The organism is Bradyrhizobium sp. STM 3562 (assembly GCF_045571435.1).
GTDB lineage: Bacteria > Pseudomonadota > Alphaproteobacteria > Rhizobiales > Xanthobacteraceae > Bradyrhizobium.
Genome location: NZ_CP120694.1, coordinates 6226592 through 6284262 on the forward strand (window position 1 = coordinate 6226592; position 57671 = coordinate 6284262).

Sequence of the window (57671 nt, forward strand, 5' to 3'; positions counted from 1 at the left end):
ACGACTTGTTATGGCTGCGGCAGACACCACGTGCCTAGTCGCGTCGAATTGAGGAGTGGATCACTTCCATCGTGAGCTCAGGTCGATCAACGTTGTACTTCAGCCAGACGCGAGCTCTTGGCGCGTTAAGTCATCATCGTGCAGAGCTTAACGCCCGCCTAGCAGATCTACCTTGATGATGCGTCGCAAGGTATAGTGGGCGTCTGCCGATGCCCTAGTCATCGGCAGGTGTCGCTTAGTGCCTAGCTGACAGCATAGAGCGCACAAATCGAGAAGTGCAATCATGCCGCACGAACTCCGCTCCGAGCTAGGTCTGCGGGGTCAAGATAGCCCGCAAATGACGTGCGGCGGCAACCATGTTCGCCAGTGCGGGGCGCACCTCCTCCCATTGACGTGTTTTCAGTCCGCAGTCGGGATTGATCCAGAGCTGCGCATCTGAGAGCCGCTGCCGAGCCAACATAATGAGATTTTTCATCTCCTCGGGTTCCGGTATGCGCGGTGAATGGATGTCGTAGATGCCGGGCCCGATCCCGTTCGGGTATTTGTATGCTTTGAAAGCATCAAGCAATGCCATCTTCGACCGTGACGTTTCGATCGAGATGACGTCGGCATCCATCGCTGCGATCGCATCGATGATATCGTTGAACTCGGAATAGCACATGTGGGTGTGGATCTGGGTTTCGTCGGCAACACCCGACGAGCAAATGCGGAAACTGTCCACTGCCCAATCCAGATAGGTCTTCCACTGCGATTTGCGCAGCGGCAGTCCTTCCCGTAGGGCGGCCTCATCGATCTGGATCATGGCGGCGCCCGCCTTTTCAAGATCGAGCACCTCGTCCCGAATAGCCAGTGCGATCTGCTGGCAGACTTCCTTGCGAGATATGTCGTCGCGGACAAAGGACCAGTTTAGGATCGTCACGGGTCCTGTTAGCATCGCCTTAACCGGCTTTTTGGTCAGCGATTGAGAATAGCGCCACCACTCGACCGTTATCGGCCTCGGCCGAGACACGTCTCCAAACAATATGGGCGGCCGGACGTAGCGCGAGCCATATGATTGAACCCAGCCGTATTTGGTGAACCTGAAGCCGGACAGGTGCTCACCGAAATATTGCACCATGTCGTTCCGTTCAAACTCACCATGCACGAGCACGTCGAGCCCGATCTCTTCTTGCCAGCACACTGCTCGCGCAGTTTCTTCTTTCAAAAACTCTTCATATTGCTCGTCATTCAATTTTCCCTTGGCATGGGCAGCCCGGGCATTGCGAACATGCACTGTCTGCGGGAACGATCCGATCGTCGTCGTTGGAAATATCGGCAGATCGAACCGTGCCCGCTGGACGTCGGCCCGTTTTGCGGATGGGGTCAGGCGGCGACGCATGCTCTCATCAATCGCAACCATTCGCCGGGCGACAGCCGCACTGTGGATGATGGGCGAGGTTTCGCGAGCAATGGCTGCGGCCTCCGACGCTGCCAGCGCATCGGCCACCGCGGCCCGATCGCTCCCAAGTGCTCTTCCCAGAGTTGACAGTTCCTCGATCTTCTGAACCGAGAACGCCAGCCAGCTCTTCACGTCCGAATCGAGATCAGTTTCAAGCTTCACGTCGATCGGGACGTGAAGCAGCGAGCACGACGGCGCGATCTGAACGCGGTGCATGCCCAGCTTAGCGAGCGCCGGAGTCAGCCGGTCCACCAATGCCGGAATGTTAGAGCGCCAGACATTCCGGCCATCAATCACGCCGAGCGAGACCACGAGATCACCGCGAGCACCAGCGGCGATTGCGCTCAACTGGTCTGGAGCCCGAACGAGGTCGACGTGCAGCCCGGCAACGGGCAAGGCCAAGGCCGTCTGGAGGTTGTCGCCAATCGTGCCGAAATAGGTGACCAGCATGATTTTAAGATCGGGCACAGCCTGGGCCAAGTGCACGTAAGCCCGGTGCAACGCGGCCCGGGATCCTTCATCGAGGTCCAGGACCAGAGTTGGCTCATCGAGCTGAACCCATTCAGCACCGCGCCTGGCCAGTTCGCGAAGGACCTCAACATAGACCGGTAGCAGTCGATCAAGCAGCAATAGTGGATCGAATGCTGGATCTGCACTCTTGCCGAGCTTCAGGAAGGTGACGGGACCGATCAGCACGGGGCGCGTCTGATAACCAAGGCACTTTGCTTCCTGATATTCCTCGATCGGCTTTCGGGAGGACAGCTTAAAACTCTGGTCACTGTGGAATTCCGGGACCATGTAGTGGTAGTTGGTGTCAAACCATTTGGTCATGTTTTGGGCTGGCGCACCGTGGCCGTGATGGGTCTGGCTGCAGTTCGCGTGTTGGTCATCGTCTTGCGCGCCTCGCGCCATGGCGAAGTACGTCTTGAGAGATGGTGGACCCGCGGTCCAGCCGTAAATCTCGGGAATCGCGCCGACCATGACGCTCGTATCGAGCACATGGTCATAAAGCGAAAAATCGTTAGAGGGTATCACGGTCACGCCAAGCGATTTCTGCCGCGCCCAATTGGCTATCCGAAGGCCCGCCGCCGCATCAAGAAGCTGCGCTTCGCTGGATTTTCCACTCCAGTAGCTCTCAAGTGCGAATTTGAGTTCGCGACGCGGACCGATGCGCGGCGTACCGAGCGTGGCGACAGGAAGTGAAAGGATAGACATAGCTTCAACCCCATGATTTGGGGGCAAAGGCCATGGCGGACGCATGCAGGGGAAGTCGCGCGGGCGACGGCTGCTTGGCGCACCACCGGGACACCCCGCCCGTGGACGAATATGTTGTCGGGGCAGGTCTCCTGGCTTGCGGGTCGTCGCTACTGTCCGGCCTTCCCGAAGCCGCTTGGCTTCAGTGACTTTTGTTGGACAGCGGCTCGCCGTTTACAGTTGCGGGGGCAGCGCCGGCATTGCACCGGCTTCCCTCTTAGCTCCGGACCAGGTGCAGCCCGGAGAACCACGACGCGCTCGATTATCTGCAAAAGCACCGTTCCGTCAAGCTCCTCGCATTAGCAAGCACTCCTTGCATGAAATAGCTGGACCATGCGCTGATCGAACTTCTCATAATCGGCTTGATGATGAAGGTTCATCAAATAGATCCTGGGGCTTGATCCCGTTGGGTGATGAAGGTCATCGCTGCGCGCCAATTGGTGCACGCCCTCGAGCGGCCTCACGATCGCGATCGCATCGGTCGAACAGTCGCGCTACGCCCGACCATAAGGTCGTTTTTGAGAGCCTGCTATCCAGCGCTTGCACCCAATTCGACGAGATCAAGGCATGTTCATGGCGCCAGCGGGTGGATCCAGCCCGGTCTCCCGATCAGAAACTTAGAGATGAACGCCAAGTTTCCGTTCGGCGGCACGCAACATCAAATCAGCTTTCTGGCGGCGCGAAACCGCAATTCTTGTTCAAATTCTGACAGCCGCACTAAAGCCCGTCCGGTTCAAAACACTGCTCGCCGTGGAGCGCCGTTGAGCTAATTCAAGCGGAATCAGGCGCTTAATGGGCGCAGACGATGCTGGCACGGACGTTGCTACTAAGGTTCAGCAATGCTGAATGAGTGCTGACTGCACACAGACGCGAGACGGGCGATGCTCACTTTCCTTGAACCCATGTGCCGCGCTCGTGAGAGAAACAACTTTTTGCTTGTGAGTTCGTCCATCGTGGCGCTTAGGTCGGCGGCACCGACATTCGCTGCGGATGTCGCTCGGCAGCCGGCCTACATCAAGGCACCCCCCCTTGGTCGCTGCCGCGATCACAGATCAGGTAGCACAAAAATGTCGCGCAAGCTCTGGCAATAACTTCGGAGAGTAACGTGGTGCTGGGCTTAGAATGCCCAGCTCCTCCATGGAGGCGGAGAACTGGCTTCGTGGCCAGCCCCTCACGAGCTTCCTCGTCAAATTTGGAGCAGCTTGGTGCGCACCGTGTCTGGCGGCGCTGTCCCATCTGGTGCAGATGCAAGAGAAATACAGGGATAGCCGAGTTGAGACCCTCGGACTCGCAGCTGTCCATGCTTCTGCAGACGGGGAAAGATGGAAGACGTCGATCGTCCATGCCTGGCTCAGACAAGCTCTCGAACGGATCGCGCAAGGCTGGCCGATGTCTCAGATCCATGCTCTCAGCGCGACGAACCCGCAAAGCGTGAGCCGCTTCAGCCAAACGCTTACGCAAAGAATGGGTGAAATGGGTAGGAGATTCCGGCCGCAGCCCCCACACTCAGGGCATTTATCGCGTCCCTTCGACCGCGCGCTAAGCATTGGGCACATCGGGTCTGGATCGAAGACTTTTAGAGGGCGTGCGGCACAAAACCTAGCGCCATGACAAGCGAAGATGACAAACGATCCGCCGCAATCCGCCTGGTTCTCCCGTTTGCGGTGGAGCATTGGCTGAAGCAGCCAGTCCGTGCCACGATCATCCTCGTCGGCTTCTTAGGGGCAACGGTCGCCGACCTGTTGATGCCGGTCTATTCCGGCCGTCTGGTGGATGCATTGACGTCGGGCCCCTCCGACCAGGCGGCGCGACATGAGGCGCTGATTGCGTTCGTTGGTACCCTCGCGCTTGGTCTGCTCTCGATTGTATTGCGGTTTATGGGCTTGCGGGCGATCGTGCCGTTCACGCTGAAGAACATGTCGGATGTGGGCCGAGACGCCTTTATGCGCGTGCAGCGGTTCTCAACCGACTGGCACGCCAACTCGTTCGCCGGCTCGACCGTGCGCAAGATCACCCGCGGCATGTGGGCGCTCGACCTGCTTAACAATACGATCTTTATGGCACTGTTGCCGTCGCTCGCGGTGCTCGTCGGCTCGACGATCCTGCTCGGTCTGCATTGGCCCGTGCTCGGCGGCGTGATCGGCCTCGGCGCGGTGATCTATGTCACGTTGACGGCGGCATTCACGATCGGTTACATCGCGCCGGCGGCGCGCGTCTCCAACGCTTGGGACAGCAAAGTCAGTGGCACGCTGGCGGACGCGCTCACCTGCAATTCTGTAGTGAAATCCTTCGGCGCAGAGGCGCGTGAGGATGCGCGGCTTGGCATTGTCCTCAGACGCTGGCGGGCGCGGGTGCAGCGCACCTGGCTGCGCTCCAACGCCAGCAGTGCGGTGCAGCTCGTCATCCTCTTGTGCTTTCGCGCTTCGGTGATCGGCGGCGCCATCCTGCTGTGGATAGCGGGGCGCGCCTCGCCGGGCGACGTCACCTATGTGTTGACGTGTTATATCATCATCCACGCCTATTTGCGCGACCTCGGCATGCACATCAATAATCTGCAGCGCTCAGTGAACGACATGGAGGAACTGGTCACCATCCATGGCGAGCCGATCGGCATTGTCGACGCCCCCGACGCCAAGCCGATCGACATTCACGGTGGAAGGATCACGTTCGAGGACGTCACCTTCCTCTACGGCGGGGATCGCGCGCCGCTCTACGACGGATTGTCCATCAACATTCGTACCGGCGAGCGGATCGGCCTGGTCGGCCGCTCCGGCTCCGGCAAGACCACATTCGTCAAGTTGGTTCAGCGGCTCTACGACGTCTCCGGCGGCCGGATCCTGATCGACGGCCAGGACGTCGCGAAAGCCACTCAGCAGTCGCTGCGCAGCCAGATCGCGATCGTGGAGCAGGAGCCCATCCTGTTTCACCGCTCGCTGGCTGAGAACATCGCCTATGGCCGACCGGAGGCCCGCAGAGCGGCGATCGAGCATGCAGCGAGGCTCGCCAAATGCGCACAGCTTCATCATACGATTGCCGAAGGGCTACGGGACACTGGTGGGTGAGCGCGGTCTAAAGCTGTCGGGCGGCGAGCGGCAGCGCGTCGCGCTGGCGCGTGCGTTCCTTGCCGATGCTCCGGTGTTGATCCTGGACGAGGCGACGTCGAGCCTGGATTCGGAATCGGAAGCGCTGATCCAAGAGGCGATGGAGCGGCTAATGAAGGGCCGCACCTCGATCGTGATCGCGCACCGGCTCTCGACGGTACGCGGCCTCGACCGCATTCTGGTGTTCGATCGCGGCGAGATCGTCGAGCAGGGCACGCATGCGGCACTAATCGCGCAGCCTGGCGGCATCTATCGCAGCCTCTTCGAGCGGCAGGCCGTCGAATTCGGTCAGATCTCGGCGGCAGGTCAGCCTAAAGCATGGCTGGCCGCATCTCCGAAATCTTAGCGTATTTACCGTTCCTGGCCGGGCGGCTGAAGGCACGCCTCACTCGATAGAGCGTCCGTCACCGGATGCATACCAAAGAACAATATCAACCTGGATGCGCCATCAGCCGTTTGCTGGCTCGCGATGAACACATTGCCGGCTTTCCTTAGGGGGACGCCCTCTTGGACTGGTTAGCTCAGCTGCGCGCCCACCAATTTAACGCCCGCAGCACGTCAGTGCGAGAGATCATGCCGGCAAGGCGCTGGTCACGCTCGATCACCGGCATGCTTCTGATCCTATGATTGACCATGAGTTCAAGCACCCGCGTCAACTTCGTCCTTGTACCAACATAAATGAACTCCGGAGTCATCACGCTGGAAACCCTCAAGTTCATCAGATCGTCATAACGTGGCATGATGTGAGGGGGCGTGAAAACAAAGCTGGCCAAAAAATCACATTTTGAGACTACGCCGATCACTTGCGACCGGTCCTCAACGGGATAGGCATTGAAATCATCCTTTGCAAAGAGATCGCCGAGCTGACGCAGGGTGCAGTCACGCGTCACGACTTTCGGCGTCCTAGTCATGTATTCATCGACAGTTTGGTCGAGGAAGCTGTACAAGTCTCACGTCTCTTTTCGGCTGAACACCAAGCCAATCCCATTCACTTCGAGGACGTTGAAGCAGGATTTAGGCCAACGCGATCCAAGCGACGAGAACGGCCCCTCTGGGCGACGTATCTCAATCTAAACAATACTTGGCGGCTTCCAAACATCAGCTGCGTTCACTTGCAGACGAAAGTCGCTTGGCCCAGTCTCAAAGGCGCTCCCGGCAGCATCGAAGCGGAAAATCGTGCCCGGTCTTATCGGAGCAGGATCGATTTACGCGCGCCCACAATCTGGCGCGTCGTGACAGCCTCGTTTACCCAATATGCATCTAGAAACGGTGCATGGGGCCCGCCACGCGTATCCCTCCCCGTCATAACACCGCTTTCTTTGTTGGGCATTTTCGTCCCAACAACCTTAGCCTCAATTGTTCGGCGTCATAGTCCGATTGAAGATTGTGGGTCCCACCACTACTTCCCGCTAAGCCCCATTCGCGTAAAAGATGACGGCATATCGATCCACCTTCTTCCAAGCTGCGAGCGGCTAGCAGGCTGGGGAGCTCCGCAGGTCTATGGGTGGCGGGTGCTCGGGGTAAGTTGACCTTGTGACCACGAACTCACGCCGAGATGAGCGATCGAGCCTTCCGAGCGGTGCTCTACTCCGCGATCCAGCTGTTTGGTCGTCTCATGGATGCGTCCGCTGAGGACAGCTCGGCTTTGGCGTAAGTCGAACACCGCGCCCCCCACTCGTTTGACAGGCCTCGTGCAGTCCGACTATTCGTCTCTCAGCTGCAAGGCAGGCGCCAGCACAATTACGCCACACCAACTCCGTCCCGGGAAGCGGCTGCATCATCATTTGCACAAAAATGCCCTGTAGGTCGCGGGCCGCCCTCTGTTCGGCTCGATCCATATGAGGAAGGACAAGAGCAGAGTTTGGCCTCGCTCGCTTGTATCCAAAAATCCAAAAGCGCAGAGGGTTGATAGGCTCCACGAGTTATGAGGAGACAATACTCAGTGCGATAAAGATCTCGAGGACAAGGCCAAAGCCTAAGCGGATGACGCTCAGTGAGCGGGATCCGGCCCGTGAGTAAGGAATGTGGAGTGTTAAGAAACAATGTCAAATCCCGGTTCGCTGATGAAGTCGCGGACTGCGCGCCCCAGCCTTTCCAGACGAAATCGCAACAATGTTGCAAAATTCCGAGGAACAATTGAGACGGCCATGTCACGATTTCAGATTGCCGTTACCGCTTTGGCCGGGTACCTCCAGATATGCGCAGCGCATGCCGAGCCAATTCTGGTCTCCCAATTCGAAAGCAGCGCTTTTCACAGTGTACAGGCGGCCATCGATGCGCTGCCAGGGAGCGGCGATATTCTCCTCGCTCCAGGCATCTATCGCGAGAAGGTCAACGTCACCAAGCCAGGCATCCATATCAGGGGGGCCGGGAGGAGGCCTGATGATACGGTGGTTGTCTATGGCGACGGCGCCATCAATGTTGGAGGTACTCTTCGTTCCGCGACCCTGACGGCATCGGGTGACGACTTTCGTCTGGACAATCTGACCATTCAGAACGACTACTCTCAAAATCCGGCTCATCCTCCGTCCCAGGCCGTGGCGCTTGCCATTACCGGCGACAAGGACGTTATCACCCGGGTCAGGCTACTCGGCGCACAGGATACATTGTTTGCCAATAAGGGGCCGAACGGGCGCATGGCGCGTCAATACTTCGCGGACTGCTACATCCAGGGACACGTCGATTTCATTTTCGGCAACGCAAAGGCCTATTTCCATCGCTGCGAGTTGCACGGGATTGCCAATCAATGGGTAGTCTATACGGCACAGAGTAAGACATCGCAGGAAGAGGATAGCGCCTACGTTTTCGATCATTGCATCCTGACCGCCGACCCCGCCGCAGGCGCAATCGCCCTTGGTCGCCCTTGGCGCTCCTATGCGACGGTCATTTTCCTATCGACCAAGATGGATGCCCCGGTCATTGCGAGCGGGTGGCGCGAGTGGAACCCCGGCAAGAGCGAGACTCTGAAGACGGCCTACTACGCCGAATTTAATTCAACCGGCATTGGAGCCGACCCGAAAGAGCGTGAGCCGTATTCTCATCAGTTGACTCGAATGCAATCCGAGCAGTGGTCGCTCAAGGCCTTCTTTCCCGGTGACGCAAGCTGGCTGCCCAAGCAACTATCAAAGTAGAAGGAGCATGCATCTAATTGGCGCCGCATCCCGCACCATTGTTGCCAGACGGCATATGCGAATGAGGCGTCGCAATCAGAGCCCGGAATTTTGGCTGCGCGAGCCATTAACACCCCGAGTTCAGTCTTCCGAACTCGAGCGTTTGCAACCGAAACGGCTTTTTGATTGTCTCTTCGCCGGCCTCGATTTCCATCTCCAGGGACACACGCGCACAGAGTCGCCCTCGGCCAGTCACGGCAACATTTCCCTTTTCAGCGGAATTGTAACGAACACTCTGCTAAACGGCGGTGGCCACTGCCGCTATCAGCTTGACGAGCGAGCGTAATTCAATCTCGCTCGGGCCTGTGCGTCCCAAAATAAGTTTGGCGATCTCTGTTCGAGTGGCAGGCGTTTGCATGTCTTCCGGTAGAGCAGCGACTGCTTCATCGAAGATTTGTCCTAGGTCTGAGAGCTGCTCTGGATAGTAAACCGCGCTGCGCTCCCGTACATCCTGCGCTGTACTCACCCCCTCGAGCGCGCCGTTTCGCGCGTCTCGGTTGTGGCAAGCTTCCAACCGCGCGGTTATCAGTTCGCTTGCAAGTTCACTGAGCAGTTTCTTTGCCTGGCGAGAGCCCCAGTTCTCGCAGGTCAGCCTTGCGACTTCCTCGATTAGCAGTTCGATGCTTTGCTTGAGCTGCCGCACACGGGAATTGCAGCGGTCGCAATCGGCACCGCCTTCGACGGGCTCTGCTCTGGCAAAATTCCGACCTGGATCAGTCTTTATTCTCAAAAACAAAAAATATCTGACTAAGATGTACAGAGGAATGGCCAAGAACTGAAATGGTTGCCCCCAAAACGTTCGATTGAGTCCTCTAGAGGCATTTGCCGGCAGCGTTTTCCTAGATCCGTACATTGTCACAGTCATGGCCGCCTCACGCATCGTCCTGGCACGCGGGTTCTGGGTTGATGCATGCCAGCAGCTCGCCCTCATGCAACGTCGGCTTCTCTATTGAGACGTCAAAGTGCGCAAAGAGCGGAAGCGTCACTGATTGCCCCAGCAATGGACAATCAATGTTCACGACCCGATATGCCCCAATCCTCCAGCCGGCGCCTTGACTAGCAGCGCTCGATCCAATCGGTAAAATAGATTGTTCTGATCGAACGCATTCACAATGTGAATAGCAGGGGCGCGCAATGAAGGTTGAGCCACATCAAAGCGCTGGGCCGTCCCGTTATCCTATCAATATTCGGCTGGTGAACCTGGTGATCCCAAAAAAGCCTAGAACGACGGATGCCCTCCTCAATTCGAGCACCTCTCGTTTACGTGGTCGACAATGACGCCGAAGTGCTGCGCTCGCTGCGATTTTTACTTGAGGCAGATGGCTTTGAAGTGCGGACATTCCGCAGCGGCGAGGCGCTGCTCAACGGGTTGACAATCGCTGCCGCCGATTGCTTCGTCATTGATTACAGAATGCCGCACATGACCGGAGTCGAGCTGGCTAGCGCCCTACGACAGCGCAAGATCGCCGCGCCGATCATCCTTATCACCGGCTCGCCTAATCGAAACATTCTCACCAATGCCGCTGCAGCCGGCATCAGCCACGTCCTGATCAAGCCTCACATCGCCGAAAGCCTTCTCACCCACATCCGCGACGCCATTGATGCGGAGCGCCCACCGAGCCCATAAACCAGCAATCCACAATCGGACTGCCGACGGCCGTGCCCGGCCTGCCTCCCTAAGGCGTCCACGCGTTCCCACGAGGGGATTACTGCCTATAGAACTCGGTTTTTCCTGCGGGCGAGGACATGGCCGAGCCGCCGCCGTGGATTGGCTGACGATAGCGGCGAACGGGAGTCCTCGCTCTCCGAATAATTGTAGGATCTGAAACTCGTTCATTGAAGTGATGATCCAGAACCGCAGAAAAGCTGGTCGAGGCTGGGCAGGAAGCCTATTGACATCCAACACGCCTGCCTCGCGTTCTTTCGTGAGCGTCATGGGAGGATCGCCGTGTCCGGCCTTGACTAGCGCGGAATGCTCTGGATAGCGCAGTCAGGGTGATTGACGCTACCGTTGCGCGGTGATGGGGTGATCCCGGGTTGGAGCGGGCAACGGGGCATCAGAATGACCAGCGATTCTCGCTGCGCGAGAAGCTTCGGAAGATCGAGGCGTTGTTCGTGGGTGCTGGAACTGCTGGTGAGCGCCTTGCGGCGGAAGCTGCGCTGCAGCGGGTGCGCGCCCGGGTCGAGGAGCTGGCGCGTCACGATCCGCCGATCGAGCAGCAATTCTCACTTCCTGACCAATGGTCGCGGCATCTGTTTCTGGCGCTTTGCCGCCGGTACGGGCTACGGCCGTTTCGTTACCACCGCCAGCGACGCAACACGGTGATGGTCCGCGCGTCGCGGGGCTTCGTCGACAAGATTCTGTTGCCGGAGTTCACCGAGCTGGAGAGGGCGCTGCAAGTCTATCTACACGAGGTGACGCTGCGCGTGATCCGCGAGGAAATCTATGACGACACCAGCGACGCGCAGGAAGTTCCAGATGCTCTGCCGTCGAACTGATCAGGCGGCGAGCTTTGTCTCCGAACCATCGCGCTCGGCCTTCCAATTCCACGGCAGCAGCGTGTGCAGCTGATTGATCTTTGTGCGTCCAGAGACGATGCGCTCAAGAACGTCGGTCAGATAGTGCCGTGGGTCGATATCTTGCAGCTTTGCCGAGTTGATGAGCGACGCGAGAATGGCCCATGTCTCGGCGCCGCCTTCGCTGCCCGCGAACAAATAGTTCTTCTTTCCAAGCCCTATCGGCTTGATGCTGCGCTCGACCGTATTGTTGTCTATTTCAATGCGTCCGTCATCGATGAAGCGCGTCAGGCCGTCCCAGTGGTTGAGGGTGTAGCGGATGGCTTTGCCCAGACCGGATTTCTTCGAGACTTCCAGCAGCCGCGCCTCGAGCCAGGGTTTGAAGTCCTCGATCAACGGCCTGGTATCGCTTTGCCGCACTGCAGCCCGATGCGCCGCCGGCAGACCGCGGATGCGATCCTCGATAGCGTAGAACATCGCGATCCGTTGCAGCGCTTCCGCGGCAATCGGCGACTTGGTCGCGACGTGAACGTCCCAGAACTTCCGCCGCGCATGCGCGAAGCAGAACGCCAGCTGCATCAGACGGCCGCCGCTCTTGATCAGGCCCTTGTAGGCGGCATAGCCATCGACCTGCAGGATGCCGTGGTAGTCCCCGAACAGCTGCTTGGCGCGGATCGCCTTGCGATCCTCGGCAAACACGTAGACCACCGCCGGCGGTGCCGGGCCGCCCCACGACCGGTCATCGATGGCGATTGCCCAGAACTGGCAGACTTTGGTCCTGCCACGGCCGGGATCGAGAACCGGCAGCGGCGTCTCATCGGCAAACAGCCGTGGATAGGACATCATCGTGTCGCGCAACAGCGCGTGAAGCGGCTTCAGCCACCAGGCAACGCGGCCCATCCACGAGGCCAGCGTCTGCCGGTCGAGCGTGATGCCTTGCGCGGCGAACATCTGTTCCTGCCGATACAGCGGCAGCTGGTAGCCGTATTTCATCACCGCGATGTGGGCCAGCAAGGCTTCCGTCACCATCCCGCCATCGATCGCCTGGGCCGGCGCGGGTGCCTGCAGCACACCCTGGCGGCATCCCCGGCAGCCGTACCGCGGACGCACAATGCGCTTGACCCGGTACTGCATCGGAATGACGTCGAAGGCTTCCTTGACGGTCTCCGCGATCTTGTGCAGCCGCTCGCCGCAGCAGGGGCAGATGTGGCTCTCGATATCGATCACGACATCGATGCGCGGCAAATGCTCCGGGAGCGTCCCCCGGTTGCGTCGCGCCGGTCGCTTTCCACGGCCCTCCGCTCCGTCAGGCAGCCTGCCTCCGGTCACGTCGTCGTTGGCGGCACGAGCCACCTGTGCCGTGATGGTGAAGAGAGACAGTTGTCCGGGATCCAGTGTCTCGGAGCGGGGACCGAAGATCGTGCGCTGGTACTGGGACAGGATCATCAGAAGCTTGTCGTTCTCCTGGACTGCAGCGTCGCGTTGGGCGATCGCCGCATCACGCTCGGCCGAAAGCGTGCTGCATTCCGCCGACAACGCCGCAAGCCGTGACGACAGCGTCGTCACGGTTTGTCGAAGCAATGCTGGATCGGAAGGCAAATCACTCATGCAGAGTGGTTCTACAACAGCTCCGCATGAGTGACGAACTACTTTGATACGGATCAACCAGCTCGTGCTGGCTGATCCACAACCCGCATCGGCACACGCTTCCAGTCTGAGCCATCGAGCAGCACCGAGAGCTGAGCATGAGATAGCGGCATGACGCCTTGCTTGATCGGCGGCCAGGTGAACTGCCCCTCGATTCTCTTGTAGTAAAGGACAAGGCCGCTTCCGTCCCAGGTCAGGATCTTCACGCGATCTCGGCGCTTGGAGCGGAAGATGTAAAGTCCGCCGTCGAACGGATCGGCTCCAAACGCCTCGCTCACCAGCATCGCAAGCGAGTCCATGCCGCGACGGAAATCGACCGGCTGCGTCGCGATCCAGATCGACAACCCGGGTCGCAGCCCGATCATCGGCCAACCGTCCCGACTGCCGCCAGCACCTCGCACAGCGCCCGCCGGTCGACCCTCCCCCTGACGCGGATGCGAACCGCGCCGACCTCGATCTCGATCGCCGCCTGCTCCTCGCACGACGGCAATTTGCCTCCGCAGCCGGTGATCGCGACCGGCACAAAGCCAGGTGGCACGGCTCCGTCCCCGCACGCCGCGACCTTCGCCCGCGTTGTCTGACGACGCCACAGAAACAACAGGCTTGGGCTGATGTCGTGTCGTCGTGCCACCGCGGACACGCTTGCACCCGGCGCAAAACTCTCCGCGACAATCGCCGCCTTCGCATCGGTCGACCAGCGCCGCGCCGGCCGGTCCCGGTGATGATCTCGACACGCTGCAGTGTGTCGGAGCCGTCCTCGAGGATAGGCGTATGCCTATCCTTATCGCCATCCTTACGACTATCCTTTGACATGGTGACCTCGTGACAAATCATTCCACGAGATCTTCCTAGCCGACCAGATCAGCCCTCAGCCCGTGGTCCCTGGATGACGCTCACGTTCTTTCGCCTGCTATTCGAGGTACCGCAGCGTCCCTACCTTCATTGTTATAAGATCGGAATCTCGCGACTGCTTGGATGTGGCGGCATGACCCGAGCTTCGCCAGCTAACGAGACCAGAATTTGGTAGTGCCAAAGAACTAAAGCAGGCCCGAGCTACGCGCCTTGCTTTGGCCTGCGCGATAATTGATTACCATTCGATGTCATCCGCGCATCGCGCGATGCGGATTCCCGTATCGGCGATGCATTTGCTCGGCGATTATGAGAGAGATCAAATTTATGATCAAAGTGACGATCATAGCCGACGGACCAAAAAAAGCCCGGCCCCTTTCGGTGGCCGGGCTGAAGTCAGTCTGGGAGGAGCGACGCTATTAGGCATCGCACCAGCTTCCGTCGGCGAAGGAGCCCACCGACGGATCCTTTACGGCGAGGGCATTCGCCGTTAACGCAGCCACGAGCAGACGAGCCCCGTTCAGAATGAAATCTGCTGTCGCTTTCCTCTGTTCATACCGAAACCATTGAATTCGACGTCACGGGAGCGTGCAGCAAGGCACGCTTGCCTCGTGTTTATATTCACGCACGTTAGAGCAGTCGTATGTCCCGCTTCTGGAACTAGCCTGCTGGAACGGCAGGTCCGTCACACGTCTAGCGAGTCTCGGCATAGATGAGCTGACGTTTGGAGGCAGTGGTGCGCCTTGCGCCTCGCCTGTCATTGCTGATCACTCGCCCTGGATGGACCTTCAATCCAAACTAGCGCAGGAGCATATGGCTGGCCGCTATTGCTCCGTTGCGACGACTTCTATGCGCAATTCCGTGCAGCCGGTAAAATCGATTTTTTCAATAGAACACATCGACACCATCGATAACTGAAATGCGCGCGACGGCCATTAGACCGTTTTGGTCATCCAGGCGCTCAGATCGAAGACGATTGCTGAGGATGGTCGCGCGTGGCGACTACTGATCGCGAGATCGCAACCCAGAGTTAAACCGCCGGGACCCAGATCCACGACGAGATGATGGGATAGATGTGGCAAGGACCGCCCACTCTCCAGCGTTGGGTTGCTCCATACTGTTCTTGCTCCAGTCCCGCCGACCTAGAACGCCGCCCTGGCAAGCGCATGATCTGAACGTGTTTGATAGCGGACAAGCTCACATCCGCCTTGTGGCAATTGCGACACCATTTCAATCCTGAGCCACCGGTGCCATCGATCAGGCGACCGACAAGACAACTAAAGCTGGGTGTTCGCGTGGCGTATCATTTGCAAGAGACCATCTTGGGTATCGGCACGAAACGGTCCAACGTGCGGATGCCCGCAACCACGCGGTTGCGGCCCGACGCACAGCTCCCCCACCGTGAGTGCGTCGGGCCTTTTTCAGACTTTACAGGGGGGCGACCGCGTTCACTCCAGAGCGCTGCTGATCACCTCATGACCCGAAACTCCCGCATACCTCTTCCCGGCCTCACAGACGGGCAAGCTGCTTACGTCGGATAGCCCCTCGGTCGCGTGCAACCATTGGAGAGATAGTAAGGTGCGGTCAGGCCGATGAATGGCCTAGGACGGCCGCGACCGCGCAACACACATCAAAACGGTTATCGACGCTTCGCACTCACGCGTAATCGAACACAGACTTAGTTTGCATTTGGCGGGTGCGCTTCCCATGGCCAGCGTTACTCGCCGCGAAACCGAGCAGCTATCGCAAGAACTCCTCCAGCAAACGGCAGATAGATCCCATTTATGGATCGGCTACCGCAATTCACAAGTTTCTCCGAATTGCCAATCTCGGCCTTGAACACGCCGGTAAGGTCATCCATCGTCACATTGAGGTCCTGAAAGCCCAAGAGTTTCCCCGTTGTGGACGCATATGATTTGTATACAGCCTCCTTGATCACGAGAATCAACTTCGAACCGAGGCGGTTGCTGCACCATTCTCCACGTTCCATTTCCTCAGGTGTACATATGATCCGCAGAAGGTCGGCTCCGAGCGCTTCTTCATCTTCAACGTCTATTCCTAGAGCGAGTACGTCATCGGAGCGTCCGGCAACAGCGGCGCAATGAGACGAAGAATGGGAAATGCTTCCGACAACGCCGGAAGGCCAAAGGGGCACTCGATCTACTCGTGACAAAATCGGAACAGGAGGGACGCCCAGACCGCGCAACGCCTCGTGAGCGTGATGGCGTCCCCAGGCGAACTCACGCCGTCGACGTAGCGAGACGTTTCCCAAAAGGTCGGCTTCCTCGGCAAACAGGAGAGGGACCGGATCGCTTATCGCCCCCCCGGAAAAACTGATGCCGTGACCCAACGCTTTGCGAATGTCGCCCCCTAGCATTTCAAGCGTCTTCATAGCTGGGCGGACCCTTTCTTCTGGAATAATGTGCACGCAATTGACTTCGTAGCTCGCCGGCTGTTGGCAAGTCACACTCGGCCGGTGTTCGACATGCCGGCAACTCGGAAAACCAGAGCTTTGGTCGGACGGCCGAGACGAGATTCAGGCGAAGGTTTTGCTGATCTACAGCAGGCGCCCCATCTGGGGCCGCCATCGAGAAATGAATCGTAAGCTACCGGCTCAACAGCTCCCTGCCCCGCGCAAAAAAACACTAGGATGGCAAAGCGGACTTCCCTTCGGTTCTCAAAGCAGCAGTCCGATGTATCGTGCCGGTCCAACAGCGCGGCTATTGACTGACCACAATCGCTCAAATCTCCTTGAGAACCGCTCGAGAGTGAGGTGCGCCTGGTCCGTCGTCGCACAGGCTCTGCAGGCGCCCGCGCCTCTGCTCCAATGCCTTCGAACGTGTATGGCCCGAGTCCACGCAGCCGCGCCGGTCGCAAAGCTCCTTGTCTGCGGATCTAAGTTTTCAACCACTCGGACATGCTGAGGACGTGTCGGCGCGGCCATCTCCAGTTTGTCATTGTGGACGAGCGTACTGTTGATCATTCAGGCACGGGAAAGGTCGAACCGCATTGATACCAGTGCGAGACGTTCCTGAGCAGAGGTTACCTAACCCTGAGCCGCTCCAGGTTAATCTGTGAACTCGAGCTGGAATTTCCCGAAACCAGTGGGCTTCGTTTTGAATTTGGCCGTCCTACCTGCGATAGCCGCTAGTGTCCCTGATGCGAACTTGAAGACTGTCTTGCCCGAGGCTTCAACGCCAACAGTCTTGCCTTCATCCATGAGAATTGAGGCGGTGCCCTCTACGAGCTGTCCGACCGCAAAGCCGCCAGGCGCCCGATGCGTATCGAGAGAAGCCAAGTACGTTCCCTTTAGATCATCCCATTCACTGACCACGACGGCTGTAAGCACGCCATCCTTCAATAGGCCATCTAAGCCGCGACAGGCATATTCAAAGCTGACGATGTCGTGATCTTTCCGATCACCTATCGGCTCTTGACTAGCCGCGACTGTGGGGGTGCAATCATAGCGTGCGATGATGTCTGCAAGCGCAACCCCGCGCATCCCCATCAAGACAAGAGCGGAGCATAGGATAGTAGCGAGACAGGATTGTGTCATTTTAGCTGGTCCTGGCAGGTGTGCTTTGTTGGCTTGGTACGTACAATGTGACGTAACGTGAGATTCAAGCCCCTGGGCGGCGCGTTTCACGCTAACTGAACGCTGGCCAGGGTTGACGGTCAGTTGCCCGGCGTCTCAAAGACGCTGTAGCGGCTAGGACGAGGCGATTGGAGCGACGTTGGCGCACCGCTGCCTCGCTGCCCGCAATGGGGTGACAATGGCTTGGCTCTTTGCTTGGACCGTCGTTCCAAGTCTGGCAAAGGGCGCTATTTGATCCGAAATGAAGGATGCCCCACCTAAGCGCTTGCGCCGGGCGGAATCCGCATGCCTCGCTTTCTGCTTTTGGTCCTACTTTAACCGCCGCAGATTATGCCGTTTTTGCGCAGGCCAACAAAGCTCTCGGCGAGGCGGCGACGAATTAGGGTGCGTGCTCATAAATGTCCGCTTCGCGTTGATCGATGCGTATTCAAGTTGTACTGTTGCAAAATCAATCTTCGTGTGTGGCGGATAGGATTTTGATACCAGACGACCCATCAGCATACGTTGGCAGCATACCCGAGCAATACGACCGAAACTTGGGGCCGCTGCTTTTCGCGGATTATGCAGTGGACATTTCCCGACGCGCGGCCGCTTGTCGACCTCGACGAGTGCTAGAGATTGCCGCAGGGACCGGGATCGTTTCGCGTGAACTTCGAAATTTGCTGCCTGTTGGCGTAGAGCTGACAGTGACCGACCTCAATTCACCGATGTTGGAGATCGCACGAACGAAATTTCGACCCGAGGAGTTGGTCAAATTTCACCCTGCCGACGCTACAGCGCTACCCTTCCCTGATAACAGCTTCGATGTGCTCGTATGCCAGTTCGGTGTTATGTTCTTTCCCGACAAGGACAAATCCTATCGCGATGCCATTCGCATTCTTGTTCCCGGGGGCCGTTATATTTTCAGCGTTTGGGATTCGCATAGATACAATGCGTTTGGCCGCGTAGCGCATGAGGTGGCCGGACGCTTTTATCCGGCTGACCCTCCCCAATTCATGACAGTTCCTTTCGGCTATCGCTTCGAACCCATCAAGGACTCGCTGATCGGTGCTGGCTTCGCCGACATCAGTGCCCAGGTAATCCGTTTGGAAAAGCGCGACGCCGATTTGACCGCCCTCGCCCGTGGGCAGATCTATGGCTCTCCGCTGATCGATCAGATCCAGCAGCGTGGTGGCTTCGAAGCAGAACAAATCGTTGCCGCTCTCGTGCAAGCATACCGTACTGAGTTCGGAAACGACCCAGCCACCATACCGCTCCAAGCGATCTTATTTTCTGCCAGAAAGCCGTCCTGAGGCAGGCTATGGGTCATTTTCGACGGATTCGGCGAGGTTGTTATCGGGTTGATGTCCGCTTCTAAGCCCCGACGAGGCACATGACAACTAGCTCGCTCTTACTCAACTGACGTCAATCAGACTATGGTTCGCCTTAATGAAGTCCGCGTCCTAACGCGCGTGAAACGTAGGTCCTCTGAACCGCGCAAGAATTTGGGACGTCCAGGAAATTGTTGCTCGACGTATTTGTTACACCGAACAGACTCGGGCAGAACTGCTGCTGCTTCGGTCAACTCTCCGGCAGCGATCGAGCCTTGAGGACTGCCGCTCAGCGAATATCTTGATCTTTAAAGCGCTGTAGGTTTCAACAGAACGCTCCAGCCTGACTTTCCAGCAGATGTAGCAGGTGAGTAAGCGCAGTCCTTTGCCGTTAGTTTGAGAATGCGTGGTGATAGTGCAACCACCCGAGCGGCATTGAGGAGGCTTTCAGGCTCACTTCGCAGCCTACCCGCTTCGGCTCGCGTGGCTTCCTGCGACTGTGAGCTGTGCTGAGATTGAACCTGCTCCCTTCAACCCGGAGAAACGAAAAAGTGTCAAAATGATCGCTTGAAGCCCCGGTCTCGCGTGCTAAGGAGATAAACTCAGCTCAAGGAGGAGAAAGTGGCTAAGGCGAAAAAGAACGGATCGAAACCCAAGCGCTACACCGCCGCTGATGTCAAATTGCTAAAGCAGCATTCGAGAGCAAGAACGCCGGTACCGAAAATTGCCAAACAGATGAAGAGAACAGAAGGCTCGTTGAGGCAGAAGGCTTTGAAGCTCGGGATTGGTCTCGGCCACCAGCGATAGCCAGCATCTTGTACTTGCCGGCGGCTTGTTTCGACTAACTAGCCGCCGGAACACCTGTAGTAATAGGCCGTTGCGGGCCTCTCCTCAAAGACCGACGAATGAGCATCGCTCTGCGTACGAGGGGCAGCCCTCGACAGATCCAAGCCATCTACGTTGTAGAATGGATGCGCGAGCTACCTGTACAATGCTGCCACGACAAAAGGTTGTGTCTTCAACTGAAAGCCGCCTTGCGCTAGCGCCCGCTTGACAAGCTCATCACCTGCAGTCACCCAGGGCGCCCCGATGGTAAACCAACCATTTGCTCTGGGTCACTCATCGAAGCGAAACGCATCTATGGCGTGGGCCGTCAAAATGACTAAGCTTAAGAAAGTCAAAGTTCCTGCAAGAGCCGAATACACACTCCATCTTCCTTCACTTGGACCTGCGTTAAAGACCTGAGTACCCGCACAGTCAAAATAATTCATTACGGCGCACGAAGTTGCGCCGGACTGGTGAGTTTTTGCCAGAGCGGCCCACCGGTATATGCTGTTCAAGCGTTTGGACACGAGAGCGGCCCCGGTTTTCGCATGCTGGCTCGAGGCGAATCGCCCGTTACACCTCGCAGCCGCTGGTCGCATAACCCGAGCGTGAGCCATTTATTCCATTGATCACCTGATCGCGGCAGCCAAGCTCGATCCGCATTTTGCAGCCAAGACAAAGCCGATGGCTTCAAGACGAGCTAAGCACGAAAACGCCTAAACGATGCCGCTCGCAGGTCCGCCCAGCAAACAAAGTAATCCGATGGAGAGCCTCGCGCTTTTTACAGGACCAATTGAAGACTAAAGGCGAAACCACTCCGCCCAGATTTTCAATGTGATCGCCAATAGCCAGGCAAGTCCGCGAAATCGCCTCAGAATCTCTCAACGATCACCACACGAATCACCTTCCATGCTGGTCGCGCCGTTCGCCGCATTAGCGCGATGCGAGCAAATCGAGGGGGAGGCGAATGGCGCAAGAACAGCCCTACCCGCTCCGTCGCGAACAACTCAGGAGACAAGATGAACTTAGTGAAGACCTCAGTGATCGCATGCGCCCTTTCCGCTTTGCTCGCGAGCCCGGTGCTCGCGCAAGGGCTAGCCACCGACTCCAAGGCTCGCAGCGGCGTGCAAGGCAAGAGCCTGCAGGGGACCATAAGCGATGATGAGGAGGATTTGGCTGTTCAGCCGCCTGCAGCGGACAAAAAGGTTGCTATCAAGCCGACCAAGGGGACCAAAGGTGCATCCGGAACCAACGGTATTGCCCCGCATAAGGGGCTAGTTGAGGATTCGGCGACCGGCGCACCGCCGGCCGGAAAGCGCAACTAACGCGCGCTGCCGGGTCGGCAAGCCTCCGGTCGCGCGCTGCGGCCGGAGGTTTTTACTAGAACAGGATATGCTTTGAGGCTAGTCACGGTTGAGCATGAGCTGAACGGCCGGTTTCTGATACATTGTTCATTTGGAAAGCGCACAAGCTGGTATGTGTGGGGCGCACGTTAGCCAGTCAGAAGATTGCCCGTACGGACGCGCGCCGGCAAGCCTCCGTCACCAGGACTCCTCACGCTCGGCGGCTCTGAATAGAGGGGTTGTTGTTTACGTTCACCGGCCTGTCGGCTAGGCCCAAAAGAGGCCACCGCAATCGGCCAAAGCGGAACTGTACACCGGCACTGCCTGAAGAACTGATCACGTTGCGGAGCCGAAGATCTCTGCAGCCCGCCTAGTGCGACGCACCTCTCCTGGTACGGACGAGCGGCGTGCGAGGCCTGAAGGGCTGACAATGCCGTACGCTCGACATTCCGTATTTGTATGTCCGATTACCGCCTCAATGTCGTAAATCCAACAGGAGCTGCCAGGCCCATTCCGCACGAAAAGCTGTAGGTGGTCATGTTCTTCTCGTTCAACGAGGCGCAGTCGAGATTTCATCGGTGGCACGGCGATTGCTGATGAGCAAATAGACCGGAAGTCGTGCTCATCGCCCAGGAGTTACCGATGACCCTTGCCCCGATTAAAGTTAGTAGTACCAGACGCCGTTCTTGCTTGGTGGCGCGCAGAGCGTGAACGCTAACGTCCGGCTGCGAGCATCTTCACCCACCCGCAAATGAGAGTGTTGCCGATTTCAACAGACGGCTTGCAACACGCGGCCATTGCGGATGCGCAACTCACCGAACGCATGCATCCCGCAGCTACAGCCCAAGCCGCTGCCCCATCCCAAGTCACACAAGCTAATAACGCGCCTCACCCGGACCCGAGCAGAACTTACACGAGCGCCAACGACCAGAACTTAGCCGAGCTCAAAGAGGCTTCTGTGGACATGCTGGATGTCATCGGGATTGGGATCGGCCCATTTAACCTCAGCCTCGCGGCGCTTATTGAACCTACTCCGCTCCGCGCACTCTTCCTGGAGAAGCGAGACGCATTTTTCTGGCATCCAGGCCTTGCGCTGCCGAACAGTCGCCTACAGGTCTCGCCGCTCAAGGATTGCGTGACGCTGGTCGATCCAACTAGCCCATACTCATTCCTGAACTATTTGGCACTGCATGGTCGGCTCTACAGCTTTGTCAACAAGCGCAATGCTTCAACGTCCCGGAAGGAGTTCATTGAATATTACCGATGGGTCGCAGGGCAACTCAATACGCTCCGCTTCTCCGAGGAAATCAAGGATGTTGTTCCCTTTAGGGACGGCTACCGCATTAGGACGAATACAACCACATACTTGGCGCGTGCTGTTGTAGTCGGCGTTGGGGTAGAGCCCAAGATCCCCGCTTGTGCCCGGTCTTTGCTATGTGACACTGTCTACCATGCGGCCGATTATCTCGAGCGGCAGCTTCCGCATGCACACGAGCATGTGCTCGTTGTGGGAGGTGGTCAGACCGGCGCTGAAATTATCGAGGACATTCTTACTCGTTCTGTATCCACCCAGATCACGTGGGCAACGTCGCGTTCGAACTTGTTTGCCATAGACGACAACAGCTTCGTGAATGAGGCTTACACGCCCGCCTATAGCCGCCGCTTTCACGCTCTACCGCTTCAGCAGCGCCGGGACATAGTCGAGGGCGAGATGCTTACGAGCGATGGTATTTCTGTCGATCTGTGCAACCGCCTATATGAAATGCTATACGACCGCAGCGCGGATGGCACACTGGCCGACCGTTTTCGTGTGTTGTCCAGCGTAGTCGTAAAAGACGTCACGCCCCACAACAAGCGCTGGCGAGTAGATCTAAATGACATTGCAATGCAGCGAAATAGCTGCGTCCTCGCCGATCGTATAGTGCTTGCGACAGGTTTCCAGCCACGTACGCCGCCCTTCTTGCAGGCCCTCCTCGAGGGCGCGTGTATGGAAGACGGCCTGCCCGTACTCGGTCCGGACTACGCAGTCCGCTTCAGTCGGCACATGCCAGGACCAATATATCTGCAAAATCAAAGCCGCGTGCAGCACGGATTGCAGAGCGCCAATCTATCTTTGGTCGCGCACCGCAATAGCCTGATTATTAACAGCCTCCTCGGCCGACAGTTCTATTTGAATACATCCGACAGGCAGATGATTGAGGTCTACGCACCTTCGGACACGTCTGAACGAGATGGCGGTGTGGTTGCGATTCCATCAAGCCGACACCTGTTGGGCAGCGTATGAACGGCGGGTCGATTTCACCGCTGCGGAGCCGGATTGCGGATGGAACGGCTAAACCTGCCGATCAGCTTTCAGCCACGCTCGACTACCGGGCCTTTGCACCATTTTTGATTGCGTCGATTGTCATTGCAGCAGCTTACGGCACTAGCTTTCTATTGCCGGACTACATGGATGCGCTCGGAGCTGATAGTCGAGCTGCGGGTCTTATCATTTCAAGCGGCATGGCTGCCACTCTCGTTTCCTGTTGCTTGGCGGGCTGGCTGGCAAAGCGGATGGGCCTATTACCCACGGTGACGGTCGCCTCGCTATTTATGGGGTTAGCCATGCTGGCGTTTGCCGGCGCTGCCCTCGACAGGCGAGCGGCGTACGCTGGAGGATTACTGGTGGGCGCTGCTTGGTCGGTGTTCTTCATCCTGGCACCCCTGCAGATCATCCGCTATCTACGGCCCTCAGCGCGTATTCAGTATTTGACTGTCTTATCCGGATCACAGATGGCCGGGCTCGGCCTAGCGGCTCCAATTGGTCATTTGCTTGCAACATACACTGGTTCGCTGGCCACGATTTATGCGGTGCTTGCGATTGCGTGCGTGATCGCAGCCGCTTGCGTAGAACTTACAAGACGCGCGATGTCGAGGCTAGCATCAGTGCCGATGCCGGACATCGAAATTACATGGGCCGCGACTACGACACTGCTTCAGAAGTGCACGGCACTGCCGATCGCAATGATCGCGATTTCAGCCTGCATGTTCGCCGGGCTGTCCACATATCAGAGCGCATATTCCGCATCCCGTCACTTGAATTCAGATCTGTTCTTTCTCGTTTTTACTGCTACGAGCGTCGTACTACGCTTCTCGGTCGCTCACCTCATGGCCCGTCTGCCCCTACAGCGACTGGCGCTCACGCTCATCCTCCTGACCGCTGCGTCTCTGCTGTTGTTCCTTCTCAATGATGGCAGCATCTCACTACATATCGCGGCCACGGTCCTCTTCGCCGCCGGGTATGGGCTAAGCTATTCAACGTTGAACACGATAGCCGTCAATCTTGCCGGAGAGCACGGCCTCTCCGTCCCCACTGCCTCGCAGATCTTTACGCTCGCATACTTCCTCGGGCTGTTCGGCTTTCCCATAATCGGAGGGCAATTGGTCCGCGGTTTCGGCCCTGACGTGATGTTGCTGAGCCTATTGAGCGCGACCGCTCTTAATGCGGTGCTAGCAAGCCGCCTCGGGTAAAGCACAACTGATCCGTCTCATCCTACGAAGGAGCTCACACATGCTGACTGAGGCACAACAATCGAAATGGAACAAGGATGGATATCTTCGACTGGAAAAGTTCTTCGATACAGCCACGCGCGACAAGATTTCTCGTTTCGTTGAGGAAGTCGCACGTTGGGATGTAAGCTCCGACAAATGGATGTTGTGGTTCGAGAAGACGAGCGACAGCCGCAAGATTATCTCCAAGGCCGAGAACTTCTTAGACTATCACGCCCCGCTACGGGAGGCGCTCCTGGCCGATGGCCGCATTCGCACAGCGGTCGAGACACTCTTAAATGAGAAGACACGGATGTTGAAGGAACTTCTGATCTTCAAGTATCCGGACAGCGGCGGATACCGCCCACATCAGGACATCTATCATATCCCACACAAGATACCCGATCGCATGGTGCACGCAATTGCATCCATTGCCGTGGACGACTCGAACCCCGGTAACGGTGGGCTTTTCTTCACGCCAGCTCGCCATAAGGAAGGAGTGTTTCCGATGGATGCCGGCGGCGTCATTCCCCCCGAGATCGCCGAGACCTTCACATGGGAGCCGATGCACTTGAAGGCTGGCGATGTTCTCATTTTCGACGACTATGCGCCCCATTACTCACTGCCAAATAAGAGCGATCGGTCGCGTCGTGCAATTCACTTGGTCTTCCAGCGCGCATCCACTGGGGGCCCGACACGTACCGAATACAACCGCATGAAGCGCGCCTACAACCCACCAGAGGAAGCGGTGGCGGATCTTGAAAACCTAAAGCTTCCCAACGGCATATTCTATCGCGACTGATAGCCGCGTGTCAGGAAAGACCAACGTGTACACGAAGCAGGCCGATCATTCTCTAATGCGAACCGAATACGGCGTCCTGGTCTGGCGCCTTTTGGAGCATCTCCCTCAAGGTCTCAGCCCAGCATTTGGCGCTTCAGTCGTGGAGCTCGCTCCAGGCAATGCGGTCGACCCCCACGATCATCAGGAGCACGAACTTTGGCTTCTGATCTCTGGTCGTGGAGAATTCGAAGTCGACGGTCAGGTCCGTGAGGTTAGCGAAACGACCTTGTGTTACATGTCGCCACATCAGACGCACACTATCCGCAATCTCAGCCAAGACAGCGCTCTGAAGTTTATCTCGATTTGGTGGGATTAACGTGCACACTTATTTTGTCTGCCCCGCGCCGCCTTGCCCGAACGGCAAACTACACCTTGGTCACATCGGCGGGGTGTATTTACTCGCCGATATTTTCGTCCGCTTTCAACGCATGACCGGCCATCGGGCCTACTACATCACTGGCTCAGATGAGCACGGCACATATACCCTCGAAACGGCACGAAAGCTCGGCCAATCCTTTAGCGAGGTCGCAGACCAATACGTTCACCAGATCTTACAGTGTTTGCGCGCCGTACAAATCACTCCTGATGTGTTCGTGCGCACATCTAGCGAGCTTCACAAGGACAGTGCGCTGGCGATATTCCGCGAGCTGCAAGCGGCCGGCTACGTCGACGTACGCAAGGGCGTCCAACTGTATTGCGAACATTGCGGTGAGCTCGTTACGGACTCGCTCGCCATTGGCCGTTGCCCGGCTTGCTCATCGCCTTGCGACAGCAATCTGTGTGAGAACTGCGGGCTGGCTGTTCAGCACGACACAATCCGTGACGCACGGCACGTCACCTGCGGCCGTAATCTTGTGCTAAAACCCATCATGCAGGCCGTGTTCGACATGCCACGTCTCGCTCGCCCACTGGACGAAGCCATTGGAGAAAGCACATGGCCCGAGTCGATACGCGCGAAGGCGAGCGCTTGGCTACGCCGGGAGGTGCGCGGCTTGCCGATGACCCGCCATTTCAGGCACGGTGTGGAGGTGAAAGAGCCTGACTCTCTGATCGGCCAAACGCTGCTTACATGGTTTGAGGGCCTCTGGTGCTTTGAGACTGGAATTCGCGAGCAATGCGCCCGCGTTGGTCTGGACGTAAACGCGACGTTACACGACCAGAACACCGAGCTTCTTTTCTTCATGGGGCAAGATAACCGCTTCTATTACACGCTAGGAGTGGCCGGCGCTCTGCTCGCGCGCGGCTTCCCAATTCCCAAGAATCACTCCGTCCAGGATTTCTACAAGTTGGAAGGCGAAAAGTTTTCCACCAGTCGTGATCATGCTCTTTGGGCCGATGAAGTGGCGCGCGAGGTGGGCCCAAACGTACTCCGTTACGCACTGGCGCGAGTGGCCAAGCCGTTTGGAACCGGCGCAAACGATTTTGATCTCGACGGGCTCGTCTCGGCAGCCTCACGTATTCGGGTCTGGGAAGATGCGTTACGCCGCTACGCAGAAAACGCTCGCACAGTAGACAGCACCGAACTATCCCCGAATTTCCGCCGCTTCGCTGAAGATTACGCCGATGCGGTCACCACACTGCGTTTCTGGGATGGGCTTGACATTATCGACAGATACTTCGAGCTGGCGGGCTTTGCAGATGCAGACGGTTGGACATGGAATGCTGCGCAGATCTCGTTGTTCCTGAGCCTACTCTATCCCGTATTACCCGAGCTAGCGATGGGTTACGGCCAGCACTACTTTGGCGTTGCGTGGCGGCCGTCCCTCCAGACATCAGGCGTCGCAGCTCAGCCAAAGACGCCGGTCGACTTTCCCCGTTTCAGCACGCCAATACCCGCAAACTTTGCCGCGGAGTACAACAAGCGCTTTTGCAAAGAACAGATTTGGCAATCATCAAGATCCGCATGACAAGCCATGCATTCGCGCATCTCAAAACGCAGCGCTGTCGCTCAAGGCTTTGAACCGTTCAATTCCTCAAGTGCGAAGCATGGTATTAATTTCGGCCACGGCCTCGCCGATCCGGTGATGTTTCCAGAACTGCCGTGGCCAGAGGCGTTTGACCGAGGTACAGGTGTCGCTCCCGCCGATCTGCGGCAGTATACGGACGTGGCGGGTTTGCCCGAACTTCGTACAAAGCTCGCACTGAGGTACGGTGTGCGGCATAACCAAGTTATGCTTACGGCTGGTGCTTCACAAGCTTTGCAGTTGCTTGCGGATGGCTGGATTGACCCCGGTGACGTAGTCCTGACGGAGGATCCCTCCTACTTGGGCGCACTGCGTACGTTTTCGATCGCGGGTGCAACCGTGGTCCAGCTAGGCCTGGGCGCAGAGGGAGTGGATCTGAACGAAGTCGAGGCAATGCTGCAGACCCGTGCCCGGGTGAAGCTTTTCTACACGATGCCAGCGTTTCATAATCCAACCGGACGCCAGATGTCGTGCGACTACGTGGCCAAATTGGCGGCACTTCTAGCCCGCAGCGGCGCTCTGTTGGTGCAGGATCTTGTATACGCTGAGTTGCCCTATAACGGTCCAGTGCATTGGCTGGCGCCAGGCAACAACGTGGTCAATGTCCATAGCATCTCAAAAGTTGCCGGACCGGGGCTGCGGGTAGGCTGGGTGCTTGCGGAGCCGGACATCATCAATAGGCTTGCGCACCTCAAACGCGACGGCGGCGCAAGTCCGATTCTAAGCAATATCGTTTTGGGCTTGTTGCAATCGAGCGCTCTTGACGCGCACATATCACGCTTGCGCGAGCACTACCGAGCGAAGCGAGACAGTGTACATAAATTACTGCAACGCAGCCGGATATGCGAGCCGGAATATAATGTGCCAGGCGGGGGCTTCTCGTTCTGGGTACGGCTTACCGCCGGTACGGATCCCGAGAGGTTTATTGAAGCTGCGAGCCGCGAGCACGACGTGCACCTTGTAAGTGGTCGCAACTATGGCCCACGAAGTGGCCGTCACGTGCGCCTGTGTTTTAGCTATCTTCCAATATCTCTCATTGAGCAGGGGCTAGAGCGGTTAGGTAATTTGCATGCTAACCTCTAGACGCGCGCCGTATCTTCCTTCGACAATAGAGTTTTGCGACCTGGACGGGGTCGCACGTCCAGGCACCAGCGCCGGCCGTTCTGAAGAAAGCGAGCTCGCGAGGACACAAATTCACTGTCCTGCTTTGTTGCCGGCCGCAAGGTCGCCTTGATGCCCCTAGCCGACCTGCCCGTCACTCGTCCAAGGCCTCGAAGAACTCTTCGAGCTGTACAAAGGGTGCGTCGCGCCTTGCGCTGATGTAGACAACCCGATCGCCGTCGCGTTGCAGTGCTCGCGCCTTTGACCTTCGCAGTCGTCCCGGAAGGAATGTCGCAGCTACCGCCTCCGGCCCGACATTCAGTCTTATGATGCCTCTTCGCCTGCAATCGATCCTGAGCCTTGCTGCCGCAAAGAAATCGAGCGCTGGCGGGGGCAACGTTCCGAACCGGCGCAGCGTTTCCTCCTCTAGCTCATCCAACTCGTCATCGTCTCGGCACCTCGCCGCGCGGGCATAGATTTCCAGCCGGACCGCCTCCGATTGCACGTAGCTCGCCGGCAGCATGTCGACGACCGGTAGATTCAGCTCGGGTACCCATAGCTCTGCTGTTCTCTCCTTGCCCTCCGTCGCCAATTTCAAAAGATGGCTGTAGAGTGCGGGTCCGAACACCTGTACATGCCCCGACTGCCGCTCCGAAAGCAGATCTCCCGCTCCCCTAAGGTCTAAGTCACGTGCACTGATCGCAAAACCGGCACCGGGTCTACTAAACTCCTCCAGAATTGCCAGCCGCTTCTGAGATCGCTCTGAGTCCGAATCTGTCAGCAAATATGCATATGCGCGTATGCCGCTGCGTCCCACCCTCCCCCTGAGTTGATGAAGTTGCGCAAGACCGAACCTTTCGGGCCAACAGACCACGATCGTATTTGCCCGCGGGATATCAAGTCCGCTCTCCACGATGTTGGTTGCGAGCAGAACGTCCGCGGCGCCTTCAACGAAGGTCATCATGCGATCGTCTATTTCGTCGACGGATAACTTGCCGTGTAGAGACACGATACGAAGATCGGGTGCTGCGGATCGAACTCGCGCCAGCATCGGCTCCAGATCCTGAATTCGCGGACAGATCAAGAAGCTCTGCCCATGACGCCTTTGTTCGCGCAGCAATGCCGCGACAATGGCAGCATCTGACAGCGGCGCGATCTTGGTGACGACGGGAAGCCGATGCACTGGCGGAGACGCAATGACGCTCAGATCTCTGAAGCCCGCAAGACCTGTCGCAAGTGTCCGCGGAATCGGGGTGGCGCTCATCCAAAGGGTATGAATGCCTTTGGCGAGTTCGGAAAGTTTCGCCTTCTCTGCCGCTCCAAAGTGGTGTTCCTCGTCTATGATGATCAACCCAAGGTCCGCGAACTTCACGTCCTTGGACGCGAGCGCGTGTGTTCCGACCACGAGTTTCAACCTTCCGCTCTTTAGCCCCTGCTTGGCTCCCCTTGTCTCTGAGGCCGAAGCGGCGCGCGACAGGCTACCCACCTCGATGCCGAACGGAGAAAAACGTTTGCGGAAAGTCGCAAGGTGCTGTCTTGCCAAGACGGTTGTCGGGACTGCGATCGCCACCTGCTTACCTGACAGCACCACAGCGGCCGCCGCCCGCAAAGCCACCTCAGTCTTCCCGAAGCCCACATCGCCACAAATGACCCTGTCCATTGGATGGCCGGACGCGAGATCTTCCAGCACCTCCCGAATGGCTTTGGCTTGGTCGACCGTAGCAAAATACGGAAAGCGCGCGACGAATCTCTCATAGTCGGGACCCGGTGGTACAAATTTCGGAGCCCGCCGGCGACGGCGCTGGCTGATGTGCTTAGATAGCCGCTTGCCGGCGGTTTGGATTTCCTGTTCCACCTGGCTGCGCCGAGCCCACCACGTACTTCCATCTGCTTTGTCCAAGGCCAGCTGGCCGAGCTCCGATGCATAAGGCCAGATCAGGGCAAGATCGGCAGGCGGCACGAGAACAGCGTCGTCTCCAGCGAATTTAAGCCGGATCATTTCGCGTGACGACACGTCCCCCGTAGCCACAATTTGCAGTCCACCCAGCAAAGCCAGCCCGCGCTGCAGATGAACGACCACGGCGCCCAGTTCTGGTATGTCTGGATGATTGAATGCGGCATTCCAGACCCTTGCCATGGGCTGAGGATGATGAGCCCTGCTGCCGAGCACATCGGAAGCAGTCACAACGATCAGCGGTTTTCGGCCCCGCACGAGAAAACCTGCATCGAAATCGGCCAGAACCGCTGATTCACGCTTACGTCCGGCCGTCGCGTCCCTCCAATTCGCACAGCGCTCTGCCTTGATGCCGCTCATCCGCTCCATCGCGCGCAGATCATCCTCCTGGGCCGCAACGAAAACCAGTCGCGAACCGGCGCGCCGCTTCTCATTGACGAATGCACGCAGCGCTTTTTTCGGTGATACGAGCTTCGAAAATTCAGGCGTAGCACTAAAACGCGAGGTTTGAGACAGAACGCTCATATGCCTGGTCGCCAGCTTCCATTCGCGTCGGCCGATATATTCGCGTTCTCTGTCAGTGCCGCCGCCGGCCTCCTCGATTGTGCTCAACCAGTTATCAGCGTGGGCAGACACCCGCGCATCCGCAATCCACTTGGCGCGGCCACAGTAGTCAAACAGAGTCGAGCGTCTTCCGCGCTTACTCCGCAAATTCAGCCGCTCCGAGATCGGATCGACGACAAGCTCCTTTGCTTCGCAAATGTCGCGATGTTGTAAGGGGTCGAATGCCACGATCCGACGTATCACCTGGTCGGAATGCTCTACTCTGAACGGCCCGAGTGCCCCAGCGGGAAAGATCTCGAATGTGTTTCCGTGAAATAGGGCGTCGCCCGGGTAGACTGCCTCGTCATCAAGGTCGTAACCCAGCGCATCGAGGCGGGCCTGGAGCTCCTGCTCAGAAAACTTGGCGCCCCGCTTGAGGCGCAAGACTGCGCGAGCCCAACTCGCGGGCGTTGGTAGACGCTCCATGACGGCCTCGACCGTGGAGATGAGCAGGACCGGCTTTTCAGGGTTGGCGAGCCGCCTCAGGACCGAGCTGCGTCTGCCGGCGATTTCGTGTGATGGCTCCATCTGATCGAACGGCAGAGTATTCAATCTTGGAAAGACCAGCACATCGCACAGCGGGTCAAGAGCATGAAGGACGGCTCCCAACCGCTCGGCCCTATTCTCGTCTTCGGCGAGAAACACGATCCCTTTACGGCCCGACTTTCTCCACTGTTCGAGCAAATGGAGAGCCATCATGCCCAGGGGAGACGAAGAGGAGATCGCATTACGCGATGGCGGAGGTTTTCGTTTCGTCGCTCTGCTAGCGAATCGTATTCTTTTAGAACGGCTCATAGAACCCGCGTTTGATCCGCAACCCGCCGAGGCTCATAGCGAATATCGTCCATCGAGATTTGAATCCTGGAGACTATGCTAAGGACCGCGTGCATACGCGACTCTTGTCGCGAACGCACGTCTCTAATCTCATTTGTCTGGTGAATACTCGGTCTTTCCGTTTAAGGATCGCGAGGTGAACCGTGCGGACGTTGAATTTAGCGGCGATGCGCGAACAGCTGGATCGGGCAACGGGACCTGAGCACCGGACGAGGGGGCAGTCCTTTCCATAGAGTAAATAGTTTCGATCCAAACAATCGATTTCACAAATGGCAAACTGTCTGGTCCAGAGCCCCTCGCCTGTTCGTCAATGAGCCATGAGTCATTGATGCAGTCAGCGGATCGCATATGGGCACGTGAAGCGGACCGATTGACTTAGCGCAACGACGCAGGGGGACACAGCGCTCAAGGTGGGGGAAATAAGCATGGGATACGACCGTTGCGGACCTCACTCCTGAAAAAGTACTACGATGCCCGCCTACCTTGGTACACTATCTATCCAGCCGTATCCCATTTCTCCGCCGCGATCGGAGCCACGGCTTGTGAGAAATGGCTGGGGCATCTGGCACCTGACGAGCCGGTATCGCTCTATTTCCACGTTCCCTTCTGCCAGTCCATCTGTACGTATTGCGGCTTCCCGAGGACTATGACGCGCCGGGATGCGCCAATTCTAAATTTTCTGGCCGTGCTGCGTGAGGAGATCCGTTTGGTCGCGGAGCTAGCGCCCGAAGGACTTTTTGTCAATGACGTACATTTCGGGGGCGGAACGCCGACCCTTATGAAGCCCGCCGAGTTCACGGATCTGATGGAACTCCTGCGACGCCAGTTCGCATTCGGGAAAGCGGCTACCGTCGCGATCGAAATCGACCCGCGCACGTTCACCGTCGAGATGGCCGACGCTTTGACAACAGCCGGCGTCAATCGCGCGAGCGTCGGAGTTCAAACTTTCGACCGCACTGTCCAAAGAGCCATAAACCGGGTCCAGAGTGAGAAGCAGATCGCCGCGGCTGTCGAAATTCTGCGGCACCGGGGAATAGCCAATATTAATTTCGACCTCATGTTTGGTCTACCAAATCAGACGGTGCAATCCTGCGTTGGGAGTGCGGCCAGGGCAGTGGCGATGCGCCCCGGCCGTCTTGCGGTTTTCGGTTACGCCCATGTTCCTCTCTGGGCGAAAAATCAGCGCCTAATCGACGAAGCGGCGCTACCCGACGTCGCTGCCCGTGCCGAACAGGCCGCGGCGATGGCCGACACTCTGGTCGCGGCCGGCTATCGCAAAATCGGGCTCGATCATTTCGCTTTACCGGACGACCAGCTCGCGCTGGCGCAAGAAGCCGGTCGTCTGCGGCGTAATTCCTTGGGTTACTCGGCGGACACTTGTAAAACCCTGATCGGTTTGGGCCCGTCGGCCATCGGCCGCCTCGGCGAGGGCTACGTCCAGAACGAAATTGCAACGGGTTCCTACAGCCGGAAAATCAGAGCCGGCCATCTGGCAACGTCAAAGGGCCATCGTCTCAGCAACGAAGACCGCATGCGAGCCGAAATTATCGAGCGGCTGATGTGCGATTTGGAGGCTGACGTCCCGAGGATCTGTGCCCGTCACGGGTTTGATCCGATTGCTTTTCTCGATTCGGCCGAGCGCTTGTTAATGCTCGCCGAGGACGAGATAGTGGACGTCAAAGAGGGCGTCATCCGCGTGAGAGATGAGCACCGATTCATTATTCGCGGGGTTGCTGCCGTCCTAGACCAATATCTCGAACGCCCGTTGTGCTAGCAGGCACACCAGCGTGGAAATTCCAACGGTCCCTCACCAACATGCTCCAGTATATCTTTAGAGAGGAACGTAATCATCTTTTTGCGGCTTCCGACAGCGCTTCATTCCTTCTTCGCTCGTCAGCTTGTCGAACGCCGCCCCTGGAATAGTCAACGAGACCTCAGGCTACAGTCGTTGGGATGAGGAATGGATATCAATCAAAGGAATCCCAGAGCAGCTCTCGGCGGATCAGGCGAAGTTTGAGCAACAGGTGAGCTTGCGACCGCTCCACCAAACGTCAGATTCAGCTCTTGCTTTGACTGATCCCGGGATCTGGTCCGCCCCCACCACAACCAGCGGCAATCTAAGACCCCGCGCTATCCCGCGAAAGCGAGCGCCGTTCAGCATCATCTTTTGTACGGGCGCGCGCGGAACTTGCTGCACGGCTGGCTGGCGAACGATGAGGCGCTGAAAAACGAGATCGAGCTAGCCGAGCAGGCCCAAAAAACGGGCCAAGGCCACCCGGATCTTCCGCCGTCCGCATTTTCAATGACGTGCTGGACTCGTCCTATCTGTCGGTGCGCCGGTTTCAGAACGACCGTGCGGATTGCAAACCTCGCCTCGAAGGCGAGGTGAGTGCGATCAAGCATGCGTCCTACCTACGTGATTTACGTTGGACGCTAAGCCCCATATTTCTCAGGCACGGCGCGAGGGCAATTGCGACGAGCGCTGAGCAGCTGCACACCCACATGGTACCGAATGTTACTGCTTGGCGCACCAAAAAGATCGAGGAAATCCTTGAGCGCGGGCGTGACCCCGAAGACAAGGAGTTGCTAGATTGGGGAAGAGAATACCGACCCAGGAGACGGAGGTTTTGTTTCTGGGTGGGAATCTGGATGACTACCGCGCCGCGAGCCGATCGAACCCTTACAGGCCCAAGGCGCAGGAAAATGCTCGCCCGGTCAAGAAAGCAAGGAACAGCTCGGATGTACGAGGTGATGACGGACTCTCGAACCGGCCAATTTGACGGCGGAATCTCTCGAACCACCTATGAAGTCGAAAACCCGTAGTTGGGGCGTTCTTGCCGGAACATCGCGGTTGCTGCCTTCTTTCGTTGACCAAACAAATACGCACCGGCGCTATGTCGGTAGGACCCTCTCCCGCTTGTCGACAGTTCCGACAAGCTCACGTCCGCAAAGCAGCACCTTCGATCAGCCGCTCACAAATGAGTACCCGCGACATTAAGCTGCAATCTGCACCGGGAGCGCAGCGATGCCATGAACAAAGTTCGATTCGACCCGCTCCGGCTCGCCAACAACCCGGACGTTGAGGCGCCGATTCAGCATCTCCTCCCAAAGGATCTTAAGCTGCAGCTCCGCAAGGCGCCTCCCGACGCAGCGATGGATGCCGAATCCGAACGAGAGATGTTGCCGCGCGTTCTTGCGATCAATGATGAAGCTGTTGGCCTGGTCGATAGCCTCATCGTCCCGGTTACCAGAGATGTACCACATGACGACCTTATCGCCCCGCCTGATCTGCTTCTCACCTATCATGATGTCGGTTGTGGCAGTGCGGCGCATGTGCGCAATGGGCGTCTGGTAGCGTATGATCTCGGACACCGCACTCGGCACGAGCCTAGGATCATCGCGCAACTTTCGCAGCTCGGAGGGATTCTGGTTCATGAACAAGACACCTCCGCTAATCGAATTGCGCGTGGTGTCGTTCCCGCCAACGATCAACAGCATGAGGTTTCCTAGAAACTCACGCGGCTGCATATTTCGCGTAGCCGGTGAATGCGCCATCATTGAAATCAGGTCCACCCGCGGCTCGGCATTTACCCGCTCGTTCCAAAGCCGTTTGAAATACTCCGAGCACTCGGAAAGGACGGCTCTTCGTTTTTCCCAATTGTCGATCACATGGCCTGTTTTCGGAGTCAGCGCGGCCACCTCGGACCAGTACGTCAGCAGTCGCCGATCTTCAAAGGGAAAATCGAATAAGGTTGCCAGCATTTGCGTGGTCAACTCAATCGACACCTTGTCGACCCAGTCAAACGTGTCGTTGCACGGCAAACTGTCCAGGATCTTGTTGACGCGCAGGCGGATCAAGCCCTCAAGCTGTTTCAGATTTTCGGGTGCCACTATCGGGCTAATTGTGTTGCGCTGCTCCTCATGCTTAGCACCTCCCATTTTTATGAAGCTCGGAGTCCAATACTCCTCCGGCGTATCGACGATCGTGATGCCACGCTCTGAGGAGAACGCCCTGTGATTCGCGTTCACTTTCATGATGTCGTGGTACTTTGTTATGGACCAATAAGGACCGTAAGGGCTATCTTTACAGTAGTGGACGGGATCTTCTCTTCGCAACCGCTCGAAGCACGGCCAAATCGTATCATTCTGAAACCGCTTGGGCTCGCTCACATCCAGATGGCTTAGGGGGAGATCACAATCACCGTCGCATACGCGCTCTGGTAACAGGGCTCCCATAATCGTCTCCTGCATCTTTAGGCTCCAAAGCTGCCGGCTCGCCCGAGCGCTGTTTTCGAACAAGGGGACGGGCCGACCTTGATTCGCCTTAATTCAACGCTGGTCGAATTAAGTTTCTGGAGAGCTCTCACGATCTCTGAATGTCTTGTCGTTCCGCACTGCCGCTCGGCAGTAGTTGCGATGGTCGGGCGGAGAATATTGGAAAAGAAGATCGAAGGTCCCCTACCAGGACTAGGAGCCACGCGAATTGACCGTTGTTTACTAGCGAAGCCACATAGGCAACGCCATTGCGCCTCTGGGTCGTCCTCGTTGCACAGAAGCCCTGCCCGGCCCATCCAGGCACCTATCGGCAAACATCGAGGGCAAGTCGCCTCGAAGAAGAACATACGATCTTCGCTCTAACCATCCGGTCCTATGGCTGCCGGACCTTCGCAGGAACCCCTCCTTGGGGCCATGGTGCAGCAGTCGGCTTTCGCCAGGACGCGTCCTACTTACGCCTGCAGTTCACCTGTGCCGCCGGAAGATTTGGAGGCTAGCTCGTCATCGGTCATTGCGCCAAGTGGCACAGTCGAGGTCTTCGAATTGATCGTGCCTCAGCACCAAATGACGGCAGCAATCCTTGCAAACCCTGAGCGAGCGCAAGCGGGACAACGCCAAGGAGCACTTCCATCAGAACTCTCCCAAACTCAGGCTCCGCGCCGCTGCCGTTTCGCGCTCGATGCGCACCGATCGCGCATGATCGTCGGCGCCACGCGTAGCGCGTTCAGCATGAACAGGAGTACGCGCCCGGTATCTGGCCGCCGCGATCAGCGCGGCGACGAACGCAAAAATTGCGATCGGCACCGCAGGTGCGTTGTAGCCGATCGCAACTTCTGCCGCACCAGGCGGCGTGCCTTGCGCGAAAAGTCTATCGCGGCTACACGGGCGCAAGCGGTTGCCGAGCAAGACGCGGTCGGGCGGCCGCGCCGCTGAGATCGGCGACACCGAGACAGGCGCCGCCGCGAGGTTCATGCCGTCCTCGACCATCATCACCCTGAAGCCGTTGCGCTTGAGCGCCTCGATCCGCGTTCCTCGCGCTGCCGGTCGGCAATGCGGTGCACAGTTGATGACGGCTGCGGCGGTCTGAACGCTGGCCGCGCAATCGCCGTCGGGCTCCTTCGCCGTCGGCGAAAACAGGCCTTAGCTCCAGCCTCCGCTCCTCATTGTGTGACACCATCATGTTCTGCGAACCCGCCGATTGCGGACCTTCAATTGGCGAGAAGTCGCAGTTCAAGCAGCTGTGCGCGCTGTTCAGTTGAAGCCGGTATCAGCCCCTCGGTCGATTCTGCAGTGCCCGCCGATTGGCGCGGAGGTCGCTGAGGTTCAGGGGGTCTGGGTGCGATCCTTCCGCCATTCGCCTAACCAGCTCCCGGGTGCCGTCCACGACAAAGACGCCGCAATCATAAGTGTTGCTCTGCTCGCGTATGAGCGCGTCTTGCAGATTGGCTCCTACTCGCTCTGCGAGCGTTGCTGCAGGTCTGTCATTGTGTCCTGGGGCGGAGTCGTAGTGGTAAGCAACCTGGTTGTTGCGATCACGGCGGTCCACCAGCAGCAGCGACCAATGTGAGCCGCGGTGATTGAGATCCGTGGCGCTGGCATCGTTCACCGGCAAGAAAAGGAAGTCGGCTGTATCGTTGCCATTCGGATCATCGACAATTTGATGGAATGCGCTAAGCGACTCAGCAGTGGTACCCTGGCCCACTCGAAAGGCCTGGAGGGGATCTGCAAACCGGGTCCGGGCGGCGAGGTTTGGATTGCTCGCCCACAACTCCTGCGACAGCAGCTCGTAGTCCCGCTGGATATGCACGTCACCCAGCCATTCCCTGGCTCCCAGCACCCGTCCGCGGCGGTCGCCGGAAGATGCACCGGTAACCGAAGAGCCGATCTGAGCACCCGGGACCGGGGACGGGCGAGGATGATGGATGAATTGCGCACCGCGACGTCCTCGCGCCCCCAATGTGATGGAGTAGGTCTCACCGTTGATGGAGACCGGCTGGGGGGCCATTCGCGAACGGCAACAGCATTTTATTGTCCAGTACATCGAGCAGGAAATCCGGCACCGGCTGTGAGCCATGCTGCCAATCCTTGCCGACGAGATATCCGATATCCTCGAGCTCTTGAGGCATGCCTGATGGCCCCATGAAGAACGAGGGCCCGCCGGCAGGGCTGAGCACCGGCCCTGACTGGGCGTCGTCACGCATCTCCTGGGGGGTGGACGACAGATCAACGAAAGAATCGAGACCGCGATAGATGTCTGAGGAACGAGCCGGCTCGCCCTGCGGCGTTGGGAAGTCGAAGTAGGACGGCAGTTGCACGGACCAGCTTGAGCTCGAGCCAGCCGGCTCCTGCAAGTCGGCCTGCCCAAACGAGCCTACCATCGGCGGCGACTCACTTTCGGACGGCGGCGTCGGCAAATTTCGCACCCAGGTCGGGGTGGAGGCTGTGTCCGAGCCCGCCCTTTGCGGAGGAAAGGGTACACCCAGAGCTCTGTTTGCCTCGACGAGTTGCACATACTGCCTGAGCTTCTTGAGTGTCACGCCAGATTTCCCTTTGGCTTGGCTGAAAGCCCGGTAGTCTGCGTCCAGCGAGCGTTGCTGCTCATTATTGCCGTTGATTCGGCTCGCGATGCTCTCCTTACCCTCTGCGCGGAGCCAATCACTGAACTTGCGTTGCGCCGAAGCAGTACCTTGAATAGTTTTTCTCCTGTGCTGGGAACTCGGGTCGAGCTTGCTCAGCTCTTCGTTGGCGAGCCCCTCGATGAGGCTGGCGTCGTCGTCGTAAGGGCGAAATCCTTGTTGGGGCTCAAGACCAAGGTATTGTCGAAGTCGATCAAGTGAAGGTGTCCGCTTTGTGGCTTTTTTGTACGCCGCATAATCTGCGTTCAATGACGACTGCTGCTCAGCAGTCCCGTCAATTCGGTCCATGATGCTCGGCCTGCCCTCCCTCTGGAGCCAATCACTAAAAGAGCGCAGTGTGGAGGCCATCGTCGAAACGGCGGCTTTCTCGTTGCTGGTCGCGTCGGATCCAAGCTTGGACAGAGCGTCGGTCAGAAAGTCGTCGATGGTGGAGACGTCCTCCGGATGAGCCGATAATGTTTCGCGCCCCATCAGGCGGGCCCCGGCACCGACAGCTTGGAGCCCGTCAGCCCCGATCCTGCGGAGATGAGACAGTGCCGCGCTGAGGCGGTCACGATCATCGCCGCCAGCTTCGACGTACGCGTCGATGTCGGCGGCGAGCGATCTTGGCTCATTGAACGCCCGAAGAGCCATTGGCCCCTTATCCTGCGCTCGGAGCCAACGAGCAAAGGCGTTGAGCGCCTGCACGTTGGACTTGATCGTGGCAGCGGGAACCCTTCCGGTCCCGCGGCCTCTGGTACCATCGGGAGCAACTCTGTACTCTTTGACGTTTTCCACGAACTGGCGGATCATCCGCTCGTCCGAGGGATGCATCGGTTGCTCTTGCGCGTCCACCCAAGCTGGGGCTGAAATGGGATTTCCAGCCTGGAAATTCCGGAGTGTTTCCAATGCTCCACCGACATAGTTTCTGCTGTTGGCGCTCGCTACCTTCATAAATTCATCTTTATGGGCTATCAGCAGATCAGCATTGCCAAGCAGGTCTTTCATTGCCAAGCAGGTCTTTCAAAGTGATGCCTTTGGGTCGGAGGAACTCGCTGAACATTCGAAGAGCGGTCACATAGTTCTCGATCGTCTTCGTCTTACGGTTCGCGCTACCCAATGCGGTCTTGAACTGTTCAATCAGCTCCAGGTCCGCTTCGGACGGGCGACTACGCTTGGCAAAGTCCATGCGAAGCTCTGAATAGACCGCGTCGGAGGACGAGCCGCCGGACGACTTTTCCCGGCGACTTCCTCCAAAGACCTTGCCGAGCCCTGATTTGACCCGAGAGAACAGTCCACGAGACTTGCTGCCCTTCGTACGGGCCTCAGGTTGCACTTGCGCCGCCGCCGTGTAGCGCATGCTGCTGAATGGCCTGTCCCGCAAGTCAGACCGGTAGTCATTTGCAGCCGAGCCAAGATGATCGTACGGAACATCGACACTGTAACGCGTGCTGCTGAACGAATTGTCCCGGAGGCTGGCCCTGGGCGGCATCCGCATCGAACCACCAACGTCCGTCCGCTGGATATTTTCACGCGACGGTGCGGCTGGAGTGTCGGGGGAACTAGCTTCAGGCGAACTCTCCTCAGGAGAGCGGAGCTGCAGCTCACCCAATTGCTGCTCAAAGCGAGCTTGATCCGCAGGCTCGGCATCGGCCTCTTGCCGTGCACGCTGCAGCTCCCGCTGCTCGGCGTACCAGCGCGTCCAATAGTTCGGATCGTTATAGTCCACATCACTCTCCCTAGCAGGCTGTTGAAGAACTCAGCCGCGTTCGCAAACGAAGGCTGAATCGTCGCCATTGTGGATGTAGAAGTGGCCGACGAGCCTGCCCGCAGTGCCGATCATAGCCCATCCGCGACCGCAGGACGGATCATTCTCGTCGTGCCCTTCCCATGAGAACTCGGCGCAGGCCGATCCGTCGCGGGCGCCGTAGCGCACGTCCAGGAAGCCCTTGAGAGCCCCAAAGGCGATTTCGCCATCGGACTTGCCCTGGAAGGTGAGATGCGCCTCTTCGGCAAGATCGAGGAACTCGCTGTCCCAGACGTCCATCTCGACGATGCGCCAGCGGCCGACAAAGGCCTTGGCGAAACCGGGCACCTTGGCCATCAGCCAGTCTCCGCAATCAGCTTGGGCAGCCGCACCAGATTGTAGGCGGCGGCAGCGAAGGTAAAGGCCCATGCGACGCGATCACGGCCACGGAAGCTGGTCTTCTCTTGCCCGGCGACCGTCTTGATCCAGCCGAATGCCTCCTCGATGCGCTTGCGGATGCGCTGACTGATGGCATAGCCGCCGTGCCGGGTCGTTCGTCCGTCAATCGCAGAACTACGGCCGCTGGTGTTCTGTGCAACATGCGGCGTCACGTTCATCGAGCGCAGTTCGTTGACGAAGTCTTCTGCATCGTAGGCTTTGTCGGCGCCAAGCGTGATCGCTGTCGGTCGATCGGCACGAGGCTCGATCATGTGCAGCGCGGCCACCCGTTCGGCATGCCCGCCGGCCTGCGTCAGGCAGGCGTCGACCAGCAGGCCGTGGCGGTTCTCCATCAGCCCGTGCCCGATGAAGCACAGCTTCGTCTCCTTGCCTTTGCCCTTGCGGTAGAGCCTGGCGTCCGGATCGGTGGTTGAAGCATGGGTGTCATTCGAGCGTTTCTGGCCATGGAAGTCCGCTTCGGCATTGCGCCCGCCGCCTGGCGCTGGCGGCTCGCCGGAGCTGTCCTTCGGCTTGACGCTCTTCATCGAGGCCCAGGCCTCGATCAGCGTACCGTCGACCGAGAAGTGATCGCTCGACAGAAGCCTCTTCACCTTGGGCTGCGCCAGCACCGCCGCCAGGAACTTGGCCGCGATGTCGCCTTCCAGCAGCCGGTCGCGGTTCTTCGAGAACACCGAATGGTCCCAGGCTGCGTCGTCAACGCCGATCCGACGGACCAGCGGAACAGCAGGTCGTATTCCAGTCGCTCCATCAGAAGCCGCTCCGAGCGGATCGAATAAAACGCCTGCAACAGCATCGCCCGCAGCAGCTTCTCCGGCGGGATCGACGGCCGCCCAATTGGCGAATAGAGCGCGGCAAACTCTCGCTCCAGCGCCGACAGGCCTTCGTTCACAATCGTCCGGATCGCTCGCAGCGGATGATTACGCCGCACCCGCGCCTCCAGGTCGACGTAGCTGAACAGTTCGCCCGTTCGATTGTCGCCGCCGCGCACGCACCATCTCCGAATCTCATCGGAGCCAATGAATCACGGTCGCCGGTCGGCGGCGAGCGCCTTTTTCAACAGCCTGCTAGATGAGATGACTCTTCATAGCTGCCACGGAGCCACGCTCCGGTGCACCGACCACACAGACTCCGGCTTCAAAAAACCGGCGAAGATCGGCCAAATTGAACAAAAGGGACCGTTATCACGCGCCGCTCCGAATTCGTGCATTACTGACACCTGCGCAGCCTGGCTGCTGCAGAAGAGCGCCCCGCCCTCCAGTAACAGTGACCGCTCGCCAACATCAAAACGAGCCAGGAAAAACACAAGCCAAATACTTTCCCGATCCAAGCCACAGCCTTGCGGCCTCCTGGGCATGGTCGCATGCGGCAGACATCGCGATCGGAATTGGACCGTCCCATTGCTGTTGGAAGGCGCCCGGATTCGATACTTGTACTGCAAACCCTGCTCCGCCTTCAGTTCTTCAGTTCTTCAGTTCACTATCCTCACATTCGCTATCCAACTGGGCTATGCCTGCACAGGCACTGCTCCAACGCACCTGAGCTGTTAGGCCATTGACGACTCTCCTTGAGGTCATGAAGCTTCAGAGCGATGGCCGGATGTATGATTCAGACTGTACAGCTTGACGCTACGTAGGCTTCAAGCCCCCATCGCCGTCGCGTTGAGCCTGGTTGGCTTTCGTACCCGTCTCGGGCAGCAAATCCTCGCAGCTTGGTGATCTACCGCCGCTTTAAGGGCCTATGCGCGAGACACCGCCGCCCATTGATTACCCAAGGCGTATCTGGCAGTGGCAAGCACTTGTGGCCTTGTTCCAGCGCGAACAAGATCGTCGCGAGGGCACCGCGGCTCTGAGTTGCTGCCAGATTCTCCAAGACCGGCGGCCTCGTCAGTTTTTGTATTTCTGAATCCCGCACGCCGAGAGCCGTGATGAATTCGGCTCATTCATGCTGAGATGAATGCGCTTTGCTTTCAGGAGCGAGAACAGACTTTGATCAGACGTTTGCTGCCGAGCAACTCACGCCATCGCGCAAAGGTCGACAGGCGAGTTCTCATCGCGGTTGTAAGACATAAAAGCACCTGAAGCGTACCGGTAGTGATCTTGATGTCGACCAGTTCGTGACCGACCAATTCATCCACGGCGCGTTTGCGCAATCCGGCTGCGACTATGAGACACAGCTGAAAGACTATGGCCAGCCTGTCGGTCAAGGCAAAAGACGCGACAACGGGAGCCGATATCACAGACGTCAGCTGGGTGGCGCAGATCTGGATCAAGGACGAGCCGCGGGTTCATCACTACGCCGAGAATGTCTTGAGGGCGGCGGCGGAGAAGAGCGGTAAGAGGATCCGCGTGGTCTATGTCCAGGATCGTGAGAGCGGCATCAAACTTTTCGCACGCCAGGCCTGGTTCGTGCGCTCACCAGACGGAGAACTCAGCGCGATCCTGCTCAAGGATCGCACCGAGAAGTGGTCGAAACATCATGGTGGACGAGTACTTGACTACGCCGGCGCACGCGATGCAGTCATAGCGATCAGGTAATGGTCTCGAAACTCGGCAAGGATCGGTTCACCGCTGCGTTGGCTGGTACGCGGTTTTTCGATCGCAGCCTGCATTCCGCTCTCGCAGCTCGCTTCCGTGCTGCACGTGAATGTCGGCATCGCCAGTTTTCCGCAACGTGCCGCCGCCGACCGAGGTCGTCTAGTCGGCAATCCTGCTTGCAAAGTCGCCGAAAGTTCTGGCGCACGTCACGAGCAGCCTGTCGCGTGTGTTCGCCGGGTATAGGGCGGCGATCATGATCGGAATAGCCCTTCGCTTTGCGATCGGCCGCCCGCGCCCCGCCGGCGATATCTTTCTGCCGCCGCTTGAACTGCTGCGACCAAAACTGCTTCTTCGGATCGCCAAAAGCATCTGCCTAGGAAGGCGCACGTCAGCGGAACTGTTGATTAGAGACGAGGCAGTTCAACGAAAAATGATGATCTCGTCTTTCTCGGATATCGATGGGTCACAATGATCCTCGGCCCTTTCAGCTGCCCTATAATAGTCGAAGCCTTTTGTGCCTTCAGTAGAGTTACGAGCAAGCATTGTGATTGAATGAACTACGCATTGTTCTTTTCCGGCGCATTCCTGCACACTGCGGTCACCAATCGGATGCCGACAATCAGAATAAGAAAAAAGTGTCGGGGGGCGCTTCGGTGTCACTATCAGCGGTGCTGGGATTCTTATGTTCGATGTGATGAGCTGGTTTACGTGTGAGGTGCAGGGCAACCGCTGCTCACAAATTTCGGAACACCGTCGCGCCGTTCGACATCGCATGCCAGCTGTCGAGCACTGAGGGACTGTCAGATTATGCGTCGGATGCCCCTCACTTGGGACATGCTCCCTCTTTTCACAACCGACGAGAATATTGGGGAAGCTGTGCTAGGCCCGGACCGCAAGCGAGAGTTTTCTGCCATTGCCCAGTTGCTCGAGCGCGAGGGAATGCCAAAGATAAATCCCGTGTGGGGCGGTCGATACGTTCCGGCGGTGAAAGCATTTCTCGACGCTCAATGTGGCCTATCGACCGTAGTCCCACTCGCCCCGAACGGAGTAGAGGGAACATTCCATGACCGACGAAGACCGCCCGGCAAGTCCGGGCCTTAAGTGGAGAAAGCGGAGACACGGGCCTCCGGTCCCGTATTGGTTCGCTGACCCCAAAGCCATTGAGGCCGGCTATCCCGTTAAGTCGGCCAACCTATCGATTCTCGCCGACCGCCCTGCCCTGCTAATTGATCGCGCGCGGCGTTTGCAATCAGAAATGCTGCTGTGGATGTGGGGACAGCGGGGACCAAAGCTCATTGTTGACGGCACCTTCAAGGCCGTCATCCTATTATACGAAGCTGACCCCGAGAGCCCCTACAACACGGATATCAAGCCCGGTGTGCGGGAGACTTATGGCGTCTACATCCGCAGGCTGATCAGTCACATAGGCGACCTTCGCATCGACCTGCAGGACCGCCGCGCGGTCAAGCGCTGGTTCAAGGAATGGCGATTTGACCCCGATGGCCGCGATCGCCTCCCTCGCGCGAGGATGGTACTTGCGGTCCTGAAGGCGGCAATCACATTTGGTGTCGGCTGCCGCGTGCCCGGCTGCAAGGCCTTCCAGGAAGTGCTGGAAACGATCGAGTTTCCCGCCCTTCGCTCTCGCACCTTTGCGCCTACGGCCGCACAGATTGAGGCAGCGCGGAAAGCCGCACATGCGGCCGGCAAACCGAGGCGTGCCCTTCTCTATGCGCTTGTGTTCGAGACGACCGGTCGGGCCTTTGACTTCTTGGGGCAATGGATGCCGCTGTCCTATAAGAAGTCGAGCGCGGTTGTGGCGTACGGCAAGAAGTGGATCGGGCCGACCTGGGCCTCAATCGACGATAACATGTTGATGACGATCAAGCCGACCAAGACCGAAAACAGCACGGGGGTCGAGGTGACCTTCGATCTCTCGGTTTGTCCCATGGTCATGGAGGAGCTGAAGCTGATCCCAAAGGCGGAGCGCAAAGGTCCCCTCATCATTCACGAGGGGACCGGCCTGCCTTACGTCTATCAAACCTTCCGTGGAGGCTGGAAAGCAGATTTCAACGCGGCCGGCATCCCAAAGGGTATGTGGTGCCGCGATCTGCGCGCCGGCGGTGTCACCGAGGGCGGCAAAGCGGGCGTCAGCAAGGATGACCGGCGCAAAATCGCCGGCCATGCCACACCAAAGCAGACTGAGGCTTATGACCGCGACCAGATAGAAGCCTTTCGCCGGACGATGAAGACCAGGACCAGCTACCGCTCCCAGAACAGGGCGTAAACAAACTCAGGACCACGCCGGGACCACGGGACCACGCGACCAAAATTTCTTAGTGATTTCAGATCGTTAAAAATGCCAAAAGTGGGTTAATCTTAACGAGCTGTTAAAGCAAGCTGCTTAGGCTTTGCACGAAGTTGATACAGTTTCGCGTACAGCCGCCATGACCAGACCTCCGCTTTTTCAGGGCTTCGACGGGTTGATGACGCTCTCCCGTCGCGAGGGCGTCGATATCAGGCCTACTCTGCTGCGCGTGCTGACTGATCTCTATGTTCAGACCAGCGCCCACTCCTCCGATGAAGCGCGCCAATTTGTCGAACTGACCTCGCGCCTGATCGATGAAGTCGACGACGGCACGCGCACCGCCGTGCGTGCGCGGCTCGAGGCCTATCCGGGCACGCCGCCGGAAGTCCTGCGCAAGCTCGGCGTCAAGTCCGCTCACTCCGACGAATCCATTTCGCTCGTCGCCCAGCTCCCCTCCTCGCCAGATCCGGCGGAGGGGCAAATGCGCAGCCTGTCTATGCAGCCGAAGGACGCGGCCGAGCTCTGCGAGATGTTTTTTCACGCGAGCGGCAGCGAGCGCATCTCGATTTTGCATAGCCTCGCCGGCACGCCCCTGAAGGCCGCGTCACGCCTTCCGGAGGCGCACGCCAAACGCGCCATCGAAACCCTGGAGATGGCAGCTTTTGCCGCCGACCTCGAAAGTTTCACGCTGGAGCTCGGCGAGAGCCTGATGCTGCCGGCGCGGATTGCTTCACAGATTGCCGATGACGCAAGCGGCGAGCCGCTGGCGACCGCGATGCGAGCGCTCACGATGCCAGGCCCGGTGTTTCAACGCGTGCTGTTGTTCCTCAAGCCGGCGTTCGGCAGCTCCGTGCATTGGGTGTTCCGCCTGTCGCGGCTCTACGAGCATCTGAACGAACGATCGGCGCTGATCATGCTCGCGGCCTGGCGCGGCGCGACGGCGGCAAGCAGCCGCGCGAAATTCCGCCCGAGCCTCTATGATGACGAACGCCAGCGCGCACGCTTCGCCGCGCCGACGACAAACCCGGTCGCGCAGCCCGGCTCTGGCAGGATCGTGCGCACCGGCACCGACGATTCATAAAGTTGCTGATCACGCCGGCGCGAGATCGAGGAAGTGCCGGCCGGCCTTGTCTTCGGTCTCGACAATCCATGCGTCCGGATCGAAGCGGACCTCCTTGATCAGGCGGTCCTCCACGGCGCGCTCCTGGAGCGGCGCCGCCGCGACCGGAACGAAGAAGCGTTCGATCGGCCGGCTGTCGTCATAGACGGCCTGCGGCGCCGGCACATACAGCATGGCGTTGCCGTCGAGCGTGGCAACCTTGACGAACACGGCGCCGGCCTCTTCAGCCCCGCGCCGTCGCACCGCGCCGAACACGCCCGCGCTCTGGCAGCGGCGCAAATAGGCCGCCACCCAAATACTGGTCTTCAATCGCATGGGCCGGACGATAGGCGAGCGCTGCAGCGGAAGCTAGAGCATGATCCGGAAAAGTGTGAAGCGGTTTTCCGAAAAGATCATGATCAGACAAGAATCTAAAGCGCGATGGCGATTCGACCTAATCCCATCGCGCTTTAGAGCATGCCCCGGAAAAGTGTGCAGCGGACCTCCGAAAGGATCACGCTCAAACAAAATTTGAGAGACGTGATCACGATTCAACCTGATCTCATCGCGCTCCAGTCTGGAGGCGCAATCAACTACTCGACCGCATGGCCCGTGACGGCGGCCAGCTCGCGCACCAAGCGCTCCGATACCTGCCCGGTCACCGGCAGTCTGCGCTCGCGCTCGAACTTTTCGATCGCTACTCTGGTGTCTGGCCCAACGGTACCGGTCGGCTTCAACTGCCCGTAGCCATATTCGGTGAGCACACGCTGCACGGCCGCGACGCGGCGGGCGCCGGTGATGGGGCCCGGAATCGGCGCCGGTGGCCGCAGGACATTTGTGGCCGGCGGCGACGCCTGGGTCGTCGCCTTCACCAGATTGGCCAAGGGATCACTGGGCCTCTGGTCGGCGGATCGCCGTTCGACCGGCCTTGATTCGACCGGTTGCGGTTCGACGACTTTTGGTTCGGCGGCTCTCGATTCGACAGCTCTCGGCTCAGGCTTCGGATCGAACAGCCTGGATTCGCCAAGCTTCGGCTCGGCCGCCTTCGAATCCTGCGGAAGCGCATCGGCCTCCGCGGGACGCGGGCGCGGCATCGGATTGACGGCGAAAGCGGAAGGCGGCGGCGCGACGGAACCGAACATCGGCGCGGGATGCGGTCCGCTTTGCAGGAACAGCGCATTGGTGATGATGGCGCTGCAGGCGGCAAAGGCAATCAGCCCCGCGACCATGTCCTTCGGACTGTAGAGCAGAATCCGCAGCCAAAGGCTGCGCTCGGGCTCGGCCGCGACCGCGGCAGCGCCACGACGGCGGCGCGGCGTCTCGTCGTCGCCACTTTTCTTCCTAGGCACTTTTCTTCACCTGAACTATCTGGTCCTCCAGCGCTGGCCGCGAGGCCGGCGTCAGCATGGTGATGTTGCAAGCCGCTTGCGGCTTCTCGAAGACAAGCGGCAACGCCACCACAACCGTGGTTCCCTCGTCGACCTTGCTCTGCACCGTCAACTCGCCGGCATGCAAGGCCACCAGGCTCTTGACGATGGAAAGCCCGAGACCCGTCCCTTCGTGACGGCGCTGATAGGTCTTGCCGGCCTGGAAGAAGGGATCGCCGATCCGCTTGAGATCGTCGGCCGCGATGCCGACGCCGGTGTCGGTCACGCGCAGCAACAGGCGCGATCCATCCACCTCCGCGCCCACGGTGACCCTGCCGCCGCGCTCGGTGAACTTGATCGCATTGGACACGAGGTTGAGGACGATCTGCTTGAACGCCCGCGGATCTCCGGTGATGCCAGGCAAATCCTGCGGCGCGTTGGCGATGAGATCGACGCCGTTTTCGCGCGCCTTCAGCGCTAGCAAATTGCAGCAATTGATCAGTGCCGCGCGCGGCGCGAACGGTTCCGGCGAGATCTCGAAGTTGCCGGTTTCCATTTTGGACATGTCGAGGATGCCGTTCACTACCGACAACAGATGCTGGCCGGAATCGTTGATGAGCTGCGCATACTCCTTGCGACGCGCCGCATCCAGCATCAGCGCGTCTTCCCTGGCGATCATTTCGGAGAACCCGATGATCGCGTTCAGCGGCGTGCGCAGCTCATGGCTCATGGTGGCGAGGAAACGCGTCTTGGCGGCGTCCGCGGCTTCGGCCGCGCTGCGCGCGAGATCAAGCGCCTGCTCCTGCATCTTGCGCTCGGTGATGTCGCGCATCACCGCGACCACCTCGGCCTCGCCAGTGTCCGTCACAGAGCCGGCTCCGCCGAGCGGTCGGCAACGCATCTCGACCCAGACGAAATCGACCGGACTGTCCGGGCCATGCGCGCCGGCGCGTGCCGCATCGCGTTTCAGACGGAATTCGACGCTGCCCGCCTCGCTGCCGCGCGCCGCCTCGGAAAGCGCCGTCAGATAGGCCGGACGATCGGCGACATGGACGCGGTCGAACAGGCCATGGCCGAGCAGTTGCGCGGCCGACGCGCCCAGCATGATTTCCGCGGCGGGCGAAATGAACTGTACGGCGCCGTTGCGGCGGTGGCGCGAGATCACATCGCTCATGTTGAGCGCCAGCAGGCGATAGCGTTCTTCCTCCTGCGACAGCAGCTCGACGCTGGTGCGCGCGAGCGACTCCGCGCTGAACGCAAGGCCCGCGGCGTAAAGGGTGGCGGAGGCTACGCCGAAGGCGACCAGGGCGCCCTGCTTCGGCGCGCCGGCGTCGATGTGCGGCAACAGGTCGAAATGGCCGAGCGCAATCAGCAAGGCCGTGCAGGACAGCGCCAAGGCGGCGGCGAATGCAACCACGCGGCGCGACGCCGACATCGCCGCTTCGAGCGGCACCACCACGAGCCAGATGGCTGCAAAGGAGGAGATGCCGCCGGTGGTGATGGCGACCGCGGTCACAAGACAGGCGAGCGCCAATGACGACAGCACATGCGCGCTCTCGTAACGGCCGGTGCGCGACAAGAACCACGACAGGAGGATGGGCGCGATCAGCCATGCAAAGGCAACGACCTCGAGCGCGCTGGGCGCGCCGCGCAGCACGAGATAAAGCGGAAACGCCGCAAAGGCGGCCAGGCTCCCAAGCAGCCGCGGCGCGATGAAGGCGCGATGGCGTGCACGGGTCAACGCATCGTAGCGCGCCGATGGGTGCAGCAGCGCATCGAGGCAGTCGCGGATAATCTTCAAAACAGTCACGGCACTCGCGCCCTCGGCTGGTACGTCGGTCAAACGCGCCGGAACGCCCCCTTCGCCGCGCCACCGTGTCAGAGCGAAATTAAACGAACGCTAAGCGCACGCCGGGTTGCAGCCAAACAACGTCCATTCGCGGCATTTTCGCTCATCGCCATGCGGCGCATTTGACGCAGATGGTGAACGACAGGTTTCCGAAGCCGGCGACTTATGGTTTCGAAATGGTGGACGCGTCGCATATTCGCTCGCTTTGAACGAATCGCAGCAACCGAAATTTTACGGCGATCCGCGAACGGATCCATTTTTGCGCAAATACCGATCGAATTAAGTTCAACGCAATCAGTTGCGGTTTATCGGGAGCTGCTAGGTCCGCGCTGATTGCGAGGTCAACCGCAACAGGCCTTGAAAGGCCGCAAGGCGTAACGGGACCTTTGTTAGGACGGACCGGGGTCGCGACATGTTTTTTCTGCTGCGCTTGGCATTCTGGCTCGGGCTCGTGCTCGTGCTACTGCCGCGGGAAAAAACGCCCGAATCGGAGAAGCTGCCGCAGCTCAGCGTGTCCGACGCCGTGCAGGCGGCGACCGCTGCCGTTTCGGACATGAGCCAGTTCTGCAAGCGCCAGCCGCAGGCATGCGAAGTCGGCGGCCAGGCGGCGACCGTGATCGGCGCGCGGGCAAGCGAGGGCGCGCGCAAGATCTACCAGTCCATCACCGACAAGGACCAGAAACCCGAGGACAAGAAATCCGGCACCGACAAGGGCGTCGACAAAGACAAAAAGGCGCCCGACCACACCGGCTCGATCGGCGGCGACGGCGATCCGGATCCGGCCATGGCGGAAAGCGCCTCGCGCGACACATTGACGGCGGACGATCTGGCGCTGGAATGGCGCGGGGTACCCTGACCCCGCCTGCGGGAACCCCGAATTCGAAAGGACATGTCGCTTTCGGCGCCGTGCGACCCTATATAGGGCCTTGAGGGATCAACGCAGGCTGCCATGACGATCGACGACATCAGGGACAATTTTGCGCTGCTGGAGGAGTGGGACGACCGCTACCGGTACGTTATCGAGCTGGGCCGCACGCTGGAACCGCTGCCGGAAGCCGAACATTCGCCCGAGAACAAGGTGCAGGGCTGCGTCAGCCAGGTCTGGCTGTCAAAGAAGCTCGAGCGCGACGGTGACGACGTCTTGCTGAAGTATCGCGGCGACAGCGACGCCCACATCGTGCGCGGTCTGGTCGCGATTCTGCTGACGCTGTATTCGGGGCGGAAACCGCAGGAGATTCTCGCAACGGATGCGCTCGAGATTTTCGACGAGTTCGGCTTCCGCGAGCATTTGACGCCGCAGCGTTCCAACGGCTTGCGCTCGATGGTCGAGCGCATCCGCAACGACGCCCGCACAGCGTTGGCCACGGCCTAGCCCGTCATCCCGGCGAACAGCGTAACCCCGCCAATCCACGCGGATCAGTCTCCTCCGTCATGCCCGGGCTTGTCCTGGCTTGTCCCGGGCATCCACGTCCTTCGTGCGTACCACGGGTGGCAACGTGGATGGCCGGGACAGGCCAGGCTCGTCCCGGCCATGACGCGGGTTGGCTGTTGGCTGGCTCATTGAGCGTCGTGATTTTGATCCGGCCTTCGCTGGGACGACCTGAGAGATGCCCGCCAGCTTACTTCCGTTCGCGGCGCCGCTGCTGGCCCAAGCCCATTTTCTTGGCGAGCTGCGAGCGGGCCACGGCATAGTTCGGCGCCACCATCGGATAGTCTGGCGGCAGGCCCCATTTATCGCGGTATTGTTCCGGGGTCATGTTGTATTGCGTGCGCAGATGCCGCCGGAGCGACTTGAACCGCTTGCCGTCCTCCAGACAGACCAGATAATCCGGGTGGATCGATTTCTTCACTGCGACCGCTGGCCTCGCCGGTTCGGGGGGCGTTTCGCTCCGGCCGCTGGAGACACGCAACAATGCCGCGTGGACCTGACTGATCAGGTTCGGGATTTCGGTGGCCGGCGTCGGGTTGTTGCTGAGATAGGCCGAGACGATGTTTGCGGTCAGGTCGATGAAGCTCTTGCCGGCGGCGTCTGTCATGAGGATGATACCTCTTGGAACCTCCGGTCGCGCGATCTCGCGACCAGGCGGTGTTCCCGCGAGCGTCAATACGCTGTTGGATTGGTTTTGATCTGGCGAATATGCGCGGAATACTGCAGCTCGACAAGAACAACCGAGCTCAATTCATCAGAATCGCCCTAAACCGAAGTACAGGCCAGACTATTCACGAACGCTGATCGAGATGCGCGCGCAACTCGTCGATCGATGCGAAGCGCATCAAGCCTTCGGGCATCTGCGCCTCGATGGAGCCATCGGAATAGAGCGAATAGGCCATCCCGTCGACGACCCCCGACTTGATCACCGTCACCGCCGGCTGCTCTTCGCCCTCTGACGGCTCGGCCGAACGCGCGGCTTCGGCGGTCTCCGGAGCGGGTTCGGCAGGCTGGGGAGGCACGCGCCCGGGTCGCCGCGGCACCGGTTCGAAGGCCCGCGGACGTTCCGCCCTCGGCCAGGCCATTCCGACATTTGGCGGGGCCGCCTCACTCGCCTCGGACGGAGGCGGCGGAGGTGCCGCGGACTCGCGCTCGCGATCCTTTCTCACGGTCGACGAAAACAACAGGTTGCGCCGACGCGGCGGCGCCGGTTCGGCTTCCTCGGGCGGTGGGACCGGAGCTTCCTGGCGCGCCCGGTCGCGCAAGGGACCCTGCTCGCGCCACGGCGGCGTGGCCGCGGAGAGGCTTGGGGCGGGCTCCGCCGCCGTGGGCGCGCCTCGATCGCGGAGGAACTGAAATTCCTCCTCGGCCGCCTCGGGAACGGCTGGCGGGCCGGCTGACGCCAGCACCGGCCGCGGACGCGCTTCCTCGGCCATGCGGGGACCGAGCCGGCCGGCAATGTTCCTCAGCTCCCGCACCACGACCGCCTGGGCGAGCACGATGATCCCGCTGCAAACGGCGACTGCTCCAGCCAAAATCAGCGTATTGCCGAAACTGAGTTCGAGCAGCAGCCCGTAGACGACCGCCACCAATCCGGCCAGGATGGCGCCGATTCCGGCGATCAAAAGAGCGATCATCATCGAATCATTCCCCCGGTCGCGCCCTTTGATCCGGCACGGGACCGTCCCGCCACGATACCGTCATATGGTTCCCAGGGCCAACCGCCAATTGCCGCGTCGGTTCCGAAAAAGAAAGGCGATCAGGAGCTTATTCACACTCCCTTCAGCTTCGGACGATTAACCATGGCCAAGCCTATCAAAGATTTGGGTTTGCTGCATCGCAGGGAAAATTAGTCACGATCGCCAATTACTTAACCCGGGGACTGCGCTATAGGGGTACCCGGGAATTGAGGCCCAAAGTGCCATCTGGGCCAGTGGGGACGCCGGGTTACCAATCATCATGTCTTCCATCACAACTTCGGCCATCGACACGCCCTGGCGGCGCTCGATGGAGCGGACTTGCGACGATCTCGCGTTGCTCCTGCTGGCCGCGGTCGGCTTGATCGCCGCGCTCACGTTCCGCGACTATGGGCTGGGCTGGGATGACTACACCCATGCCGAATATGCCGACCTCCTGCTGCGCATGTACGGTTCCGGCTTCAAGGACACGGGCGCGCTGTCGTTTGCCAACCTCTACATGTATGGCGGCGGTTTCGACATGGCGGCCGCCCTGCTGCACAAGATCATTCCGCTCGAACTGTTCGAGACCCGCCGCCTGCTGGGCGCTGTCGTCGGCGTGATCGGCCTTGCCGTGACCTGGCGGCTCGCGCGCCGTATCGGCGGCCCGCTCGCCGGACTTGCGGCGCTGCTCCTGCTCGCGCTCTGTCCCATCTATTACGGGCACATGTTCATGAACCCGAAGGATGCGCCATTCGCGGTGGCGATGGCGATCCTGATGATGGGCCTCGTGCGTCTGGCCGAGGAATATCCCTCGCCCTCGCCCCGAACCATCCTGATCGTGGGCCTCGGTGCGGGCCTGTCCATCGGTTCGCGCATCCTCGGGGGTCTCGCCCTCGTCTACGCCCTGATCGGTTTCCTGCCGCTGCTCGTCGACGAATTCCGCGCCCAAGGGGCACTCGCGGCGACCCGCCGCTTCTTCCACGTGGTCTATCTGCTGATCCCTGGCCTCGTGCTCGGCTACCTCGTCATGGGCCTGATCTGGCCCTGGTCGATCATCGAGCCCGGCAATCCCTTCCTGGCGCTGACCTACTTCTCGCATTTCTTCGAGAGGCCCTGGAAGGAGATGTTCGATGGCGCGCTGGTCTCCGTGCCCGACATGCCGTGGTCCTATTTGCCGACCCTGTTCGCGCTGCAGATGCCCGAGGTGCTCCTCGCGCTCTCGACCGGCGGAGTGATCGGCACCTGCGTCATGCTGACGCGGCGTGACGTCGCGGCGCGGCGCAAGACCATTCTGTTAATGCTGACCTTGGCGGCGACGCTGCCGATCGCGATCGCGATGGTGAAGCGCCCGGCGCTCTATAACGGCATCCGGCATTTCGTGTTCGTGATCCCGCCGATGACAGTGCTCGGCGGCGTCGCATTCGCCTGGTTGATGAAGTGGCTCGGAGAAAATCGCCGGAGCTGGCAACCCGTGCTGCTCGCCGCGTTCTGCTTCGGCCTGTTGCTGCCGCTCGGCGAGATGATCCGGCTGCACCCCTATCAGTACACCCATTTCAACTACATCGCCGGCACGGTCCGCGACGCCGACAGCCGCTTCATGCTCGATTATTGGGGCCTCGCCTTCAAGCAGGCCTCCGAAGAGCTGCGCCAGCAGCTTGAGGAGAAGCATGAGGCGCCGCCGGCGGGACGGAAATGGAGAATGGCGGTGTGCGGCCCGCAGCGGCCGGCCCAGGTGGCGCTTGGTCCCGACTTCACCATCGACTGGCGCAGCCAAGCTGCCGATTTCGCCATGACGCTCGGCGAGTTCTACTGCAAGGGCCTGAACGCACCCGTCATGGTGGAGATCAAGCGCGACGACGTGGTCTATGCGCGCGTCTATGATATCCGCGGCCGCAGCATCGCCACGCTGCTGTCGATCCCGCCTCCGTAGACCCCCGCGCGCTTCGCGGACTTCCGAGCATGACTGCTGCGCGCAAGCGCCGGCTTGCTGCGACACGTTCGCAGCATTACGCTCTCTGCGAGAGGAGCCGAGTTCGGAAGCCGAGTTTGAAGGAGAGGAAGATGTCGCCAGCGGAAGCGCGCCTGAAAGAAGTGCCGTCGGACATGACGGAAGCCGAGTGGAACCAGCGGGTCAACCTCGCGGCGTGCTATCGGCTGGTTGCGCTGTTCGGCTGGGACGATCTGATCGACACCCACATCTCGGCCCGCGTGCCCGGACCCGAGCATCATTTCCTCATCAACCCCTATGGCCTGCTGTTCGAGGAGATCACGGCGTCGAGCCTGGTGAAGGTCGATCTTCACGGCAACCAGCTCAGCAAGAGCGACTACAGCATCAACCCGGCCGGCTTCACCATTCACTCGGCGATCCACGAAGTGCGCGAGGACGCCATCTGCGTGCTCCATCTGCACACATTGGACGGGACGGCCGTCTCGAGCTGCACGGAAGGATTGTTGCCGCTGAACCAGACGGCGCAGCTCGTCACCCACGATCTCGCCTATCACGACTATGAAGGCATCGCGCTCGATCACGACGAGCGGCCGCGGCTGCAGCGGGATCTCGGCGATAAGAATCACATGCTGCTGCGCAATCACGGCACGCTGACGGTCGGACGCTCCGTGGCGTCCGCGTTCGAGCGCATGTATCATCTGGAGCGCGCCTGCTCGATGCAGGTGCGCACCCGAGTCCTGGGGCCGACCTATCCGGTGGATCAGACGGCGATCGACAAGAACACCGAGCTTGTGTCGAACCGCGACCGCGCCGAATTGCGCGCGACCAGGCTGGTCTGGCCGCCCCTGCTGCGCAAGCTCGACCGCATCGACCCGAGCTACAAGACTTAAGACCGCGAGCAGGCCGACAGCACGAAAGGTTGGAGACGTGACTATCCTGGTGACCGGCAGTTCCGGCCATCTCGGCGAAGCATTGGTGCGCACCCTGCAGGCGCAGGGGCGCGAGGTGCTCGGCATCGATATCCGCGCGAGCGCTTTCACGCACGAGGTCGGATCGATCACGGACCGCGACTTTGTCCGCCGCTGCATGAAGGGCGTCACGACGGTGCTGCATGCGGCGACCCTGCACAAACCGCACGTGGCGACGCATGGCCGGCAGAACTTTGTCGACGTCAACATCACCGGCACGCTGAACCTGCTGGAGGAAGCAGCCGGCGCGAAGGTCGGGGCCTTCATCTACACCTCGACCACCAGCGTGTTCGGCGATGCGCTGGTGCCGCCGGCCGACGAACCGGCCGCCTGGATCACCGAGGACGTCACCCCCGTGCCCAAGAACATCTATGGCGTGACCAAGGCGGCCGCCGAGGACCTGTGCCAGCTCTTCGCCCGCAATCATTCATTGCGGATCATCGTGCTGCGCACGTCGCGCTTTTTTCCCGAAGAGGATGATAACGCCGCCGTGCGCGCCGCCTTTGCCGACGCCAATGCCAAGGCCAACGAGTTTCTCTACCGGCGTGTCGACATTGAAGATGTGGTCGATGCGCATCTTTTGGCCGCCGCCCAGGCGTCAAGGATCGGTTTCGCCAAATACATCATCAGCGCCACCACGCCGTTCTCACGCGACGACGTCGTGGCGCTGCGCCATCAGGCGCCAGACGTGGTCCGCCGCCATGTGCCCGGCTATGAGCGGGAATATGCCCGCCGGGCCTGGAGCATGATTGCCGGCATCGATCGGGTCTACGTCAACGACAAGGCGCGCGCCGAGCTCGGCTGGCAGCCTCGCCACGACTTTCGCTCGCTCGTGACGCGCCTTGCGCAAGGCGGCGATATCTTGAGCCCGCTTGCGCGCGCGGTGGGCAGCAAGGGCTATCACGACCGTGCCTTCAGCGACGGCCCCTATCCGGTTGAATCGAGCCCGGCCTGAAGATGTGATGGACGAATCCGCGAAGATGCGGTAAGCATCGCCCACACACCCTCTACACGTCTTTGGAATGAAACGCCGTCCAATCCCGGGCGGCGTTTTTGCGTTTGCGCCGGATTGTAGCCGGATTGTAGGATGGGTAGAGCGCAGCGAAACCCATCAGCTCGGCGTCAAGAGCGTTCGCCAAACTCCCCACTCAGCTCTCCGGCATTCCCAGCCCAATCCTCTGGATACAGGCCCAGTGCCACCATTCGGCGAAACGACGAATAGGGCCAATCCCTGACCCGTGTCGCATGAACATGGTCAGGGAGCACGACGATTGCGTCGATCGTGAACGGATGACGTCCACGTATCTCGCGAACAGCGGAGCGCAACTCGTCGATGTGATGTGTGAGCAGCCGAAGCCGTCGATGCGCCAAATTGACGGTGAAGAAGAAGGCGCCGCCTGGCATAAAGTTGCGACGATAGCCGGTCATATCGGCACGCAGAGAGATGGTGGGTTTCGCTACGCTCTACCCATCCTACAATCCCTTTATTCCTCTTACGTCCGCGGCATCTCCGCCAACGCGGC

The 57671-nt window shown here is 59.3% G+C and carries 44 protein-coding genes, 2 pseudogenes and 1 riboswitch (1 of these 47 cut by a window edge); of the genes and pseudogenes, 23 read left to right on the forward strand and 23 right to left on the reverse strand.

Features of this window, described 5'->3' with window-relative positions; translation table 11 throughout:
* Positions 1 to 307 precede the first annotated feature (307 nt).
* Positions 308 to 2653, reverse strand: coding sequence for a 5-methyltetrahydropteroyltriglutamate--homocysteine S-methyltransferase (metE, locus tag P6U23_RS28785; protein WP_407175779.1), 2346 nt, complete (start codon positions 2651 to 2653; stop codon positions 308 to 310).
* Between the two features lie 103 nt (positions 2654 to 2756).
* Positions 2757 to 2959, reverse strand: a riboswitch (cobalamin riboswitch).
* A gap of 1340 nt (positions 2960 to 4299) precedes the next feature.
* Between metE and P6U23_RS28790 the strand changes: the two are divergent.
* Positions 4300 to 6139 (forward strand): annotated as a pseudogene (locus P6U23_RS28790) (ABC transporter ATP-binding protein).
* A 175-nt stretch (positions 6140 to 6314) separates the two neighbouring features.
* Here the strand turns inward: P6U23_RS28790 and P6U23_RS28795 are convergent.
* Positions 6315 to 6740 (reverse strand): CBS domain-containing protein, encoded by a 426-nt coding sequence (locus P6U23_RS28795; protein ID WP_407175780.1) that lies wholly within the window; start codon positions 6738 to 6740, stop codon positions 6315 to 6317.
* Positions 6741 to 7940: 1200 nt separating this feature from the next.
* Here P6U23_RS28795 and P6U23_RS28800 point away from each other — a divergent pair.
* Positions 7941 to 8924 (forward strand): pectinesterase family protein, encoded by a 984-nt coding sequence (locus P6U23_RS28800; RefSeq protein WP_407175781.1) that lies wholly within the window; start codon positions 7941 to 7943, stop codon positions 8922 to 8924.
* 277 nt (positions 8925 to 9201) lie between these two features.
* Here P6U23_RS28800 and P6U23_RS28805 read toward each other — a convergent pair whose 3' ends face one another.
* Positions 9202 to 9828, reverse strand: a complete 627-nt coding sequence (locus P6U23_RS28805) for a hypothetical protein (RefSeq protein ID WP_407175782.1) — start codon at positions 9826 to 9828, stop codon at positions 9202 to 9204.
* Positions 9829 to 10194: 366 nt separating this feature from the next.
* Between P6U23_RS28805 and P6U23_RS28810 the strand changes: the two genes are divergently transcribed.
* Both P6U23_RS28810 and P6U23_RS28815 read left to right on the forward strand, forming a co-directional pair.
* A complete protein-coding gene (locus tag P6U23_RS28810; RefSeq protein ID WP_407175783.1) occupies positions 10195 to 10590 on the forward strand; it encodes a response regulator transcription factor in 396 nt (131 codons plus the stop codon).
* A gap of 488 nt (positions 10591 to 11078) precedes the next feature.
* Positions 11079 to 11462 carry a hypothetical protein gene (locus P6U23_RS28815; RefSeq protein ID WP_407175592.1) on the forward strand — a complete coding sequence of 128 codons (384 nt, stop codon included), beginning with the start codon at positions 11079 to 11081 and terminating at the stop codon, positions 11460 to 11462.
* Here the strand turns inward: P6U23_RS28815 and tnpC are convergent, their stop codons facing one another.
* The 5 genes from tnpC to P6U23_RS28840 form a co-directional block, all read right to left on the reverse strand.
* On the reverse strand, positions 11463 to 13088 hold the full coding sequence (gene tnpC / locus P6U23_RS28820; RefSeq protein ID WP_407175593.1) for an IS66 family transposase: 1626 nt from the start codon (positions 13086 to 13088) through the stop codon (positions 11463 to 11465). It lies immediately after the preceding gene.
* 53 nt (positions 13089 to 13141) lie between these two features.
* Complete coding sequence (gene tnpB / locus P6U23_RS28825) at positions 13142 to 13492, reverse strand: IS66 family insertion sequence element accessory protein TnpB (RefSeq protein WP_407175594.1); 351 nt, start codon at positions 13490 to 13492, stop codon at positions 13142 to 13144.
* A complete protein-coding gene (locus tag P6U23_RS28830; RefSeq protein WP_407181434.1) occupies positions 13489 to 13800 on the reverse strand; it encodes a transposase in 312 nt (103 codons plus the stop codon). The genes tnpB and P6U23_RS28830 overlap by 4 nt, the downstream gene beginning before the upstream one ends.
* A gap of 1893 nt (positions 13801 to 15693) precedes the next feature.
* A complete protein-coding gene (locus tag P6U23_RS28835; protein WP_407175784.1) occupies positions 15694 to 16368 on the reverse strand; it encodes a 4'-phosphopantetheinyl transferase in 675 nt (224 codons plus the stop codon).
* Between the two features lie 675 nt (positions 16369 to 17043).
* Positions 17044 to 17478, reverse strand: coding sequence for a hypothetical protein (locus P6U23_RS28840; RefSeq protein WP_407175785.1), 435 nt, complete (start codon positions 17476 to 17478; stop codon positions 17044 to 17046).
* A gap of 512 nt (positions 17479 to 17990) precedes the next feature.
* Between P6U23_RS28840 and P6U23_RS28845 the strand changes: the two genes are divergently transcribed.
* The 9 genes from P6U23_RS28845 to P6U23_RS28885 all read left to right on the forward strand — a co-directional run bounded on the left by P6U23_RS28845 (position 17991) and on the right by P6U23_RS28885 (position 28465).
* Positions 17991 to 18863 carry a class I SAM-dependent methyltransferase gene (locus tag P6U23_RS28845; protein WP_407175786.1) on the forward strand — a complete coding sequence of 291 codons (873 nt, stop codon included), beginning with the start codon at positions 17991 to 17993 and terminating at the stop codon, positions 18861 to 18863.
* A gap of 639 nt (positions 18864 to 19502) precedes the next feature.
* Positions 19503 to 19688 carry a hypothetical protein gene (locus P6U23_RS28850; protein ID WP_407175787.1) on the forward strand — a complete coding sequence of 62 codons (186 nt, stop codon included), beginning with the start codon at positions 19503 to 19505 and terminating at the stop codon, positions 19686 to 19688.
* Positions 19689 to 20647: 959 nt separating this feature from the next.
* Positions 20648 to 21031, forward strand: coding sequence for a hypothetical protein (locus tag P6U23_RS28855; protein ID WP_407175788.1), 384 nt, complete (start codon positions 20648 to 20650; stop codon positions 21029 to 21031).
* Between the two features lie 775 nt (positions 21032 to 21806).
* On the forward strand, positions 21807 to 23333 hold the full coding sequence (locus tag P6U23_RS28860; protein WP_407175789.1) for a lysine N(6)-hydroxylase/L-ornithine N(5)-oxygenase family protein: 1527 nt from the start codon (positions 21807 to 21809) through the stop codon (positions 23331 to 23333).
* Positions 23330 to 24559, forward strand: coding sequence for an MFS transporter (locus tag P6U23_RS28865; protein WP_407175790.1), 1230 nt, complete (start codon positions 23330 to 23332; stop codon positions 24557 to 24559). The genes P6U23_RS28860 and P6U23_RS28865 overlap by 4 nt, the downstream gene beginning before the upstream one ends.
* A gap of 40 nt (positions 24560 to 24599) precedes the next feature.
* Positions 24600 to 25379, forward strand: a complete 780-nt coding sequence (locus P6U23_RS28870; RefSeq protein WP_407175791.1) for a phytanoyl-CoA dioxygenase family protein — start codon at positions 24600 to 24602, stop codon at positions 25377 to 25379.
* 25 nt (positions 25380 to 25404) lie between these two features.
* A complete protein-coding gene (locus tag P6U23_RS28875) occupies positions 25405 to 25734 on the forward strand; it encodes a cupin domain-containing protein (RefSeq protein ID WP_407175792.1) in 330 nt (109 codons plus the stop codon).
* Position 25735: 1 nt separating this feature from the next.
* Entirely contained in the window at positions 25736 to 27325 is a 1590-nt protein-coding gene (locus tag P6U23_RS28880) for a class I tRNA ligase family protein (RefSeq protein WP_407175793.1), read from the forward strand.
* Positions 27326 to 27331: 6 nt separating this feature from the next.
* Complete coding sequence (locus tag P6U23_RS28885) at positions 27332 to 28465, forward strand: PLP-dependent aminotransferase family protein (RefSeq protein WP_407175794.1); 1134 nt, start codon at positions 27332 to 27334, stop codon at positions 28463 to 28465.
* 172 nt (positions 28466 to 28637) lie between these two features.
* Here the strand turns inward: P6U23_RS28885 and P6U23_RS28890 are convergent, their stop codons facing one another.
* Positions 28638 to 31739 carry a DEAD/DEAH box helicase gene (locus P6U23_RS28890; RefSeq protein ID WP_407175795.1) on the reverse strand — a complete coding sequence of 1034 codons (3102 nt, stop codon included), beginning with the start codon at positions 31737 to 31739 and terminating at the stop codon, positions 28638 to 28640.
* Positions 31740 to 32313: 574 nt separating this feature from the next.
* On the opposite strand from P6U23_RS28890, the gene hemN reads away from it, so the two are divergent.
* Positions 32314 to 33648, forward strand: a complete 1335-nt coding sequence (hemN, locus tag P6U23_RS28895; protein WP_407175796.1) for an oxygen-independent coproporphyrinogen III oxidase — start codon at positions 32314 to 32316, stop codon at positions 33646 to 33648.
* A gap of 1220 nt (positions 33649 to 34868) precedes the next feature.
* Here the strand turns inward: hemN and P6U23_RS28900 are convergent.
* The 7 genes and pseudogenes from P6U23_RS28900 to P6U23_RS28930 form a co-directional block, all read right to left on the reverse strand.
* Positions 34869 to 36125 carry a cytochrome P450 gene (locus P6U23_RS28900; protein WP_407175797.1) on the reverse strand — a complete coding sequence of 419 codons (1257 nt, stop codon included), beginning with the start codon at positions 36123 to 36125 and terminating at the stop codon, positions 34869 to 34871.
* Between the two features lie 654 nt (positions 36126 to 36779).
* Complete coding sequence (locus tag P6U23_RS28905; RefSeq protein WP_407175798.1) at positions 36780 to 37139, reverse strand: hypothetical protein; 360 nt, start codon at positions 37137 to 37139, stop codon at positions 36780 to 36782.
* 277 nt (positions 37140 to 37416) lie between these two features.
* Complete coding sequence (locus P6U23_RS28910) at positions 37417 to 38154, reverse strand: Ulp1 family isopeptidase (protein WP_407175799.1); 738 nt, start codon at positions 38152 to 38154, stop codon at positions 37417 to 37419.
* Positions 38123 to 39772 (reverse strand): hypothetical protein, encoded by a 1650-nt coding sequence (locus P6U23_RS28915; RefSeq protein WP_407175800.1) that lies wholly within the window; start codon positions 39770 to 39772, stop codon positions 38123 to 38125. Before P6U23_RS28915 ends, P6U23_RS28910 begins: the two co-directional genes overlap by 32 nt.
* Positions 39747 to 40493 carry a hypothetical protein gene (locus P6U23_RS28920; RefSeq protein ID WP_407175801.1) on the reverse strand — a complete coding sequence of 249 codons (747 nt, stop codon included), beginning with the start codon at positions 40491 to 40493 and terminating at the stop codon, positions 39747 to 39749. Before P6U23_RS28920 ends, P6U23_RS28915 begins: the two co-directional genes overlap by 26 nt.
* A 30-nt stretch (positions 40494 to 40523) precedes the next feature.
* Positions 40524 to 40868 (reverse strand): hypothetical protein, encoded by a 345-nt coding sequence (locus P6U23_RS28925; RefSeq protein WP_122402509.1) that lies wholly within the window; start codon positions 40866 to 40868, stop codon positions 40524 to 40526.
* A pseudogene (locus tag P6U23_RS28930) lies at positions 40868 to 41958 on the reverse strand (IS5 family transposase). Before P6U23_RS28930 ends, P6U23_RS28925 begins: the two are co-directional and overlap by 1 nt.
* Before the next feature lie 1195 nt (positions 41959 to 43153).
* Between P6U23_RS28930 and P6U23_RS28935 the strand changes: the two are divergent.
* From P6U23_RS28935 to P6U23_RS28950, 4 genes are all read left to right on the forward strand, one after another.
* Positions 43154 to 43504: a hypothetical protein gene (locus tag P6U23_RS28935; RefSeq protein ID WP_407175802.1), complete on the forward strand. Its 351-nt coding sequence runs from the start codon at positions 43154 to 43156 to the stop codon at positions 43502 to 43504.
* A gap of 253 nt (positions 43505 to 43757) precedes the next feature.
* Positions 43758 to 43976 carry a hypothetical protein gene (locus tag P6U23_RS28940; RefSeq protein WP_407175803.1) on the forward strand — a complete coding sequence of 73 codons (219 nt, stop codon included), beginning with the start codon at positions 43758 to 43760 and terminating at the stop codon, positions 43974 to 43976.
* A 783-nt stretch (positions 43977 to 44759) separates the two neighbouring features.
* Positions 44760 to 45788, forward strand: coding sequence for an integrase (locus P6U23_RS28945; RefSeq protein WP_407175804.1), 1029 nt, complete (start codon positions 44760 to 44762; stop codon positions 45786 to 45788).
* Between the two features lie 160 nt (positions 45789 to 45948).
* Positions 45949 to 46890, forward strand: coding sequence for a DUF2336 domain-containing protein (locus P6U23_RS28950; protein WP_407175805.1), 942 nt, complete (start codon positions 45949 to 45951; stop codon positions 46888 to 46890).
* 9 nt (positions 46891 to 46899) lie between these two features.
* Here the strand turns inward: P6U23_RS28950 and P6U23_RS28955 are convergent, their stop codons facing one another.
* The 3 genes from P6U23_RS28955 to P6U23_RS28965 form a co-directional block, all read right to left on the reverse strand.
* Positions 46900 to 47244 (reverse strand): DUF1491 family protein, encoded by a 345-nt coding sequence (locus P6U23_RS28955; protein WP_407175806.1) that lies wholly within the window; start codon positions 47242 to 47244, stop codon positions 46900 to 46902.
* 257 nt (positions 47245 to 47501) lie between these two features.
* On the reverse strand, positions 47502 to 48257 hold the full coding sequence (locus P6U23_RS28960; RefSeq protein WP_407175807.1) for a peptidoglycan-binding protein: 756 nt from the start codon (positions 48255 to 48257) through the stop codon (positions 47502 to 47504).
* Positions 48250 to 50085 carry a sensor histidine kinase gene (locus tag P6U23_RS28965; protein WP_407175808.1) on the reverse strand — a complete coding sequence of 612 codons (1836 nt, stop codon included), beginning with the start codon at positions 50083 to 50085 and terminating at the stop codon, positions 48250 to 48252. Before P6U23_RS28965 ends, P6U23_RS28960 begins: the two co-directional genes overlap by 8 nt.
* Positions 50086 to 50536: 451 nt before the next feature.
* On the opposite strand from P6U23_RS28965, the gene P6U23_RS28970 reads away from it, so the two are divergent.
* Both P6U23_RS28970 and P6U23_RS28975 read left to right on the forward strand, forming a co-directional pair.
* Positions 50537 to 50980, forward strand: a complete 444-nt coding sequence (locus tag P6U23_RS28970) for a DUF5330 domain-containing protein (RefSeq protein WP_407175809.1) — start codon at positions 50537 to 50539, stop codon at positions 50978 to 50980.
* 93 nt (positions 50981 to 51073) lie between these two features.
* Positions 51074 to 51496 (forward strand): SufE family protein, encoded by a 423-nt coding sequence (locus P6U23_RS28975; RefSeq protein ID WP_407175810.1) that lies wholly within the window; start codon positions 51074 to 51076, stop codon positions 51494 to 51496.
* A 247-nt stretch (positions 51497 to 51743) separates the two neighbouring features.
* On the opposite strand, the gene P6U23_RS28980 is transcribed toward P6U23_RS28975, so the two are convergent.
* Together P6U23_RS28980 and P6U23_RS28985 are read right to left on the reverse strand one after the other, a co-directional pair.
* Positions 51744 to 52160: a MucR family transcriptional regulator gene (locus tag P6U23_RS28980; protein ID WP_407175811.1), complete on the reverse strand. Its 417-nt coding sequence runs from the start codon at positions 52158 to 52160 to the stop codon at positions 51744 to 51746.
* A gap of 184 nt (positions 52161 to 52344) precedes the next feature.
* Entirely contained in the window at positions 52345 to 53193 is an 849-nt protein-coding gene (locus P6U23_RS28985; RefSeq protein WP_407175812.1) for a DUF308 domain-containing protein, read from the reverse strand.
* Between the two features lie 319 nt (positions 53194 to 53512).
* Between P6U23_RS28985 and P6U23_RS28990 the strand changes: the two genes are divergently transcribed.
* From P6U23_RS28990 to P6U23_RS29000, 3 genes are all read left to right on the forward strand, one after another.
* Entirely contained in the window at positions 53513 to 55162 is a 1650-nt protein-coding gene (locus P6U23_RS28990; RefSeq protein ID WP_407175813.1) for a glycosyltransferase family 39 protein, read from the forward strand.
* 131 nt (positions 55163 to 55293) lie between these two features.
* Complete coding sequence (locus tag P6U23_RS28995; RefSeq protein WP_407175814.1) at positions 55294 to 56070, forward strand: class II aldolase/adducin family protein; 777 nt, start codon at positions 55294 to 55296, stop codon at positions 56068 to 56070.
* Between the two features lie 37 nt (positions 56071 to 56107).
* On the forward strand, positions 56108 to 57103 hold the full coding sequence (locus tag P6U23_RS29000) for an NAD-dependent epimerase/dehydratase family protein (RefSeq protein ID WP_407175815.1): 996 nt from the start codon (positions 56108 to 56110) through the stop codon (positions 57101 to 57103).
* 167 nt (positions 57104 to 57270) lie between these two features.
* On the opposite strand, the gene P6U23_RS29005 is transcribed toward P6U23_RS29000, so the two are convergent.
* Both P6U23_RS29005 and P6U23_RS29010 read right to left on the reverse strand, forming a co-directional pair.
* Positions 57271 to 57576: a hypothetical protein gene (locus P6U23_RS29005; protein WP_407175816.1), complete on the reverse strand. Its 306-nt coding sequence runs from the start codon at positions 57574 to 57576 to the stop codon at positions 57271 to 57273.
* Between the two features lie 65 nt (positions 57577 to 57641).
* On the reverse strand, positions 57642 to 57671 hold the end of the coding sequence (locus P6U23_RS29010; protein WP_407175817.1) for a M20/M25/M40 family metallo-hydrolase. The gene runs 1383 nt beyond the window's last position; 30 of the gene's 1413 nt are visible here — the last part of the coding sequence; its start codon lies beyond the right edge, outside the window — the gene reads right to left on this strand; its stop codon occupies positions 57642 to 57644.

Coding starts and splice junctions, on each gene's coding strand:
- metE (WP_407175779.1), bottom strand. CDS start 2,653: ATGTCTATCCTTTCACTTCCTGTCGCCACGCTCGGTACGCCGCGCATC.
- P6U23_RS28800 (WP_407175781.1), top strand. CDS start 7,941: ATGTCACGATTTCAGATTGCCGTTACCGCTTTGGCCGGGTACCTCCAG.
- P6U23_RS28805 (WP_407175782.1), bottom strand. CDS start 9,828: ATGACTGTGACAATGTACGGATCTAGGAAAACGCTGCCGGCAAATGCC.
- P6U23_RS28810 (WP_407175783.1), top strand. CDS start 10,195: ATGCCCTCCTCAATTCGAGCACCTCTCGTTTACGTGGTCGACAATGAC.
- tnpC (WP_407175593.1), bottom strand. CDS start 13,088: ATGAGTGATTTGCCTTCCGATCCAGCATTGCTTCGACAAACCGTGACG.
- tnpB (WP_407175594.1), bottom strand. CDS start 13,492: ATGATCGGGCTGCGACCCGGGTTGTCGATCTGGATCGCGACGCAGCCG.
- P6U23_RS28835 (WP_407175784.1), bottom strand. CDS start 16,368: ATGAAGACGCTTGAAATGCTAGGGGGCGACATTCGCAAAGCGTTGGGT.
- P6U23_RS28840 (WP_407175785.1), bottom strand. CDS start 17,478: ATGCGCGGGGTTGCGCTTGCAGACATCATCGCACGCTATGATTGCACC.
- P6U23_RS28845 (WP_407175786.1), top strand. CDS start 17,991: ATGCGTATTCAAGTTGTACTGTTGCAAAATCAATCTTCGTGTGTGGCG.
- P6U23_RS28855 (WP_407175788.1), top strand. CDS start 20,648: ATGCGAGCAAATCGAGGGGGAGGCGAATGGCGCAAGAACAGCCCTACC.
- P6U23_RS28865 (WP_407175790.1), top strand. CDS start 23,330: ATGAACGGCGGGTCGATTTCACCGCTGCGGAGCCGGATTGCGGATGGA.
- P6U23_RS28870 (WP_407175791.1), top strand. CDS start 24,600: ATGCTGACTGAGGCACAACAATCGAAATGGAACAAGGATGGATATCTT.
- P6U23_RS28885 (WP_407175794.1), top strand. CDS start 27,332: ATGCATTCGCGCATCTCAAAACGCAGCGCTGTCGCTCAAGGCTTTGAA.
- P6U23_RS28890 (WP_407175795.1), bottom strand. CDS start 31,739: ATGATGGCTCTCCATTTGCTCGAACAGTGGAGAAAGTCGGGCCGTAAA.
- P6U23_RS28900 (WP_407175797.1), bottom strand. CDS start 36,125: ATGCAGGAGACGATTATGGGAGCCCTGTTACCAGAGCGCGTATGCGAC.
- P6U23_RS28905 (WP_407175798.1), bottom strand. CDS start 37,139: ATGATGGTCGAGGACGGCATGAACCTCGCGGCGGCGCCTGTCTCGGTG.
- P6U23_RS28910 (WP_407175799.1), bottom strand. CDS start 38,154: ATGGCCCCCCAGCCGGTCTCCATCAACGGTGAGACCTACTCCATCACA.
- P6U23_RS28915 (WP_407175800.1), bottom strand. CDS start 39,772: ATGAAAGACCTGCTTGGCAATGCTGATCTGCTGATAGCCCATAAAGAT.
- P6U23_RS28925 (WP_122402509.1), bottom strand. CDS start 40,868: ATGGCCAAGGTGCCCGGTTTCGCCAAGGCCTTTGTCGGCCGCTGGCGC.
- P6U23_RS28935 (WP_407175802.1), top strand. CDS start 43,154: ATGGCCAGCCTGTCGGTCAAGGCAAAAGACGCGACAACGGGAGCCGAT.
- P6U23_RS28940 (WP_407175803.1), top strand. CDS start 43,758: ATGATCGGAATAGCCCTTCGCTTTGCGATCGGCCGCCCGCGCCCCGCC.
- P6U23_RS28945 (WP_407175804.1), top strand. CDS start 44,760: ATGCTGCTGTGGATGTGGGGACAGCGGGGACCAAAGCTCATTGTTGAC.
- P6U23_RS28950 (WP_407175805.1), top strand. CDS start 45,949: ATGACCAGACCTCCGCTTTTTCAGGGCTTCGACGGGTTGATGACGCTC.
- P6U23_RS28955 (WP_407175806.1), bottom strand. CDS start 47,244: ATGCGATTGAAGACCAGTATTTGGGTGGCGGCCTATTTGCGCCGCTGC.
- P6U23_RS28970 (WP_407175809.1), top strand. CDS start 50,537: ATGTTTTTTCTGCTGCGCTTGGCATTCTGGCTCGGGCTCGTGCTCGTG.
- P6U23_RS28975 (WP_407175810.1), top strand. CDS start 51,074: ATGACGATCGACGACATCAGGGACAATTTTGCGCTGCTGGAGGAGTGG.
- P6U23_RS28980 (WP_407175811.1), bottom strand. CDS start 52,160: ATGACAGACGCCGCCGGCAAGAGCTTCATCGACCTGACCGCAAACATC.
- P6U23_RS28985 (WP_407175812.1), bottom strand. CDS start 53,193: ATGATGATCGCTCTTTTGATCGCCGGAATCGGCGCCATCCTGGCCGGA.
- P6U23_RS28990 (WP_407175813.1), top strand. CDS start 53,513: ATGTCTTCCATCACAACTTCGGCCATCGACACGCCCTGGCGGCGCTCG.
- P6U23_RS28995 (WP_407175814.1), top strand. CDS start 55,294: ATGTCGCCAGCGGAAGCGCGCCTGAAAGAAGTGCCGTCGGACATGACG.
- P6U23_RS29005 (WP_407175816.1), bottom strand. CDS start 57,576: ATGACCGGCTATCGTCGCAACTTTATGCCAGGCGGCGCCTTCTTCTTC.